Raw genomic sequence first — 55800 nt, 5'->3', positions numbered from 1 at the left:
TGGAAGATCGAGGGCGAGCCTGACTGGATCAAGAAGCTCCCGAACCTGCCCCGCGAGACCGGACCCACCAAGGTCTCCACCCCGGTGTTCGACGGCGCCGAGCCGGCCGAGCTGACCGGCATCCTGGAGTCTGTGAACCCGTCACGCGACGGCGAGCAGCTCGTGGGTGCCAACGGCAAGGCGCAGCTCTTCGACGGTCGCTCCGGTGAGCCGTTCCCCGAGGGCGTCGCGGTCGGTTACATGTACATCCTGAAGCTGCACCACCTTGTCGACGACAAGATCCACGCACGCTCCACCGGACCGTACTCGATGATCACCCAGCAGCCCCTGGGCGGCAAGGCACAGTTCGGCGGACAGCGCTTCGGTGAGATGGAGGTCTGGGCCCTGGAGGCCTATGGCTCCGCCTACACCCTGCAGGAGCTGCTGACGATCAAGTCCGATGACATCCACGGTCGCGTGAAGGTCTACGAGGCCATCGTGAAGGGCGAGAACATTCCGGAGCCAGGCGTTCCGGAGTCGTTCAAGGTGCTCATCAAGGAGATGCAGTCGCTCTGCCTCAACGTGGAGGTCCTCTCCGCGGACGGCAGCAAGGTCGAGATGCGTGACTCGGAGGAAACCGGGTTCAGCGCTGCGGAGGAGCTCGGCATCGACCTCTCCCGCGCAGAGCCCAGCTCGGTCGAAGAGGTCTGAGGGCCTCACCGATGCACCTTCACTCCGTCACGAATCTTTAGAGAAAAGAGAGATACCGGACTATGTCCCAAGAATCCTCATTCGGCACAATGCGTATCGGGCTTGCCACCGGTGACGAAATCCGTGGTTGGTCATATGGTGAGGTCAAAAAGCCTGAAACCATCAACTACCGCACCCTGAAGCCCGAGAAGGACGGACTCTTCTGCGAGAAGATCTTCGGCCCGTCCCGGGACTGGGAGTGCTACTGCGGCAAGTACAAGCGGGTCCGCTTCAAGGGCATCATCTGTGAGCGCTGCGGCGTCGAGGTCACTCGCGCCAAGGTGCGTCGTGAGCGGATGGGCCACATCCAGCTCGCCGCCCCGGTGACCCACATCTGGTACTTCAAGGGCGTCCCCTCGCGCTTGGGCTACCTGCTTGACCTGGCGCCGAAGGACCTCGAGAAGGTCATCTACTTCGCCGCCTACATGATCACCGAGGTCGACACCGACCGTCGCCACGACGACCTGCCGAACCTGCAGGCCGAGATCGATCAGGAGCTCAAGCACCTGGCCGATCAGCGTGACTCCGACATCGCCGCGATCTCCAAGGACCTCGAGGGTGACCTCGAGCGCCTGGAGGGCGAGGGTGCCAAGGCTGCCGAGAAGAAGAAGGCACGCGACACCTCCGACAAGCAGATGTCGCAGGTGCGCAAGCGCGCCGACGCCGAGATCGAGCAGCTCGAGCGGGTCTGGGATCGTTTCAAGAACCTCAAGGTCTCCGACCTCGAGGGCGATGAGGCGCTCTTCCGTGAGATGCGCACCCGCTACGGCCAGTACTTCGAAGGTGCGATGGGCGCTGAAGCGATCCAGCGTCGCCTGGCCACCTACGACATGGAGGCCGAGGCAGAGCGTCTGCGCGAGATCATCGCCACCGGCAAGGGCCAGCGCAAGACCCGCGCCCTGAAGCGGCTGAAGGTGCTCAACGCGTTCCTCGCCAACGGGACCACCCCGCGCGGCATGGTGCTCGAGGCCGTCCCGGTGATCCCCCCGGAGATCCGTCCGATGGTCCAGCTCGACGGCGGTCGCTTCGCGACCTCAGACCTCAACGATCTGTACCGTCGCGTGATCAACCGCAACAACCGCCTGAAGCGTCTGCTGGATCTCGGTGCACCCGAGATCATCGTGAACAACGAGAAGCGCATGCTCCAGGAGTCCGTGGACTCGCTCTTCGACAACGGTCGTCGCGGTCGTCCGGTCACCGGACCGGGCAACCGTCCGCTGAAGTCGCTCTCCGACATGCTCAAGGGCAAGCAGGGACGCTTCCGGCAGAACCTGCTCGGCAAGCGCGTGGACTACTCCGGCCGTTCGGTCATCGTGGTGGGCCCGCAGCTGCAGCTGCATCAGTGTGGTCTGCCCAAGCAGATGGCGCTGGAGCTGTTCAAGCCCTTCGTGATGAAGCGCCTGGTCGATCTCAACCACGCGCAGAACATCAAGTCGGCCAAGCGCATGGTGGAGCGTCAGCGCCCCCAGGTGTGGGATGTTCTCGAAGAGATCATCACCGAGCACCCGGTGCTGCTGAACCGCGCACCCACCCTGCACCGTCTGGGCATCCAGGCCTTCGAGCCGCAGCTGGTGGAGGGCAAGGCCCTTCAGCTGCACCCGCTCGTCTGCTCGGCGTTCAACGCCGACTTCGACGGTGACCAGATGGCGGTCCACCTCCCGCTGTCCCCCGAGGCCCAGGCCGAGGCGCGCATCCTGATGCTCTCCTCGAACAACATCCTGAAGCCCTCGGACGGACGCCCGGTGGCGCTGCCCTCACAGGACATGATCATCGGTCTGCACCACCTGACCACCCAGCGTGAGGACGAGACCGGCGCAGGCCGCGCCTTCTCCTCCATCGGTGAGGCTCAGATGGCCTTCGACCTGCGCGAGCTGCACATCAACGCGCCGGTCAAGATCACCGTCGAGGGCTACACCCCCTCGGCGGCGGTTCCTGCTCCCGAAGGCTGGGAGCCCGGAACCCCGGCCACGCTGAACACCACGATGGGCAAGGTGCTCTTCAACCAGCTGCTGCCAGAGGGCTACCCCTGGCAGGACTCGGTGGCGGACAAGGGCCAGCTCTCGAGCCTGATCAACGATCTGGCCGAGCGCTACCCGAACAACGTCACCGCGCGCACCCTGGACAACCTCAAGGATGCCGGCTTCTACTGGTCCACCCGCTCGGGCGTCACCGTCGCAATCTCCGACGTGACCTCGAACATGGACAAGAAGAAGATCATGGACGTCTACGAGGACCAGGCCGCCAAGGTCCAGTCCCAGTACGACATGGGCCTGATCGGTGATGACGAGCGCCACGCAGAGCTGGTCGAGATCTGGACCAAGGCCACCGACGAGGTGGCCGCAGCGATGCAGGCCGGCATGGATGAGCACAACAACATCAACCGGATGGTCACCTCCGGCGCCCGAGGCAACTGGCTTCAGGTCCGACAGATCGCGGGCATCCGTGGTCTGGTGACCAACCCCAAGGGTGAGATCATCCCGCGGCCGATCAAGTCCTCCTACCGCGAGGGCCTCTCGGTCCTCGAGTACTTCATCGCCACCCACGGTGCCCGCAAGGGCCTGGCGGATACGGCGCTGAAGACGGCGAACTCGGGTTACCTGACCCGTCGTCTGGTGGACGTCTCGCAGGACGTCATCGTGCGTGAAGCAGACTGCGGGACCTCCCGCGGGCTGACCGTCACGATCGCGGTGGCCGATGAGAACGGTGAGCTGAAGCTGCACGACGAGGTGGAGAACTCCGCCTACGCACGCACGCTCGCCGTCGACGTGAACGACGCCGAGGGCAACCTTCTGGCCGAGGGCGGCTCAGACGTCGGCGATGTGCTGATCGACAAGCTCTTCGCCGCAGGCGTCTCTGAGATCAAGATCCGCTCCGTGCTGACCTGTGAGTCCGCCGTGGGTACCTGTACCCGCTGCTACGGACGCTCGCTGGCCACCGGACAGACCGTGGACATCGGCGAGGCTGTCGGCATCATCGCCGCACAGTCCATCGGTGAGCCCGGCACGCAGCTGACCATGCGTACCTTCCACACCGGCGGCATCGCCTCGGCCGATGACATCACCCAGGGTCTGCCCCGTATCCAGGAGCTCTTCGAGGCCCGCACCCCCAAGGGTGTGGCGCCGATCGCAGAGGTCGCCGGACGGGTGCACCTGGATGATTCAGAGAAGCAGCTGCGACTGGTGCTGACTCCTGATGACGGATCCGAGGAGCACGCCTACCCGATCCTGCGCCGCGCACGTCTGCTCGTCTCCGACGGTGAAGCCGTCGAGGTCGGTCAGCAGCTGGTGGCAGGCGCTGTGGATCCCAAGCAGGTGCTTCGAGTGCTCGGCCCCCGCGCCGCGCAGAAGTTCCTGGTCTCCGAGGTCCAGCACGTCTACCAGTCCCAGGGCGTGGGCATCCACGACAAGCACGTGGAGGTCATCGTCCGGCAGATGCTGCGCCGGGTCACCGTCATCGACTCCGGCGGCACGAAGCTGCTGCCGGGCGAGCTGGCGGACCGGTTCCGCTTCACTGCCGCCAACCGCAAGGCTGTGGCAGAGGGCGCGCAGCCGGCCTCGGGCCGTGACGAGCTGATGGGCATCACCAAGGCCTCACTGGCCACGGATTCCTGGCTCTCGGCGGCCTCCTTCCAGGAGACCACCCGGGTGCTCACCCAGGCGGCGATGGAGAGCAAGTCCGACCCGCTGCTGGGCCTGAAGGAGAACGTGATCATCGGCAAGCTGATCCCGGCCGGCACCGGTCTGGATCGCTACACGCAGTCCACGGTCGAGCCGACCGAGGAGGCCAAGGCCAACCTCTTCACCGGCCCGAGCCTCTACGGATCCAGCTTCGACTACGCAGGAGTCGAGGGCGACGGCGAGTTCCATGCCATCCCGCTCGACGACTACAACACCGACGTCGACTTCCGCTGAGCGGAGCTGACGGCTGCGTCCGCTGAGGCCCGCAGCACCGGGTATCAGGGACTGAGCACGAGAAGAGGCCCGGGGGAGCGACGCTCTCCCGGGCCTCTTCTCGTCCGTAGGACCTTCCTGCGGCTGCAGAGTCTCCAGTCGAGCGTCGTGCCGGAGGGCCCGCCCTCGGCCCCGTTCGCTCTCTGCGGGTGCAGCTGGTAGTGTTAACCTGATTGTTTCTGATGTGGCAGAGGGACTCGGTCCGGGTTGCGGGGAAGGTGCGCAACACATGCCACATTTTTGCACGCCTGGGGACCAGAGCCCGCGGACCGTGTGTAGAACTCTCGACCGCGGGCAGACCTCAAGCCTCTGCTTCCCTCACTACACGTATGGAGAACGCATAGTGCCTACTATTCAGCAGCTTGTGCGCAAGGGGCGTCATCCCAAGCGCACCAAGAACAACACCCCTGCACTGCAGGGCAGCCCGATGCGTCGTGGCGTATGCACCCGTGTGTACACCACGACCCCGAAGAAGCCGAACTCCGCGCTGCGCAAGGTGGCTCGTGTTCGCCTCGGCGGCGGCGTCGAAGTCACCGCCTACATCCCAGGCGAGGGTCACAACCTGCAGGAGCACTCGATCGTGCTCGTGCGCGGCGGCCGTGTGAAGGACCTTCCCGGTGTCCGTTACAAGATCGTCCGCGGCGCCCTCGACACCCAGGGTGTCAAGGGTCGCGGTCAGGCTCGCTCCCGCTACGGCGCCAAGAAGGAGAAGAAGTAATGCCACGTAAGGGACCCGCACCTAAGCGCCCTCTCGTCCAGGATCCGGTCCACGGATCACCCTTGGTCACACAGCTGATCAACAAGGTCCTGGTCGACGGCAAGAAGTCCACCGCTGAGCGCATCGTCTACGGCGCGCTCGACGGCGTCGCGAAGAAGTCCGGCGATGACCCGGTGACCACGCTCAAGAAGGCCATGGACAACGTCCGCCCCGCACTGGAGGTCCGCTCCCGCCGCGTCGGCGGCGCGACCTACCAGGTCCCGGTGGAGGTCAAGCCCGGTCGCTCGACCGCGCTGGCCCTGCGCTGGCTGGTCGGCTACTCCAAGGACCGCCGCGAGAAGAGCATGACGGATCGCCTGATGAACGAGATCCTCGACGCCTCCAACGGCCTCGGTGCCGCTGTGAAGCGCCGCGAGGACACTCACAAGATGGCAGAGTCCAACAAGGCCTTCGCCCACTACCGCTGGTAATAGAAAAGGGGAATCACCGTGGCACAAGACGTGCTCACTGACCTCAAGAAGGTCCGCAACATCGGCATCATGGCTCACATCGATGCCGGTAAGACCACCGCAACCGAACGCATCCTGTTCTACACCGGCATGAACCACAAGATCGGTGAAACCCACGACGGTGCGTCCACGACGGACTGGATGGAGCAGGAGAAAGAGCGCGGCATCACGATCACCTCCGCCGCGGTGACCTGCTTCTGGGGCGACAACCAGATCAACATCATCGACACCCCCGGGCACGTGGACTTCACCGTCGAGGTGGAGCGCGCGCTGCGCGTCCTCGATGGCGCCGTCGCCGTCTTCGACGGCAAGGAAGGCGTGGAGCCGCAGTCTGAGACTGTCTGGCGCCAGGCCGACAAGTACAACGTCCCGCGCATCTGCTTCGTCAACAAGATGGACAAGCTCGGCGCTGACTTCTACTACACCGTGGACACCATCAAGTCCCGACTCGGTGCAACACCCCTGGTGATGCAGCTGCCGATCGGCTCTGAGAGTGAATTCGTCGGCGTCGTCGACCTGCTCCAGATGAAGGCCCTGGTGTGGCCCGGCGACTCCAAGGGCGATGTGACCATGGGTGCTGAGTATGAGACCCAGGAAATCCCCGAGGACATGAAGGAGCAGGCCGAGGAGTACCGCAACACGCTCATCGAGCAGGTTGCCGAAGCTGACGATGTGCTGATGAACAAGTACCTCGAAGGCGAAGAGATCTCCAACGACGAGCTCAAGGAAGGCGTCCGCAAGCTCACCGTGGCTTCCGCCGCCTACCCGGTCTTCTGCGGCTCCGCGTTCAAGAACCGCGGCGTCCAGCCGATGCTCGACGCTGTCATCGACTACCTGCCCACCCCGGCAGACGTCGAGGCCATGGAGGGCCACAAGCCCAACCATGAGGACGAGATCCTGACCCGCCGCCCGAGCAAGGACGAGCCGTTCTCCGCTCTGGCATTCAAGATCGCCTCCCACCCCTTCTTCGGGCAGCTCACCTTCATCCGCGTCTACTCCGGCAAGCTCAACGCCGGAGCGCAGATCGTGAACTCCACGAAGGGCAAGAAGGAGCGCATCGGCAAGCTCTTCCAGATGCACGCCAACAAGGAGATGCCGGTCGACGAGATCCAGGCCGGTCACATCTACGCGGTCATCGGACTCAAGGACACCACCACCGGTGACACCCTGTGCGATCCGAACCACCAGATCGTGCTCGAGTCGATGACCTTCCCGGAGCCGGTGATCTCTGTGGCCATCGAGCCGAAGTCGAAGAGTGACCAGGAGAAGCTCTCCACGGCCATTCAGAAGCTTGCAGCCGAGGACCCGACCTTCACCGTCACCCAGAACGACGAGACCGGCCAGACCGAGATCGGCGGAATGGGCGAGCTCCACCTGGACATCCTGGTGGACCGCATGCGCCGCGAGTTCAACGTGGAGGCGAACGTGGGCAAGCCCCAGGTCGCCTACCGCGAGACCATCAAGAAGCGTGTGGAGAAGGTCGACTACACCCACAAGAAGCAGACCGGTGGTTCGGGTCAGTTCGCCAAGGTGCTCATGAACTTCGAGCCCCTGGACACCGCGGACGGCGAGATGTACGAATTCGCCAACCTGGTGACCGGTGGACGCATTCCCCGCGAATACATCCCCTCGGTGGATGCAGGCATCCAGGACGCCATGGGTCTCGGCGTCCTCGCCGGCTACCCGATGGTCGGTGTCAAGGCCGAACTGACCGACGGCGCCTACCACGACGTCGACTCCTCGGAGATGGCGTTCAAGCTCGCCGGCTCCCAGGTGTTCAAGGAAGGCGCACGCCGGGCCAACCCGGTGCTGCTCGAGCCGATGATGTCCGTCGAAGTCCGTACTCCTGAGGAGTACATGGGCGAGGTCATCGGTGACCTGAACTCCCGCCGCGGACAGATCCAGTCCATGGATGACGCGGCAGGCGTGAAGGTCATCAAGGCACTCGTGCCGCTGTCCGAGATGTTCGGCTACATCGGCGAGCTGCGCTCGCGCACTCAGGGCCGCGCAGTCTTCACCATGTCCTTCAACTCTTACGCAGAGGTTCCGAAGGCCGTGGCAGAAGAGATCATCGAGAAGAACCGCGGCGCCTGATCCCCAACTCGGCTCCCCGGGTCCGCTGAGTCCGCTCAGCGGCCCGGGACCGAGCCGGGCGGCTCGGCAATGCTTTGAGGAAGCGAGGTCCCCGATTGACCTCCATTGCTCCTCACGCACCACCATTCGGGAAATTTCACCAAATACCTAGCGATTAGTAGACTTGCATGAGTTTCAGCCTCGTTGACAGTGCGGCTGGAGTAAGTCTTCTTACCTGAACAAGTTCTATAGGAGGAACCTGTGGCCAAGGCAAAGTTCGAGCGTAACAAGCCGCACCTTAACATCGGCACCATCGGTCACGTCGACCATGGCAAGACCACCCTGACCGCCGCGATCTCAAAGGTCCTGGCAGATAAGTTCCCGGACCTGAACCAGGGACGCGACTTCGCCTCGATCGACAACGCTCCCGAGGAGCGCGAGCGCGGCATCACGATCAACGTCTCCCACGTGGAGTACCAGACCGACAAGCGCCACTATGCACACGTGGACGCCCCCGGTCACGCTGACTACGTGAAGAACATGATCACCGGTGCTGCTCAGATGGACGGTGCGATCCTGGTCGTCGCCGCCACTGACGGCCCGATGGCACAGACTCGCGAGCACGTGCTGCTCGCCCGCCAGGTGGGCGTCCCCTCCCTGCTGGTCGCACTGAACAAGTCCGACATGGTCGAGGACGAAGAGCTCCTGGACCTCGTCGAGATGGAGGTGCGCGAGCTCCTCGATTCACAGGGCTACGACGGCGACAACGCACCGGTCATCCGCACCTCAGGCCTGAAGGCTCTCGAGGGCGACGCCGAGTGGGTCAAGACCGTTGAAGAGCTCATGGAAGCCGTGGATACCTTCATCCCGGAGCCAGAGCGCGACAAGGACAAGCCGTTCCTGATGCCCATCGAGGACGTCTTCACCATCACCGGTCGCGGCACCGTGGTCACCGGCCGCGCAGAGCGCGGCACGCTGAAGATCAACTCCGAGATCGAGATCCTCGGTATTCGTCCGAAGCAGAAGACCACCGTCACCGGTATCGAGATGTTCCACAAGCAGCTCGACGAGGCATGGGCCGGCGAGAACTGTGGTCTGCTGCTTCGCGGTCTGAAGCGCGATGACGTTGAGCGCGGCCAGGTCGTGGCTGCTCCCAACTCCATCACCCCGCACACCCAGTTCGAGGCCAACGTCTACATCCTCTCCAAGGATGAGGGCGGTCGCCACAACCCCTTCTACACCAACTACCGTCCGCAGTTCTACTTCCGGACCACCGACGTCACCGGCGTCATCTCGCTGCCCGAGGGCACCGAGATGGTCATGCCCGGTGACAACACTGAGATGACCGTTGAGCTCATCCAGGAGATCGCCATGGAAGAGGGCCTCGGCTTCGCCATCCGCGAGGGTGGACGCACCGTTGGTTCAGGTCGAGTCGTCAAGATCCTCAAGTAAGACCTGAGCTTCATGATGGTCGCGCAGACCTGAGCTGAACAACAGCTCAGCACAGGTCTGCGCAGCTCGATGAACAGGAGACCCCGGTGGCATGAGCCACCGGGGTCTCCTGTTTGTCATGGGTCTCCATCTATGTGAGAATAGACAGGTTGCTCACGGGCGCCATGCCCCGGTGTGCCCTCGGGTCCACCGTGTGGAGCGAATACCAGAACTTCAAAACCGACACCTCGCCAAGTGTCTCGCTGTGTGCAGATTCACTGTTCATATAAGCGACACGCCCGACCGCGGGGGTCGGATGCCCGTCAGTTCGAGGAACCCGTCGAGACCTGCTTCCCGCAGGATTCGCCCGGACGGATTCGGACTGTGCGGGTCGTGCATCAGCTTCGTGATCGTCAGACTCGGGAGACCGAGCAGATCGTGTTGCAGGTGCGCAGCCCATAACTGCAGAAGGTCAGTACCGCCTGTGCCCGCGAGGGACCAGCGCTGAATGCCTCTCTGGGAGCCCCATGGCTCCGTCACAGTCTTGGGCTGCGACGTAAGACGAATGTCAGAACACCAGAAAGAGGCTCAACGCATGGCGGGACAGAAAATCCGCATCCGGCTGAAGTCGTATGACCACGAAGTCATCGACACCTCGGCCCGGAAGATCGTCGACACGGTCACACGTGCTGGTGCAACGGTTGTCGGCCCAGTGCCGCTGCCCACCGAGAAGAACGTGTACGCCGTGATCCGGTCTCCCCACAAGTACAAAGACTCTCGCGAGCACTTCGAGATGCGCACCCACAAGCGCCTGATCGACATCGTGGATCCGACGCCCAAGGCTGTCGATTCCCTGATGCGACTCGACCTGCCTGCAGACGTCAATATCGAGATCAAGCTCTAGCAGGGAGGTGCTGAGAACACTATGACCAATATTTCCCGCGTTGAACTGAACGTCAAGGGGCTGCTGGGCACGAAGCTCGGCATGACCCAGGTCTGGGACGAGAACAACCTTCTCATCCCAGTCACTGTTGTCCAGGCCGACTCCAACGTCGTGACCCAGATCCGCACCACCGACAGCGACGGCTACAACTCCGTCCAGATCGGCTTCGGACGCATCGATCCCCGCAAGGTGACCAAGCCGCTGGCAGGCCACTTTGAGAAGGCCGGCGTGACTCCACGCCGCCACGTCGTGGAGATCCGCACCGGTGACTCGGGCTCGTATGAGCTCGGCCAGGACCTCACCGTCGAGTCTTTCGAGACCGGCCAGAAGGTCGATGTCATCGGCAAGACCAAGGGCAAAGGCTTCGCCGGCGTCATGAAGCGTCATGGCTTCGCTGGTGTGGGCGCCTCGCACGGTTCCCACAAGAACCACCGCAAGCCAGGCTCCATCGGCGGCGCATCCACTCCGGGTCGCGTCTTCAAGGGTCTGCGCATGGCAGGTCGGATGGGCGGCGTCCGTCAGACCACCCACAACCTGACCGTCCACGCAGTGGACCCCGAGAAGAACCTGCTGCTCATCAAGGGTGCCCTTCCGGGTGCTCGCGGCCAGGTCGTCCTGGTCCGCACCGCAGTGAAGGGAGCATGATCCACATGGCCAACAAGGTTTCTGTCGACTTCCCCGCCGAAGTATTCGACGCCAAGACCAATGTCGCGCTGATCCACCAGGTGGTCGTCGCACAACGGGCCGCGGCTCGCCAGGGCACCCACAAGACCAAGACTCGTGCAGAGGTCTCCGGCACCGGCGCCAAGCCGTTCCGGCAGAAGGGCACAGGTCGTGCTCGTCAGGGTTCGCTGCGCGGACCGCACATGGTCGGCGGTGGCGTGGTCCACGGACCGCAGCCACGCGACTACTCCCAGCGCACGCCCAAGAAGATGAAGGCCGCCGCCCTGCGCGGTGCCCTCTCTGACCGGGCACGCAACGACCGCATCATCGTCGTGGATGCACTGGTCACCGACCAGGCGTCGACGAAGGCGGCCAAGGCTGCACTGGCAGGTCTCGGCGGAGCGAACCGCAACTGGCTGGTCGTGCTCGACCGCAGCGATGACATCGCCGCGCTGTCGACCCGCAACCTGCCGCACGTCCACACCCTGTATGCCGATCAGCTGAACACCTACGACGTCATCGTCTCCGATGACATCGTGTTCACGCAGGCCGGCTATGACGCCTTCCTGGCACAGGGAACTGCGAAGGAGGAGACCAAGTGAGCGTCCTTACCAGCAAGGACCCGCGCGACGTCGTCATCGCACCCGTCGTGTCGGAAAAGTCCTACAGCCTCATCGATGAGGGCAAGTTCACCTTCCTGGTGGACCCCCGGGCCACGAAGTCCGAGATCAAATACGCGGTGGAGAAGATCTTCTCCGTGCGTGTCGACTCGGTCAACACCATCAACCGAGCTGGCAAGCGCAAGCGCACCAAGTTCGGATGGGGCTCACGCACCGGCACGAAGCGGGCGATCATCACCCTCAAAGAGGGACACAACATTGACATCTTCGGAGGATCCGCAGCCTGATCGGCTGATCGGAACCACTTGATCGAGGAAGAAGAATATGGCTATCCGTAACCTCAAGCCGAACACACCGGGCCAACGCGGCTCGTCTGTGGCCGACTTTGCAGAGATCACCCGGGACACCCCGGAGAAGTCCTTGCTGCGTCCGCTGTCCAAGACTGGCGGCCGAAACAGCTCGGGCAAGATCACCACACGTCACAAGGGTGGTGGCCACAAGCGCCAGTACCGTGTGATCGATTTCCGTCGCGCAGACAAGGACGGCGTGCCGGCGAAGGTCGCTCACATCGAGTATGACCCGAACCGCACCGCTCGTATCGCGCTGCTGCACTTCATCGATGGCACCAAGCGCTACATCCTGGCTCCGGCCAAGCTGGAGCAGGGTGCTGCCGTGGAGTCCGGCCCCAACGCTGACATCAAGCCAGGCAACAACCTGCCGCTGCGCAACATCCCACTCGGCACCGTGGTGCACGCGGTGGAGCTGCGGCCAGCAGGCGGCGCCAAGCTCGGCCGCTCCGCAGGTGCAGGCATCCAGCTGGTGGCCCGCGAGGGCAAGTTCGCCCAGCTGCGTCTGCCCTCCGGCGAGGTCCGCAACGTCGACGTGCGCTGCCGTGCGACCATCGGCGCCGTGGGCAACGCCGAGCAGTCCAACATCAACTGGGGCAAGGCTGGACGCATGCGCTGGAAGGGCGTTCGTCCGACCGTCCGCGGTGTTGTGATGAACCCGGTCGACCACCCGCACGGTGGTGGCGAAGGCAAGACCTCCGGCGGTCGTCATCCGGTCAACCCGAATGGCAAGCCGGAAGGGCGCACCCGCCGTCCGAACAAGGCAAGCGACAAGCTCATCGTGCGTCGCCGTCGTACCAAGAACAAGCGATAGGAGCCTGGAGACATGCCACGCAGCTTGAAGAAGGGCCCCTTCGTAGATCAGCACCTGTACCTCAAGGTCGTCGCTGAGAACGAAAAGGGCACCAAGAATGTCATCAAGACATGGTCCCGCCGTTCCATGATCATCCCCGACATGCTCGGCCACACTCTGGCTGTGCACGACGGACGCAAGCACATCCCCGTGTTCATCACTGAGTCGATGGTCGGGCACAAGCTCGGCGAGTTCGCTCCGACGCGTACATTCCGCGGCCATGTGAAGGACGACAAGAAGGGCAAGCGCCGCTGATCGCTTCCTCATCCGAGGAACGATCTGCGAGCTTGTACTTCGTGTCACAAGACGAGAGAAGGAAAGCAATGGAAGCCAAGGCAATTGCGCGCTACCTGCGTGTGACGCCTATGAAGGCCCGGCGCGTCGTCGACCTTGTCCGCGGCAAGCAGGCCAACGAAGCACTGGCAATTCTGAAGTTCGCCCCTCAGGGCGCTACAGAGCCGGTGGCCAAGGTGGTCGCTTCTGCGCTGGCGAATGCTCGCCAGCACGCAGACAAGGAAGGAGTCGCCTTTAACGAGGACGCCTTCTTCATCACCGAGGCACGCGTCGACGAAGGCCCGACCATGAAGCGGTTCCGACCCAGGGCTCAAGGCCGGGCGTTCCGCATCAACAAGCGCACCAGCCACGTGACCATCGTGGTCGGCGCCGAAGAGAAAGGTGGGGATCAGTAGTGGGACAGAAGATCAACCCCAATGGTTTCCGTCTGGGCATCACCACTGACCACGTTTCGCACTGGTACGCCGACTCGACCAAGGCCGGTCAGCGATACAAGGACTTCGTGAAAGAGGATGTCCAGATTCGGGAACTCCTGGCCAAGTCCGTGGAGCGCGCCGGCATCTCGAAGGTTGAGATCGAGCGCACCCGCGATCGTGTTCGTGTGGATATCCACACTGCGCGGCCAGGCATCGTCATCGGTCGCCGCGGCGCCGAGGCGGACCGGATCCGCAGCGAGCTGGAGAAGCTCACCGCCAAGCAGATCCAGCTGAACATCCTCGAGGTCAAGAGCCCCGAGACCGATGCTCAGCTGGTCGCCCAGGGTGTGGCCGAGCAGCTCGCGGCTCGTGTGGCCTTCCGCCGCGCGATGAAGAAGGCCATCACCTCGGCGATGCGTTCAGGGGCAAAGGGTATTCGTATCCAGTGCGCCGGTCGCCTCGGCGGTGCAGAGATGTCCCGCTCCGAGTTCTACCGCGAAGGTCGCGTTCCGCTGCACACCCTGCGCGCGAACATCGACTTCGGCAAGCACGAGGCCAAGACCACCTTCGGCCGCATCGGTGTGAAGGTCTGGGTCTACAAGGGCGATCTCACCGCCAAGGAACTCGCCGCCCAGCAGGCTGCACAGCCTTCCGGTCGCGGTGGAGCCCGTGGTGGTCGTGGTGGACCCCGTGGTGGAGGCGAAGAGCGTCGTCGTCGTGGCCCAGGCCGCGGTCGCGAAGCCGGTGCCCAGGCACCCGCCGAAGCCGGATCTGGTGCTGAAGGAGGGCAGAGCTGATGTTGATGCCCCGCCGAGTCAAGTACCGCAAGCCGCACCGGCCCAAGCGCCGCGGGCGGGCCAAGGGTGGAACCGAGCTCGCCTTCGGCGAGTACGGCATCCAGGCCCTTGATCCCGCCTACGTGACGAACCGCCAGATCGAATCTGCGCGTATCGCCATGACCCGCCACATCAAGCGTGGCGGCAAGGTCTGGATCAACATCTACCCGGACCAGCCGCTGACGAAGAAGCCTGCCGAGGTCCGCATGGGCTCCGGCAAGGGTTCTCCCGAGTGGTGGATCGCCAACGTCAAGCCCGGACGCATCATGTTCGAGCTGTCCGGTGTCACGGAGGAAGTCGCCAAAGAGGCGCTCCGCCTGGCAATCCACAAGCTGCCCATGAGGGCACGCGTGATCAGCCGAGAGAGTGGTGAGTGACAATGGCAGTTGGAACCAAAGAGCTGACCGTTGAGAAGCTCGCAGAGATGGACTCAGCAGGCCTGTCAGAGGCGCTGCGCTCTTCCAAGGAAGAGCTGTTCAACCTCCGCTTCCAGTCCGCCACCGGCCAGCTGGAGAGCTCCAGCCGGTTGAAGGACATCAAGCGCGACATCGCCCGGATCTACACCGTGGTGCGTGAGCGGGAGCTGGGCATTCGCGAGAATGTCGATGCCGCCGCGGACTCCTCGGATTCGGCTGATGAGCAGAACGAGAAGAAGACTGAGGACTGAGCATGAGTGAAGCAACTGCAGAGACCCGCAATGACCGCAAGACCCTGCGTGGCGTCGTCGTCTCCGACAAGATGAATAAAACCATCGTCGTCGAGGTCGAGGACCGTCGCAAGCATGGTCTGTACGGCAAGATCATGAAGCGGCACACGAAGTTCATGGCACACGATGAGAACGAGCAGGCAGGTGTCGGCGACACCGTGGTGATCGCCGAGACCCGTCCGCTGTCCGCAGCCAAGCGCTGGCGGCTGGCCGAGATCGTCGAAAAGGCAGAGTGATTCCGGTGCTCCGGGATCGGCGCAGCAGCTGCTGCCGCTGACGCCGGAGCACCGAGAGCGCCTGCGTGCCTCCGAGGGCCCGACTGCTGCACCCCAGGGTGCGGGAGTTGGGCCCTCGGTGTATCTCGTGTAGGATATTGAGGCTGTGCGCCCTTTTAGATGAGGCTATCCACCTCAAAGGACAGCGCACGTCCCCGAAAGGGCCCCTCGGGGCCCCGGGAAACGCCGCCTCGGCCATGCATTCAGCTGCCCGTCCCGTGAGGGACGGAGAGTGTGTGGGTAAGCGGCCAGGGGACTTGTCAGGTAAGTCGGACCACATGCCCGAAGCGGTTTGATCGCCGCGTGAAGGTGTCCGACTCAGGCTAGAAGTTCCGCAAGGCTCGGCACGAGTCCGAGAACCAGTGAGACGACAGGAGAAAACAAGTGATTCAACAGGAATCGCGGCTCAAGATCGCCGATAACACCGGTGCCAAGGAAGTCCTTGTCATCCGTGTCCTCGGTGGATCCGGACGCCGCTATGCAGGTATCGGCGACACATTCGTCGCCACCGTCAAGGACGCAATTCCGGGCGGCAACGTCAAGAAGGGCGACGTCATCAAGGCTGTTGTCGTGCGCACCAAGAAGAAGATCCGTCGCAACGACGGGTCATACATCAGCTTCGACGAGAACGCTGCTGTGATCCTCAAGGGTGAGACTCCTGAACCGCGCGGAACCCGTATCTTCGGGCCCGTCGGTCGCGAGCTGCGCGAGAAGAAGTTCATGAAGATCGTCTCGCTCGCCCCGGAGGTGCTCTGACTCATGGCCAAGATCAAGAAGGACGACCTCGTCCAGATCCTCACCGGCAAAGACAAGGGCAAGCAGGGCAAGGTCCTGCAGGTCCTGCCTCAGAAGGAACGCGTCCTCGTAGAGGGCGTCAACCGCGTGAAGCGTCACCTCCGTGCCGGCCAGTTCGGCAGCACCGAGGGCGGCATCGTGGAGTCTGAGGCTGCTATCCACATCTCCAACGTCGCTGTGGTTGACCCCGAGACGGGCAAGCCCACTCGCGTCGGCTACCGGCAGGAGACCGTGGAGCGTGATGGCGTCAGCAAGACCGTGCGCATCCGCTTCGCCAAAGCTTCCGGAAAGGACCTGTGATGACTGAGGTTCAGAGCGAGACTGAGAAGACCACCCCACGGCTCAAGGGCAAGTACCGCGCGGAGATCCGCTCCACGCTGCAGGAAGAGTTTGGATACTCCAACGTCATGGAGGTCCCCGGCCTGGTCAAGGTCGTGGTCAACATGGGCGTCGGCGAGGCAGCTCGCGATTCCAAGCTCATCCAGGGCGCCATCGAGGACCTGACCAAGATCACCGGTCAGAAGCCCAAGGTGACTCGCGCTCGGAAGTCCATCGCTCAGTTCAAGCTGCGCGAAGGACAGCCGATCGGCACGCACACCACGCTGCGTGGCGACCGCATGTGGGAGTTTGTGGACCGCCTGGTGACCCTCGCACTGCCCCGTATCCGCGATTTCCGCGGACTCAGCGGCAAGCAGTTCGACGGCAACGGCAACTACACCTTCGGTCTGACCGAACAGTCGGTGTTCCACGAGATCGATCAGGACAAGATCGATCGCCCTCGCGGCATGGACATCACTGTGGTGACCACCGCGAAGACTGATGAGGAAGGCCGCGCGCTGCTCAAGGCGCTGGGCTTCCCCTTCAAGACCGAATAACAGTAACTACGCCGCAGGTCCTTTCACCAAAGGTTCCGAACCCCCCGACTCACCTCGGGGGATCGAGTTCCTTCGGAGATCTGAAACCACGGCGAGGAAGGGCAGAAGCCCCTCATGACAATGACTGACCCAGTTGCAGACATGCTGACACGTCTGCGCAATGCCAACTCGGCTTTCCACGATCAGGTCTCGATGCCAAGCTCCAAGCTGAAGGTTCGCTTGGCTGACATCCTGAAGGCGGAAGGCTACATCTCCGAATGGCGCGAAGAGGAGGCCGAGGTCGGCAAGACCCTGGCCATCGACCTCAAGTTCGGCCCGAACCGTGAGCGTTCGATCGCCGGCCTGCGCCGCATCTCCAAGCCCGGTCTCCGGGTGTACGCGAAGTCCACCAACCTCCCGCACGTTCTGGGCGGCCTCGGCATCGCGATCCTGTCCACGTCCTCCGGTCTCCTCACTGACCGGCAGGCAGCCAAGAAGGGTGTAGGTGGGGAAGTCCTCGCCTACGTCTGGTAACCGGAAGGAGTCGAAGCACTATGTCACGCATCGGTCGTCTTCCGATCACCATCCCTGCCGGCGTCGAGGTCAAGCTGGAAGGTCGCCAGGTCTCCGTCAAGGGGCCCAAGGGCGAACTCTCCCGCACTCTTGCCGAAGGCATCACCGTCTCAGAAGAGGACGGCACCCTTACGGTGTCCCGTCCCAACGATGAGCGCGAATCGCGTTCACTCCACGGCCTGACCCGCACCCTGATCAACAACATGATCATCGGTGTCACCGAGGGCTACTCCAAGAAGCTCGAGATCGTCGGCACCGGTTACCGTGTGCTGGCCAAGGGCTCCGACCTGGAGTTCGCACTCGGCTACTCGCACCCCGTTCCGGTGAAGGCCCCTGAGGGCATCACCTTCGAGGTTGCGACCGCCACCAAGCTGGCTGTCAGCGGGATCGACAAGCAGCAGGTCGGCGAGGTCGCCGCCAACATCCGCAAACTGCGCAGGCCTGACCCGTACAAGGGCAAGGGCGTGCGTTACGAGGGCGAGCAGGTTCGCCGCAAGGCTGGAAAGGCAGGTAAGTAAACCATGGCTATTGGTATCAAGGGCAAGTCCAAATCCGCTGCCCGCGGCCGCCGCCACCTCCGCCTGCGCAAGAAGCTCAACGGTTCCGCTGAGCGTCCGCGCCTGGTGGTCAACCGCTCTGCTCGTCACATGGTCGCTCAGGTCGTCAACGACCTCGAGGGCACGACCCTGGTCTCCGCCACCACTATGGAGGCAGACCTGCGCAGCTTCGACGGCGACAAGACCGCCAAGGCGAAGAAGGTCGGCGAAATGGTCGCTGAGCGCGCCAAGGCAGCCGGCATCGACGCTGTGGTCTTCGACCGCGGCGGCAACAAGTACCACGGTCGCGTGGCCGCCGTCGCCGACGGCGCCCGGGAAGGTGGTCTGAAGCTGTGAGTGAGAACGCAAACAACCCTGAGAAGGACTCGTCTGTGACTGAGGCCAAGGAAACCGCCGCCCCCGAGACTGCACCGCAGACTCAGGCCGCCGGCGAGAACAGCAATGCTGCTCGCGGTGAGCGCGGCGGCCGCGGTGACAACCGCGGCGCTCGTGGTGGTCGCAGCGAAGGCGGCGGCCGCGGCGGTCGTGGTGGTCGTGGCGGGCGCGAAGAGGAGAAGGACAAGTTCCTCGAGCGCGTCGTGACCATCAACCGAGTGTCGAAGGTCGTCAAGGGCGGTCGTCGCTTCAGCTTCACCGCCCTGGTCATCGTCGGAGACGGCGACGGCCTGGTCGGCGTCGGCTACGGCAAGGCCAAGGAAGTCCCGGCTGCCATCGCCAAGGGTGTGGAAGAGGCCAAGAAGAGCTTCTTCCGCGTCCCGCGCGTCGGCTCCACCATCCCGCACCTGGTCAAGGGTGAGGATGCTGCCGGTGTCGTCCTGCTTCGTCCGGCCGCACCGGGTACCGGTGTGATCGCCGGCGGTCCGGTCCGCGCAGTCCTGGAATGCGCAGGCATTCACGACGTGCTGACCAAGTCCATGGGCTCGGTGAACGCCATCAACATCGTTCACGGCACCATCGACGCCCTCAAGCAGCTCGAAGAGCCCGAAGCCGTGGCAGCACGCCGCGGCAAGGCTCTCGACGAGATCGCACCGGCCCGGATGCTGCGCACGATGGCGGCTGACCGCGAAGCCCGTGCACAGAAGGCAGGTGCATGACTTTGCGCAGTACCGTCAACTACAACACCGCGCGGAACCTGAAGATCGGTGAGCACAAGCTCACCGTGACCCAGGTGAAGTCCCTGATCGGCGCCAACCCCAAGCACCGCGAGACTGTTCGCTCGCTCGGCCTGAAGCGGATCGGCCACACCGTGGTCCGTGACGCAGACGCCGTGACCGTGGGCATGCTCAACAGTGTGAAGCATCTAGTGAAGGCTGAGGAGGCGAACTAAGGATGCCAGAGAACACCGCTGCAGAATCCAACGTCCTCAAGGTCCACGATCTGCGTCCAGCACGCGGCGCCAAGAAGTCCCGCACCCGTGTGGGACGTGGTGAAGCCTCCAAGGGCAAGACCGCAGGCCGTGGTACCAAGGGCACGAAGGCCCGTTACCAGGTCCGCGCCGGCTTCGAGGGTGGTCAGCTTCCGCTGTACATGCGCCTTCCGAAGCTGCGCGGCTTCAAGAACCCGTTCCGCGTGGAGTACTCGCCGGTCAACCTGACCAAGCTCGGCGAGATGTTCCCCGAGGGCGGCGACGTCACTGCTGATGACCTCATCGCCAAGGGGGCTGCTCGCAAGGGCCGCCCGGTGAAGGTCCTCGGCTCCGGTGAGATCTCTGTCGCCGTGTCCGTGAAGGCTCACGCCTTCTCGGCCAGCGCCGAAGAGAAGATCAAGGCTGCCGGTGGTTCCACCGAGCAGCTGGCGCTGAAGGCTGCTTCCAAGCAGGCCTGATCGGCTCATCAATGATCAAGACCCCCGTGGTTCCCACGGGGGTCTTGTCATATCCGGGCCGACTCCGGCCGCAGGATTCTTTCCCCGTGCGCACCGCGCGTTAGTATGACTGACTGTGTGGCCGAAGGCCGCGCAACGGCAATTCACGCATCAGGAGGCCGCTTGTTCAGCGCGATCGCAAGGGTGTTCAAGACACCCGACCTGCGTCGAAAGATCTGGTTCACCATCGCGATCATCGCGATCTACCGCATCGGCGCATTCATCCCGGCACCCGGGGTGGACTACTCAGCAGTGCAGCAATGTCTGGCACTGGGGACCACTGAGGGCGGCCTCTATTCCTTCGTGAACATGTTCTCCGGCGGGGCCATGCTCCAGGTGTCCATCTTCGCGCTCGGGATCATGCCCTACATCACCGCGGCCATCATCGTGCAGCTGCTGCGCGTGGTCATCCCGCGGTTCGAGAACCTCCAGCGGGAGGGTGCGCAGGGGCAGTCCAAGCTGACCCAGTACACGCGCTACCTCACCATCGCGCTGGCCCTGCTCAACGCCACCACCCTGGTCTCCATGGCCCGCACCGGTGCGCTGCTGGGCTGCGACATCCCGATCATCACCAACGACGTGCTTCCGGTCGTGCTGCTGATGATCCTGGCCATGGTCACCGGTGTCGCGCTGATCATGTGGCTCGGCGAGCAGATCACCGAGCGCGGCGTCGGCAACGGCATGTCCATCCTGATCTTCGTCTCCATCGCCGCCGGGTTCCCCGGCGCCATGGGCGAGATCTGGACCACCCAGGGCTGGCGGACCTTCGGCATGGTGATGCTCATCGGTCTGGTCACCATCGCCGCCGTGGTCTTCGTGGAGCAGTCCCAGCGTCGCGTGCCGGTCCAGTACGCCAAGCGCCAGGTGGGCCGCCGCACGGTCGGCGGGACCTCCACCTACATCCCGATCAAGGTCAACATGGCCGGCGTCATCCCGGTCATCTTCGCCTCCTCGGTCCTGATGCTCCCCTCGGTGCTGGCCCAGTTCAACCAGCCCGGTCCCGGTGAGGAGCCCTCGGCCTTCATCCAGTTCATCCAGACGTACTTCGTGGGCGGAACGCACCCGCTCTACATGGCCGCGTTCTTCATGATGACCATCTTCTTCACCTACTTCTACGTGACCATCACGTTCAACCCGAACGAGGTCGCCGAGAACATGCGCAAGTTCGGCGGGTTCATCCCCGGAATCCGCGCGGGCAAGCCCACCGAGAGCTATCTCGCCTACGTGATCTCCCGGATCACCTTCCCCGGCGCGCTCTACCTGGGCCTGATCGCGCTGATCCCGCTGATCGCCTTCGTCCTGATCGGGGCGAACCAGAACTTCCCGTTCGGCGGCACCTCGATCCTCATCATGGTCGGCGTCGGGCTGACCACGGTCAAACAGATCAACGCACAGATGGAACAACGAAACTATGAAGGGTTGCTGCGATGACGCGCATGTTGATAGTTGGACCGGCCGGTTCAGGCAAGGGAACCCAGTCGAAGCGGATCTCCGAGGACCTTGGCATCGTCGCCATCTCCACCGGTGACATCTTTCGGGTGAACATCAAGGAGCAGACCGAGCTCGGACGCGAGGCGCAGGGCTATGTCGACGCCGGCGACCTCGTCCCGGACTCGGTCACCAACCGGATGGTCGAAGATCGACTCACCTGGAAGGATGCGGAGAACGGATTCCTGCTCGATGGCTACCCGCGAAACCGGACGCAGGTCGCCGCGCTCGATGAGATGCTCTCGCGTCTGGATGTGAGCCTCGATGTGGTGCTGGAGCTCACGGCTGACCGCGAGGAGCTGATCACTCGGCTGAAGAAGCGCGCAGAGATCGAAGGCCGGGAGGACGACGCCGACGAGGGCGCCATCCGCCGTCGGCTGGAGATCTTCGAATCCGAGACCGCGCCGATGATCGCTGAATATGACTCCCGCGGGCTCGTGCGCCGCGTCGACGGGCTGGGCCCCATGGACGAGGTCAACTCACGCATCATGGAAGCACTGAAGTCCTGATGTTCTCGCGCAGCCGGACCGAGCTGAAGTCGGAGCAGCAGCTGCGTCATATGGCCGCGGCGGGCGCGATCCTCAACGAGGCCCTGGAGGCCACGCTGGCGACGGCCGTGCCGGGCGTGACCACCGGGGAGCTCAACGACGTGTTCGCCGAGGTCATCACCGCCCGCGGCGCGAAGCCCAACTTCTTGAACTACCACGGGTTCCCCGGCTACATCTGTGCCTCGGTCAACGAAGAGGTCGTCCACGGGATACCGGGGGAGCGGGTCCTGCAGCCCGGGGACGTGCTCAAGATCGACGGCGGCTGCATCATCGAAGGCTGGCACTCCGACTCGGCCCGCACCCGGATCCTGGGGTCCTCCCAGGACGGCACCGCGGACCCTGAGGACGAACGGCTCTCGGCGATCACGGAGGCGGCCATGTGGCGGGGGATTGCGGCATTCGCGACCGCCAAGAGCACCGGCGAGATCGGCGAGGCGATCGAGGACTACGTCTCGGCCCAGCCCGGCAGGAAGCTCGGGATCCTGGAGGACTACGTGGGCCACGGCATCGGATCGCAGATGCACATGCCCCCGGATGTGTTCAACTACTCCACCGGCATGAAGGGCGCCAAGATCCGCCCCGGCATGGCGCTGGCCATCGAGCCGATGCTCACCCGCGGCGGCATCGAGACCGAGGTGCTCGACGATGACTGGACGGTGGTCACCAGCGATCGCTCCCGCGCAAGCCAGTGGGAGCACTCGGTGGCACGTCATGAGGACGGGATCTGGGTGCTGACCGCCGCAGACGGCGGGGCCGCGGCGCTCGCGCCGTTGGGCGTGACACCGGTGCCGCTTCCTTAGCGCCCGAGCAGAGTGGGCGCGGCGACGTCAGATGAGTCGTCGCCCTCTCTGAACTGAAGTTGTCCAGGGCGGAACCGTCCTGTAGGCTGTACTGCTGGTTGTCTCTGTCGTTCTGCATGCCTGCATACTGTGCCGGCATGCATGATGCAGAGGCGCCGCAGCAATCGAATCAGACCCCTCGGTCATCTGGAACTGCACTGCGCCGCAGTGTGGGCTTCGGAGGGCTCGGGGTCGCGAACGGTATGTGGAGCATATGGGTAAAAAAGAAGGCGTCATCGAAGTAGAGGGCCGGGTTTCTGAAGCCCTGCCGAATGCAATGTTCCGCGTGCGTCTGGAGAACGAGCACGTCGTCCTCGCGACCATTTCGGGCAAGATGCGCCAGCACTACATTCGCATCCTCCCCGAGGACCGCGTAGTGGTGGAGATGAGCCCGTATGACCTCAACCGTGGGCGCATCGTCTACCGCTACAAGTGAGTAGCCGAACGCGTCGGTCAACGTAAAAAACTGTCGCACGCGACCGAATAAGAGGAGAACCCATGAAGGTTCAGCCGAGCGTGAAGCAGATCTGCACTGACTGCAAAGTCATCCGCCGCAGCGGCGTGATCCGTGTGATCTGCAAGTCGAACCCACGCCACAAGCAGCGCCAGGGCTGAGTCCTTCACTTACATCACGTAAGTGAGGGCGCACCCGCGCTGGACAGCTCACATCATATGCAGTGCAGCCCGTCACTGAGCTGGACGAGCACACCCCCGGTTTCCGAAGGCCGGGGACCCGCTGATGACATCACCTCCGATGTCGGACCGTTCAGGTCCCAGAGGGAATTGCACTGCTTGAGACCTTCGGAAGAGAACAAGGAGGACTGCCACTGTGGCACGTCTGGCAGGTGTAGACATCCCGCGCGAAAAGCGCACGGTGATCGCACTCACTTATATCTACGGCGTTGGGCGCACCAGCGCCGAAGCAGCCGTTGAAGCAATCGGTATCGAAGCAGGTACCCGCGTGAAGGATCTGACTGACGATCAGCTGATCTCTCTGCGTGACTACATCGAGAGCAATCTCACCGTCGAGGGTGACCTTCGTCGTGAGGTCGCTGCTGACATTCGCCGCAAGGTGGAGATCGGCTCTTACGAAGGTATCCGCCACCGTCGCGGCCTTCCGGTCCGCGGTCAGCGCACCAAGACCAACGCTCGTACCCGCAAGGGCTCGAAGAAGACCGTCGCAGGTAAGAAGAAGTAGTTCAGCAGCGCAGGCTCACACCGAGTCAGCAGTTGATCCGAAGAACTCAGTCACGGAGAAGAAATGCCACCAAAGTCACGCGCAGCGGCACGCAAGCCGCGCCGCAAAGTCAGCAAGAACATCACCCAGGGTCAGGCTCACATCAAGTCGACCTTCAACAACACCATCGTCTCCATCACCGATCCCCAGGGCGCAGTGGTGTCCTGGGCGTCCTCAGGTGAAGTTGGATTCAAGGGTTCACGCAAGTCGACTCCTTTCGCCGCGCAGCTCGCCGCCGAGCAGGCCGCGAAGCGCGCACAGGAGCACGGGATGAAAAAGGTCGAGGTCTTCGTCAAGGGACCCGGTTCGGGACGCGAAACCGCGATCCGCTCGCTCCAGGCCGCAGGCCTGGAGGTCGGCTCCATCTCGGACGTCACCCCGAGCGCGCACAACGGCTGCCGCCCGCCCAAGCGCCGTCGCGTCTGAGCAAACTTCTTTAACAAGACATTAGAGTCTGCCCCCGGCCGCAACGCCGGGGGCAGGCCGAGCATCATTACTCAGTGAGAATGCGTCAAATAGCGGACGCACTCTGAAAGGAACAATCAGTGCTCATTGCACAGCGCCCCACGCTGACCGAAGAAGTTGTCGCCGACAATCGCTCCCGCTTCGTCATCGAGCCCCTCGAGCCCGGCTTCGGCTATACCCTGGGCAACTCCATGCGTCGCACCCTGCTCTCCTCCATCCCCGGTGCGGCCGTCACCAGCGTTCGGATCGATGGTGTGCTCCACGAGTTCACCACCATCGCCGGCACCAAGGAAGACGTCACCGAGCTCATCCTCAACGTGAAGCGACTCTCCGTCTCTTCCGAGCATGATGAGCCCGTCGTCGCATACCTCCGCAAGGAGGGCCCCGGTCCCGTCACCGCGGCGGACATCACTCCGCCGGCAGGCGTGGAGTTCCACAACCCGGACCTCCACCTCGCCACGCTGAACGAGCACGGCAAGCTCGACATGGAGCTGACCGTTGAACGCGGCCGCGGCTACGTCTCGGCGGCACAGAACAAGATGGCCGACGCAGAGATCGGCCGGATCCCGGTTGACTCCATCTACTCCCCGGTCCTGAAGGTCTCCTTCAAGGTCGAGGCGACTCGTGTGGAGCAGCGCACCGACTTCGACAAGCTCACCGTCGACGTGGAGACCAAGTCGTCCATGGAGCCCCGCGATGCCCTGGCATCGGCAGGCACCACCCTGGTCGAGCTCTTCTCGCTGGCTCGCGAGCTCAATGTCGCAGCCGAGGGCATCGAGATCGGCCCTTCGCCGACCGACGCCGCGCTGGCTGCCGACATGGCTCTGCCCATCGAGGACCTGGAACTGACGGTGCGCTCCTACAACTGCCTCAAGCGCGAGGGCATCCACAGCGTGGGTGAGCTCGTGGCACGTTCCGAGGCCGATCTGATGGACATCCGGAACTTCGGTGCCAAGTCCATCGACGAGGTCAAGGACAAGCTCGTCGAGCTTGGTCTGAGCCTCAAGGACTCCCCGGCAGGCTTCGACCCGACCGCGGCTCGCTTCCAGGAAGCTGGCGACGAGGACTACGTCGAAGAAGAGCAGCAGCGGTTCTAGAGAACTGCGGCCCACGACAACTATTCGCGCTGACGTTCAACTGAACTGACTGCGCACCACTCAAGGAGAACCAGACCATGCCTACCCCCACCAAGGGTCCGCGCCTGGGCGGCAGCCCGTCGCACGAGAAGATGATGTTGGCGAACCTTTCCGCCAACCTGTTCGAGCACCGCGCGATCACCACCACGCTGACCAAGGCCAAGCGCCTCCGCCCCTACGCCGAGCGTCTGATCACGATGGCGAAGCAGGGCGACATCGCTGCTCGCCGTCGCGTGGTCGGCAAGATCAGCGCCAACAGCGCGACCAACCAGGCCATCGTCCACGAGCTGTTCACCGTGATCGCCCCGGCCATGGCCGAGCGCGAAGGCGGCTACACCCGCATCGTGAAGATCGGCAACCGCAAGGGCGACAACGCTCCGATGGCTGTCATCGAGCTCGTCATGGAGCCCGTCTCGCCGAAGCAGGCAGTGGTCAGGGAGGCCGAACAGGCCACCGCGACCCCCGCCCAGCAGCCGGCGCAGGAGGAGACCACCGAGGTCGAGTCCACCGAGGCTGCGGCCACCGAGTCGGAGTCCGCTGCGTCGGAGTCCACCGAGGCCGAGGGTCAGAAGTAGACCCTTCAGCACGCATTCGTCAGGCGCCCCCGATCTCAGCGATCGCGGGCGCCTGACGTGTCTGCAGCTGAGCCCGCATCGAACTCTGCACGTACAGGGGGCAACGCATGAACATCCGCGAAGACCCGCAGTGCCTGACCCTGCGGGTGCGTCTGGACCTGGCCTATGACGGAAGCGCGTTCCACGGGTGGGCCGTCCAGCCTGGGCTTCGAACCGTGGAGGGAGCCCTGCGTGAGGGCCTGGCCACCCTCCTGCGCCGCGAGGTGCCGCTTATCGTGGCCGGACGCACCGACGCCGGAGTCCATGCCCGGGGGCAGGTGGTCCACCTCGACCTGAGCTTGGCCGAGTATGCAAATCTGGGTCGAGACCGAGGGATCACCCCGGAGGAGGCGCTCGTGCGCCGTCTGACCGGGGTTCTGCACGGTGAGCGCGGCGCCGTCGTCGTCTTCGCCGCTGCCATCGTGTCGCAGGACTTCGACGCGAGGTTCTCCGCGCTGAGCCGCACCTACCGCTACCGCATCGCCGACGCCGCCTCCCACCGCGACCCGCTGCGTCGCCTGGACACGGCGTGGCACCGGGTGCCCCTGAACGCTGAGCTGATGAGGCTCGAGGCCGCCTCCGTGGCCGGACTGCAGGACTATGGCAGCTTCTGCCGGCCCCGGGAGCGCAGCACCACCATCCGGGAGCTGCATGACTTCAGCATCCACCGGGACGCCGACGGCGTGATCCTCGCCGCGCTCACCGCCGACGCCTTCTGCCACCACATGGTGCGCGCCCTGATGGGGGCCTGCCTGGACGTGGGGGAGGGGCGCCGGGCCCCCGGCTGGCTGATGAGCCGGCTCGCCGAGCCGGTCTGGGACCAGCGGGTCCGTCTGGCCCCGCCCGGCGGCCTGGTGCTGGAGTCCGTCCAATACCCGGCAGACGAGCAGCTGGGCCGCCGCGCGGAACAGACCCGAGCGCTCCGGCAGCCTGCTGAGCAGGGCTGAGCAGGGCTGAGAGTCGGGACCTGCTGTGATATCAGTCACAGCAGACCGCCGCCCCGGACAGGTCGGTCCGGCTGGAGTGCCCTGTCAGTGCTGGGCAGGACACTCGCGTCACCGCTTCTGAGGCAGCGTCAACCGGGGTCGCGGGAGTCGCGAGGTTCACGATCGAGGACCATAATCGTTCGGGCTCGCCTTCACCGACGAAGGCCCTCATCCCTGACCTGCAAAGGAACCAACCACTGATGAGCATCACCTCTCGCTCGCAGGACTCCGGCATCGGCGGCGTCGCCTGGGTCGTCCTGGTCGCCGCGTTCGGCGGCTTCCTCTTCGGCTTCGACACGGCGGTGATCAATGGGGCCGTCGGTCCCATTCAGGCCCAGTTCGACCTCTCAGACATCGCTGTCGGCTTCACCGTCTCCTCGGCCCTGCTGGGCTGCATGATCGGCGCCTGGGCCGGCGGCAGCCTCTCTGACCGCATCGGCCGCCAGCGCGCCATGATGGTCGCCGCCGCACTGTTCTTCGTCTCCGCGATCGGCTCCGGCCTGGCGTTCGGCGCCGTCGACCTGGTGCTCTGGCGGGTGCTGGGCGGCATCGGCGTCGGCATGGCCTCGGTGATCGCCCCGGCCTACATCGCCGAGGTCGCCCCGACGCACCTGCGTGGACGCCTCGGCTCGACCTGGCAGCTCGCGATCGTGGTCGGCATCTTCATGGCTGCCTCCTCCAACGCCTTCATCGCCAACGTCGCCGACGGTGCGGCCGAGGAGCTGTGGTTCGGTCTGGAGGCCTGGCGCTGGATGTTCCTGCTGGAGGCAGGACCGGCGCTGCTCTACGGCCTGCTGGCCTCCTCGATCCCCGAATCGCCGCGCTACCTGGTCTCCCGCGGTCGCGAGAAGCAGGCGGCCAAGGTGCTCGAGGAGATCGTCGGCATCCAGGGTGAGTCTGCGATCGCGCAGAAGATCAAAGAGGTCCGCGAGACCATCAACCTGGAGGCGAGGCAGAAGTTCCGCGACCTCATCGTCAGCGGCAGGCTCACGCCCATCGTCTGGGTGGGTCTGGGCCTCGCGGTCTTCCAGCAGTTCGTCGGCATCAACGTCATCTTCTACTACTCCAACACCCTGTGGCAGGCCGTGGGGATCGCCGAGGACCAGGCGTTCCTGGTCCAGATCATCACCACCAGCGTGAACATCGTGGCCACCGTCATCGGCATCATCATCGTGGACAGGGTGGGTCGCCGCATCCCGCTCGCCGTCGGCTCAGCCGGCATGGCGGCGGGACTGGGCATGATGGCCGTGGCGTTCAGCCAGGCGGTGGTCACCATGGGCGCCGACGGCGAGGAGCTGGTCTCCCTGCCGGGCGCCTGGGGCATGGTCGCGCTGGTCTCCGCGAATGTCTTCGTGCTCTTCTTCGGCGCCACCTGGGGACCGTTCATGTGGGTCCTGCTGGGGGAGATGTTCCCCAACCGGATCCGTGCGGTGGCCCTGGGCGTCACCGCCTCCGCAAACTGGGCGGCGAACTTCCTGATCTCGATGCTCTTCCCCGAGATGGCCGCGTTCTCGCTGGTCTTCGCCTACGGCTTCTACGCGGCCTCGGCGCTGCTCTCGATGTTCTTCGTGCTCAAATGGGTCCCGGAGACCAACGGGCGCGAGCTTGAAGACATGTCAGACACCGCCTACGCGAAGGCTCCTCGCGCCGCGAAGACCCGATGAGGCGGCCCTGAGGGCCCAGCCGATCCAGCGCTGGGAACACAGCAGGATCAGCCGCGTCCCCGCCCGGAGAACAGGTCACCGGCAGGGGTCCTGGAGCGTGACTTTGCTCAAAGGCGGGGGTGCTCTGTATAGTTGTTGGTTGTTGTGCGTGTCCACCCCTGCGTGGGTCCGTGTCGAGGCGGCTCAGTTGCATGGTCGTCAGCCTCCGCGGACTGCAGGGGAACCCACGGGCCCGGTCTCTTCCCAGTCCTCACCTGGGAATCCGGACGTCGCACTCGCGAAGAAACAGTCACTGACACTCGGTGCCTCTCACACACCAGAGAGTCCAGTGCGCTGAACCGTAGAACATCGACCGAAGGCATACCAACGTGCGTACGTACACCCCGAAGCCTGGCGACGCCGACGCCCAGTGGCACGTCATCGACGCGACTGACGTCGTGCTGGGCCGTCTCGCCTCACAGACTGCTGCGCTGCTGCGCGGCAAGCACAAGCCGACCTTCGTCCCACACCAGGACATGGGCGACTTCGTCATCATCATCAACGCCGAGAAGGTCGCCATGACCGGCGACAAGGCCGAGAAGAAGCGCTACTGGCGCCACTCCGGCTTTCCCGGCGGCATCAAGTCGCTGACCTTCAACGAGATGGTCTCGCGCTACCCCACCCGCGCTGCGTACCAGGCGGTCAAGGGCATGTTGCCACATAACAAGCTCGGAACGGCCCAGCTGAAGAAGCTGCGCGTCTATGCAGGTGCAGAGCACCCGCATGTCGCCCAGCAGCCGAAGCCGTTCGACATCTCCCAGGTCACTCAGTAGTCCTGGCCACCCGACACTAGAATTTTCAAGGAGAATCGTGGCTCAGAACACTGAAGAGCTCACCGAAACCGAGGAGCTCTCAAGCTACACCTCGGAATCAACCCCCACCGAGGAGACCGCCGGCGAGTCCGAGCGTGCACCGTTGACCGTCGGCGGAGCCGCCATCGGTCGACGCAAGCGCGCACGTGCTCGCGTCCGCATCACCCCGGGCACCGGCACCTGGACCCTCAACGGTCGCAGCCTGGAGGAGTACTTCCCCAACAAGCTGCACCAGCAGGAAGTGAATGATCCCTTCACCCTGCTGGGCCTCAAGGGCGCCTACGACGTCATTGCTCGCATCGACGGCGGCGGCCCCTCGGGCCAGTCCGGCGCCCTGCGGCTCGGCATCTCCCGTGCACTCAACGAGATCGACCGCGACCACAACCGCGCGGCACTGAAGAAGGCTGGATTCCTGACTCGCGACGCCCGTGCGGTGGAGCGCAAGAAGGCCGGTCTGAAGAAGGCCCGCAAGGCACCGCAGTACTCCAAGCGCTGATCCTTCAGCACTGGTCCCAGTGCTGATCCCCAGCTGCTCGAAGAACCCCGCCGGAGACTCTCCGGCGGGGTTCTTCGCGTATGTGGGGGATCCGCCCAGTAGACTGACCGTCATCATGGCAAGACTTTTCGGCACTGACGGCGTGCGCGGTGTGGCCAACGAGCTGCTCACCGCTGAACTCGCCCTCACCCTCTCCCAGTCAGCAGCGACCATCCTCGGCCACCGGCAGGTGACCCCCGGCACCCGACCCACCGCAGTCGTGGCGCGGGATCCGCGCATCTCAGGGGAGTTCATCTCCGCCGCGGTGCAGGCCGGCATCGCCAGCAGCGGGGTCGACGTCTTCGACGCCGGCGTGCTGCCCACCCCTGCCGCCGCCTTCCTGGTCGCTGACATCAATGCAGACTTCGGCGTGATGATCTCCGCCTCGCACAACCCCGCCCCGGACAACGGGATCAAGTTCCTGGCCCGCGGCGGGCACAAGCTCGACGACGCCGCCGAGGACGCGATCGAGACCGAGATGGGGCGGACGCCCCCGCGGCCCACCGGAGCCGACGTCGGGCGGGTCAGCCGGTTCGCCGACGCCGAGGACCGCTACCTGGTGCACCTGCTGCGCTCCCTGAACGGCATCAGCCTCAAGGGGCTCAAGATCGTGCTCGACTGCGCCCACGGCGCCGCCGCCGGCGTCTCACCCCAGGCCTTCACCGACGCCGGGGCCGAGGTGATCGTCATCGGAGCCGAGCCCGATGGACTGAACATCAACGAGGGCTACGGCTCCACCCATCTGGGTCCGCTGCAGGACACTGTGCGTGAACACCGCGCCGACCTGGGCATCTCCCACGACGGCGACGCCGACCGCTGCCTCGCGGTCGACCACACCGGAGAGATCATCGACGGTGACCAGATCATGGGCATCCTGGCCATCGCGCAGAAGGAGGCCGGGACCCTGGTGGATGACACTCTGGTGGTCACCGTGATGTCCAACCTCGGTCTGAAGCTCGGCATGGAGGCGGCCGGGGTCAAACTCGTGGAGACCGCAGTCGGGGATCGCTATGTGCTCGCCGCGATGCGCGGAGCCGGCTACAACCTCGGTGGCGAGCAGTCGGGGCATCTGATCTTCGCGGACTACGCCACCACCGGTGACGGTCTGCTCACCGGGCTGCAGCTAGCGGCCCGGGTCGCCGCCACCGGGAGATCGGTCCGGACCCTGGCCGCGGAGGCCATGACGCGGCTCCCGCAGGTGCTGATCAACGTCAAGGGCGTGGATCGAACCCGGGTCAAGACGCATCAGCCGGTCCAGGAGGCCGTCGCGCAGGTGGAGGCCCGTCTGGGAGCCACCGGCCGAGTGCTGCTGCGCCCCTCCGGCACCGAACCGGTGGTAAGGGTCATGGTGGAGGCACCGACCGCGGATCTCGCCCGGGCGGAGTCCGAGGCGCTGGCCGACGTCGTGAAGGCCGAACTGGCCCTCTGAACCGGCTCGCTGAACCGGCCGCACCCCACCCAGCGCGTCGAGCGGCGGATTCTCCGAACATCTCAGGCCTGGACGGCCCTCGGATGAGCCGAGAATCCGCCCCTCAACACTGGGGGTCCTCGCCTGTGCCCAGCGCCGGGTGCCGATCAGGAGATTCACCGCGGGCCTCAGGGTGCAGACAGGTCTGGCTCCGCGACGTCGTACTCCGCCGCTGCCGGCTGGTCCCAGTACTCCTCCAGGGTGAGGCCCTGCGCGGCGACCTCACCTGCCGTGTCCTGCCCGACGTAGCGCAGATGCCAGGGTTCGAACTCGTAACCGGTGATCTCCTCGGCGCCTTCCGGATACCGGATCACGAAGCCATGGTCCGCGGCGTGCTCCGCCACCCATTGCCCCTCAGGCGTATCGGCGAAGCAGTGCCCCTGGATGCAGTCGGGATTGTCGATGCTGATCACATCTGCCGCGAGACCGGTCTGATGCTCCGAATAGCCCGGGCGGGCCACCAGCTCATCGGTCTCCTCGGTGCCGACCGCCGAATGTCGGTTCGCATACAGCTCAAGCTGTGCCGCGTAGGAGCGGTACCCGCTGGTCATCGCCAGGACCTGACCGTCCTGGGCTGCGGCGTCGATCAGCTGGGCGAGCGCCTCAGCGGCGGGTCGGCGCAGCAGCAGCTGATTCTCGGTGGTCATCCGCACGTCCGGAGCCTCCAGGTCTGAAGGGGCGTGGTCCTCGGGGTCCAAGGAGTTCTGCGGGTTCACCAGCACGTGGATGGAGTCCGGGTCCCAGGAGGGATCGCTGGCGCGCACAGGGGTGGGTTCAGGACTGGGCTCGGCGTCAGCCTCGGCGCCGGAGTCCGGCTCAGCGCTGGACTCCGCCCCCGGTGCCGGGGCCTCCGCCTCGGGGAGCTGATCACCGCGCACCTCGGAGAGCGTCTGGTCCCCGGTGAGGCCCGCGCGGACCGCATCCCATGCGCGGGGCAGGAAGTACCCCGCCAGCAGCAGCGCACCGATGGTCAGGGCAGCCACGAGCACCCGACGTCGGCGGTAGACCCGGGCGCGCCGGGCCTGCTGCTCCGGCCACTGGCGACGACCGTCCGGGGTCAGCTGTGCCTCAGGCATAGAGCACCCCCGGGACGCGGAGGGGCGCAGCGGGGCAGAACCAGCTTCACGGACTCAGACCTTGCGCAGCAGGACGCGGGAGACGGAATGGTCCTCGCCCTTGGCCATCACGAGCCGCGCCCGGGAGCGGGTCGGGGCGATGTTCGCGCGCAGGTTCGGGCCGTTGATCCGGTTCCAGATCTCGGAGGCGCGAGCCTGCGCCTGCTCGTCGTCGAGGAAGGAGTACTGGTGGAAGTAGCTCTGCGGGTCCGCGAAGGCTCCGTCGCGCCAGCGCATGAACCGGTCCACGTACCACTGCTCGATGTGCTTGGGCTTGGCATCGACATAGATGGAGAAGTCGAAGAAGTCGCTGAGCGCCAGGCCGGTGGTGCCGTCCTCGCGCACCCGCGCCGGCTGCAGCACATTGAGCCCCTCCACGATGAGCACATCGGGCTGACGGATCACCACTTCACGGTCCGGGACGATGTCATAGACCAGGTGGGAGTACCAGGGGGCGCGCACCTCGGGCTTGCCCGACTTCACCTCGGAGACCATCCGCAGCAGCGCCCGGCGGTCATAGGCCTCCGGGAAGCCCTTGCGGTCCATCAGGCCGCGGCGCTGCAGCTCGGCGTTGGGGTAGAGGAAGCCATCGGTGGTGACCAGCTCCACCCGCGGGGTCGACGGCCAACGGCGAAGCATCTCCTGGAGCACCCGGGCGGTCGTGGACTTGCCCACCGCCACGGATCCGGCCACCCCGATGACGAACGGGGTGCGCAGGGTCTGCTCGCCGAGGAACTCATTGGCCGCGGAGCGCAGCTGCGCGGCGGACTCCACATAGATCGAGAGCAGCCGGCTCAGCGGCAGGTAGATCTGCTCGACCTCATTGAGCGAGAGATGTTCGCCGATGCCGCGCAGCCGGTCGACGTCGTCCTGGTTCAGCGGCTGTTCGATGGTGTCGGCCAACCGGGCCCAGGCCTGGCGGTCCAGCTCCGCGAAGGGGGAGTGGGAGGTGTTCGGCTGATCGGGCTTGAACGGGGACCCCGCCCAGGGCGCGGTGCCCGCCACCAGGGCGGGAAGCGGACCCGCAGAGGTGCGCGGATGAGGATCTTCGGATGGGCGCTCAGACACGTTGACACGATACGCTATCCCTCATGTGTGGAATCGTCGGCTATATAGGCCTGCCCGAGAAGACCAGTCAGCACTCAGCCCTCGACGTGCTCCTAGAAGGACTCCGTCGCCTGGAGTACCGCGGATATGATTCCGCGGGCGTGGCGACCGTGACCGGCGGAAGCGTCTCGACGAGGAAGAAGTCCGGCAAGCTCGCCAACCTCCTCGCCGAGATCGAGGCGGACCCGATGGCTGAGGCCTCGGTGGGCATCGGTCACACCCGCTGGGCCACCCACGGGGCGCCCACGGACCAGAACGCGCACCCGCACCTGGCCGACGAGGGCAAGCTCGCCGTCATCCACAACGGCATCATCGAGAACTTCGCGCAGCTCAAGGCCAAGCTCGTCGCGACCGGCGAGGAGTTCAGCTCGCAGACCGACACCGAGGTGGCCGCGAAGCTGATCGGCCAGTACTTCGCCGGCTCCGCCGCGGGTGACCTGACCGAGGCGATGCGTCTCGCGGCCAGCGAGCTGGAAGGCGCGTTCACGCTGCTCGCCGTCCACGCCGACCAGCCCGACCGTGTGGTCGCCTCACGCCGCAACTCACCACTGGTGGTGGGCCTGGGCGAGGGGGAGAACTTCCTCGGCTCCGACGTCTCCGGATTCATCGACTTCACCCGTGAGGCCGTGGAGCTGGAGCAGGACCAGGTCGTGACCATCACCACCGACGACGTGGCCATCATCAACTTCGACGGCACCCCCGCCGAGGGCAAGCGCTTCTCGGTGAACTGGGACGCCGCCGCCGCCGAGAAGGGCGGCTACGGCACCTTCATGGAAAAGGAGATCCACGATCAGCCCAAGGCCGTGGAGGACACCCTGCTGGGGCGCACCGACGCCTCGGGCCGCCTGGTGCTCGACGAGCTGCGCATCGACCCCGAAGAGCTCAAGGGCATAGGCAAGATCATCGTGCTGGCCTGCGGCACCTCCGCCTACGCCGGCATGGTCGCCAAGTACGCCATCGAACACTGGGTGCGCGTGCCCGTGGAGGTGGAGCTCAGCCACGAGTTCCGCTACCGCGATCCGATCATCGATGACTCGACGCTGATCGTCTCGCTCTCCCAGTCCGGGGAGACCATGGACACCCTGATGGCGGTCCGCTACGCCAAGGAGCAGGGCGCCCGCACCCTGGCGATCTGCAACACCAACGGATCCACCATTCCGCGCGAGTCGGACGCGGTGCTCTACACCCACGCCGGACCCGAGATCGCCGTGGCCTCCACCAAGGCCTTCCTGGCCCAGATCACCGCCTCCTACCTGCTGGGCCTCTACATGGCACAGCTGCGCGGGAAGCTCTTCCAGGGGCAGATCGAGGACATCCTCGCGGACCTGCACAAGATCCCCGCCAAGATCCAGGAGATCCTCGACGGGGCCGATGACATCCGCAAGCTCGCCCGCGAGATGGCCCAGGCCCCTTCGGTGCTCTTCCTCGGGCGCCACGTCGGCTACCCGGTGGCGATGGAGGGCGCGCTCAAGCTCAAGGAGATCGCCTACATCCACGCCGAGGGCTTCGCCGCCGGCGAGCTCAAGCACGGCCCGATCGCGCTGATCGATGAGGGTCAGCCGGTCTTCGTCGTCGTCCCTTCCCCGCATGGCCGGGATTCGCTGCACGCCAAGGTGGTCTCCAACATCCAGGAGGTCCGCGCCCGCGGCGCCAAGACGATCACCGTGGCCGAGGTCGGCGACGCCGACGTCGTGGACTACTCCGAGACGGTCTTCTACGTCCCGGAGACCCAGCCGCTGCTGATGCCGCTGCTGACCACCGTCCCGCTGCAGATCTTCGCCTGCGCACTGGCCGCCGAGAAGGGCTACGACGTCGACCAGCCGCGCAACCTGGCCAAGTCGGTCACCGTGGAGTGACCATCTAAGTGGAGTGACCATCTAGGTGGTGTGTCCCTTTGAAAGAGAGTGATCCCGCGCAGAAGGAGCAGCACATGATCGTCGGTATCGGCGTCGACGTCGTCCTGGTGACCAGGTTCGAACACCAGCTGCGCCGGACTCCGGCGCTGCGGCAGCGGCTCTTCGTCCCGGCCGAGCGTGAGCTGAACACGCGCTCCCTCGCCGCGCGCTTCGCGGCGAAGGAGGCGGTGGCCAAGGCGCTGGGCGCCCCGGCGGGGATGAACTGGCAGGACTGCCAGGTGGTCATGGACTCCGCGGGTGCGCCTCATGTCGAGGTGTCCGGGACCGTGGCGCAGGTGGCCGAGTCCAAGGGCGTCAAGCGCTGGCACCTCTCGCTCTCCCACGACGGTGACGTGGCCACCGCCATGGTGGTCGCAGAGGGCTGACCATGACTGCATCCTCGCTTCCGCTCTATTCCGGCACCCAGATCCGCGCCGCTGAAAGGCCCCTGGTCGAGGCCGGCGAAGGTCCGGCCCTGATGCGCCGCGCCGCCTATGGCCTTGCCAGCCAGGTGCTGGAGCTGCTCCGCAGCGCCGGTCGAATCTATGGGGCGCGGGTCGTGGGTCTCATCGGCGCCGGCAACAACGGCGGCGATGGACTCTACGCCTTGGCCGAGCTGCGCTCCCGAGGCGTCGATGCGCACGCAGTGCTCCTCGCTGACCGCGCCCACCCGCAGGCGTTGGAGGGCTTTCTCCGCGCCGGCGGTCGGCTGCGTGAGGACGTCCCTGCAGACACGACGGTGCTGATCGACGCGATCCTGGGCACCGGAGCCCGCGGCGCCTTCGTCCTCCCCGAGGTGTCCGGGCTGACCGACGCGGCGCGCACCAGCACCGTCGTCGCCTGTGACATCCCCTCAGGAGTCGACGCCGACACGGGCCGCTGCCCCGGTGACGCCCTGGCGGCCCAGCACACCGTCACCTTCGGAGCGGCCAAAGTGGGGCTGCTGCTGGGTCAGGGTGGTCTGCTCAGCGGGGAGATCCACACCGTGGACATCGGAATGGATGACCGGCTGCCCACTCCTGCGGCCTGGGAGCTGACCGGACCTGAGCGCAACGCCCCGCGACCACGACCGGGGGACCATAAGTACAGCCGCGGGATCCTGCAGGTGGTGGCCGGCTCCGCACAGTTCCCCGGGGCGGCCGAGCTGACCGTGGGCGCCGCCATCACTTCAGGCGTCGGGATGGTGCGGCTGCAGGCCGAAGCCAGCGTCTCATCCTCGGTGCTGCAGTCCTGGCCCGAAGCCGTGATGAGTCACGGGCGCGCAGAGAAGGCCATCGAGGGTGCCACCGCCGCCGCCATCGGACCTGGTCTCGGACGTGATCGGTCCCGCCAGGTGGAGGCCGAGACCATGCTGCGCGCCACCGTGGAATCGCGGATGCCCTGCGTGCTCGACGCCACCGGCCTGGAGCTGCTCCGCGGTGATCTGCTCAGCGCCGGAGAACTCGGTGCCCAGCTGATCCTGACCCCGCACCTCGGCGAGGCGCGACGAATGGCCGAGGTGCTGGAGGACGAGTCCCTGCAGAGCCTGCTCGCCGAGGATCCGGACACCCTCGAGGCGACCCGCGCGCTGGCCCGGGCGCTGGGCGCAACAGTCCTGCTCAAAGGGCCCAGCACGGTGGTGGCGGGCCCCGACGGCGCCGCGCCGCTGATCGTGCGCTCCGCGACTCCCGGGCTGGCCACCGCAGGCACCGGTGACGTGCTGACCGGGATCATCGGGGCGCTGCTGGCCACCGCGTCGAGCGCGCAGAACCTGGACTTCGCCCGCATCGCAGCCGAGGGCGCCCGGCTGCACGCCGCCGCCGCGCAGCGCCTGGATCCCCACGGTCGGGGACACTTCGGAGCCAGCGCGCTCATCGGCGCGCTGCGCGAGTAGCGCCGCCGCCCGAAGTGTCCGTGGCTCTCGATAGGGTGGTCACATGAGCATCATCGGCGACCCCCGCGCCACCCCCCATCCCGAGGCCGCCGAGCGCGCGGCGGTGATCGACCCCGCCGCGATCAGGCACAATGTGCGCACCATCGCCTCCTACGTGCATCCGGCCAAGGTGCTCGTGGCGGTGAAGGCCGAGGGCTACGGGCACGGGGCGGTCACCGCCGCCCGGGCGGCCCTCGACGGCGGAGCGGACTGGCTGGGCACCGCTCATGTCAGCGAGGCGCTGGTGCTGCGCGCCGCCGGAATCCAGGCGCCGATCCTTGCCTGGCTGCACACCCGCGGGACGGACTTCGCGGCGGCCATCACCGAACACATCGACCTGGGCATCTCGGGCTGGGAGATCCACCACGTGGCCCGCGCCGCGGAATCCCTGCAGAAGCCGGCCCGCGTGCATCTGAAGATCGACACCGGGCTGGGCCGCAACGGCTGCACCATCGAGGATTGGCCCGACCTGCTGCGCCTCGCGGCGCAGTTCCAGGAGCGTGGCCTGCTCAGCGTGGAGGGCATCTTCACCCACCTCGCCGTGGCCGACGAGCCTGACCGCCGTGAGACCGACGAGCAGCTTCAGGTGTATCGGGAGGCGCTGACCCTGGCCGAGGAGCACCGGATCGTGCCAGACCTCCGCCATGTGGCGAACACCCCCGGCGCGTTCTCCCGGCCGGACGCCCATTTCGACATGGTGCGGGTCGGGGTCGGCGTCTACGGGCACAGCCCCTTCGCCGACCGGACCGCCGAGGACCTGGGACTGCGCCCGGCCATGGAGCTGCGCACCTCCGTCGCCAATGTGAAGCGCGTGCGTGCGGGCCAGGGCATCAGCTACGGACTCACCCACCGGGTGGACCGCCCCACCAGCCTGGCCCTGATCCCGCTGGGCTACGCCGACGGCATCCCGCGCGTGGCCGTCCACGCCCCGGTATGGATCAGCGGCAGGCGCTACCGGTCGGTGGGCCGGGTCGCGATGGACCAGTTCGTGGTCGACCTCGGAGAACTGGACACCGACGTCCAGGTCGGCGACGAGGTGGTGATCTTCGGAGGAGACTCCGGGATCGAGGCGGCCGACTGGGGCAGCGCCGCCGGAACCATCAACTACGAGATCATCACCCGGATCGGGGAGCGCGTCCCGCGCATCGTGGTGGACTCTGAGCTGACCCCGGCCGCAGGCGGCGCCACGAGTTCGGTCCACGCCGCCGCGTCACCCGCCACACCGGCCACGCCCCCGCGGGGTCCCGCATGAGCCACGGCCAGGACCCCGCTGCACCGCTGGAGGGGGAGCGGTGGAGCGTCGAGGTCATCCTGGATGACCTGCACGCCACCGCCGGGTTCGCCGAGGATCTCGCCAGCCTGTTGAACCCGGGCGTGCTGCTGGTGCTCACCGGAGGTCTGGGAGCGGGCAAGACCACCTTCACCCAGGCCCTGGGCGGCGCGCTGGGGGTCAGCGGGATGGTCAGCTCGCCGACCTTCATCCTCAGCCGAATCCACCGAGCGCAGGGCGACGGGCCGGACCTGGTCCACGTGGACGCCTATCGCACCGACCCCGACGGCCTGGAATCCCTGGACCTGAGCTCCACGCTGGCCGATTCCGTGACCGTGGTGGAGTGGGGCCGCGGGATGGTCGAAGCGGCACTGGTCGGGGTGGAAGGCTCCTGGCTGGACCTTGAGCTGATCCGGGGTGAGGGCACCGAGTCCTCGCCGCGAGCGGGTGGGCAGCAGACCGACATCGTCACCGACTTCTCCGAGACCGAGGCCGATGTCTTGGGATCCCGACGGCGCGCCGTGCTGCGCGGCTACGGGCCTGACTGGGCGCGGCCCCCGCAGCTGGGACGAACTACGATGGAGGGGTGATTCTCGCGATCGACTCCTCCGCCGGCGCCTCCGTGGCCGTGCTCGACCACGGCCACGTGCGCGCCCAGTGGCGCACCTCCGAGACGACGACCCATGCTGAGGTCCTCGCCGAGGCGGTGGCGCACACGATGCGCGAGGCCGAGGTGAGCGGAGCCGGTCTGTGCGGCGTCGTCGTCGGAGTGGGTCCCGGGCCCTTCACCGGGCTGCGGGTCGGACTCGCGCTGGCGCATTCGCTCGCCGAGGTATGGGGTGTCCCGCTTCATGGGGTGTGCAGCCTGGACTCGATGGCGCAGCGCGCCGTGAACTCCCCGGCCGAGCCTTCAGCCGTGCCCGGGGAGTTCCTCGTCGCCAGTGACGCCCGCCGTCGCGAGGTGTACTGGGCCCGCTACCGCGCCGACGCCCACGGATTCGCCGAGCTGCTCGACGGGCCCCAGGTCAGCGCGGCCACCGAGCTGCCAGATCTGCCGGTTGTCGGCGTGGGCGCGAGCCTGTATCCGGAGGCCCTGACCCCGCGCGCGGCGCCGGAGTCGCACTGGCTGCCCGATGCGGTGGAGCTGGGCCAGCTCGCCCAGCGCGAGCTTGGGCGTGACCGGCGAGTCCCGGGCCAAGCTGGGGCGCACCCGGCGGCCCAGCCCGACAGCGTCGCCAGCGCGGTGCTGCGCGAACCCCTTCCGCTGTACCTGCGTGAGTCTGACGCCAAGGTGCCCGCCCAGATGCGCGCGAAGCAGGCGTCATGACCGGCACGAACCCGCCCATCCCCACGGACCCTGCCGATTCACCGAACCAGGCTGACCCTGCGCCCGAGCCATTCGGCGTCATCCCGATGACCGCTCTGGACGTGCCGGAGGTGCTCGCCCTGGAGAACCGGCTCTTCCCGCATGATGCCTGGCCGGAGAGCTTCTTCTACGACGAGCTGGGGCACACCTCCGCCACCGGAGGCGCCGAGCCCACCCGGCGCTATTGGGCGGCCCGGGATGCCGCAGGTCGGCTCGCCGGCTATGCCGGCATGATGTGCGTGCTGCCGCTGGCCGATGTTCAGACCCTGGCGGTGGCCCCCGAGGCACAGGGCCACGGACTCGGCACCCGGTTGCTGCGCCTGCTGATCCTTGCCGCTCGGGAGCAGTCCGCCGAGCAGATCCTGCTCGAGGTCCGCGCCGACAACCCCGGGGCGCAGGCGCTCTACCGGCGTGAAGGCTTCACCCACATCCACACCCGGGCGCAGTACTACCCCGACGGCGAAGATGCGCTGATCATGCAGAAGCCGTTGACCGACCTCACCGCGCCCAGCTCAGCGGCAGACCTCAGGAGTCCGACCCCATGACCAACACCTCCTCGGCCCGCGGCGCCCCGCTGGTGCTCGGCATCGAGACCTCCTGCGACGAGACCGGCATCGGGATCGTTCGCGGGACCCAGCTGCTGGCGAACACCGTCTCGTCCTCCATGGAGGAACACGTCCGCTTCGGCGGCGTGATCCCGGAGATCGCCGCACGCGCCCACCTCGAAGCCTTCATCCCGACGCTGCGCCAGGCGCTGGACACCGCCGGGATCGAGCTGCGTGAGGTCGACGCCATCGCGGTCACCGCCGGTCCCGGGCTCGCCGGAGCGCTGATGGTCGGCCTCTCCGCCGCCAAGGGACTCGCCCTTGCCGCGGACAAGCCGCTCTATGGGGTCAACCACCTCGTCGCCCACGTCGGCGTCGGCCTGCTCGACCCCGCCGACGAGCCTGGTGAGCAGCAGGGCCATGCCGCGACCGCGGCCGGAAGGGGCATGCGAGCGCTGCCGGAGAACACCGGAGCGCTGCTGGTATCCGGCGGCCACACCGAGATCCTGCGGGTCGGCTCGCTGACCAGTGACGTCGAGCTGCTGGGATCCACGATCGACGACGCCGCCGGTGAGGCCTTCGACAAGACCGCACGGCTGCTGGGGTTGGGATACCCCGGAGGCCCCGCCATCGACGCCGCCGCAGCCTCCGGTGATCCGCGCGCCTTCCGGTTCCCGCGCGGTCTGACCATGCCGAAGTTCGAAGGCTCCGCCGAGGCGCCGGGGAAGCATCGGCACAACTGGTCCTTCTCTGGGCTGAAGACCGCGGTGGCCCGCGCGGTGGAGCAGTTCGAGGCCGCCGGCCGACCGGTCCCGGTCGCGGACATCGCCGCCAGCTTCCAGGAAGCGGTGGTGGACGTCATCACGGCCAAGGCCGTGCGCGCCGCGGCTGAGCACGGCATCACCACGCTGATGCTGGGTGGGGGAGTCGCGGCGAACAAGCGGCTGCGCGAGCTGCTGGCGCAGCGCTGCGCCGAGGCAGGGATCGAGCTGCGGATTCCACCGGTGAGCCTCTGCACGGACAACGGCGCCATGGTCGCGGCCCTGGGCGCGCAGCTCGTCGCCGCCGGTGTCGCCCCTTCCTCGCTGCAGATCCCGGCAGACTCCTCCCAGCCGGTGCAGCTGATCAGCGTCTGATTCAGCCGGTCTGAACGCTCAGGCCCGCGCGGTCAGACCCGCCGCGGCCCATTGATGGACATCCGGGTCCGCGCGGCCGCATCGAGCACCACCTGCCGCAGATCCCCCTGGTGGGTCTCGGCCACCTGGCGCTGACGGATGTAGCCCGCGCCGTCGCGCATCATCTGCTCCACCAGGGCGAGCTCATCGGCACAGCCGAGCTCCTTGGCCACCGGTTCGAGCCGGTTCAGCTCCTGCTGAAGGTGATCGGTGACCAGCATCTCGTCGCCGTCGGCGTTGAGGATGATCTCGGCGTCCAGGCCGTAGCGCGCGGCGCGCCACTTGTTCTCCTGCACGAACCACGGCGGCATCGAGACCACCTTGCCGCCGTTCTCCAGGTCCTTGACCGTGGAATGCACGATGCACTGGGTCAGCGCCGCGACTCCAGCGATCTCCTCCAGCGTGGCCAGTCCGTCGCAGACCCGCAGCTCCACGGTGCCCAGCCGTGGCACGGCGCGGACGTCCCAGCGCACCTCGGTGACATCGTTGATCACCCCGGTGTGCTCCAGGTCGCTGACGGCCTTCTCATAGCCGGACCATTCCTCGAACTGGAAGGACGCGCCCGCGGTGGGCAGCTGCTGGAAGACCAGCGCCCGCTGCGAGGCGTAGCCGGTGTCCTCCCCGGACCAGTAGGGGGAGGAGGCGGTCAGGGCCTGGAAGTGGGCGTTGTAGTTGCACAGCGCGTTCACCGCCGGCATCGCCTGGGCCACGTCGTCGAGCCCCACGTGCACATGCACCCCGTAGATCACCATCTGTCGGCCCCACCACTGGGTGCGCCGGATCAGCTCCGCGTAGCGCTCCTTGTCCGTCACCTCCTGCTCGGTGGGGGCGGCGAAGGGATGGGAGCCCTGGCAGTACAGCTCGACGTCGAGCGGCTCACAGTGGCGCATCACATTGCGAGCGGTCTCGCGCAGCTGGTCCACACCGGTGTTCACATCCGGGCAGACATCGGTGATCAGCTCCACCGTGTTGGTCAGCAGCTCCTGCTTCACGTAGGGGTGCTCGTCCTCCGGACGAAGATCCGGCATGTCCTCATGACAGGCGCTGAGAATCTTGTCCGCCACCGACCGGAGGTCTCCGGACTGTCGATCCACCAGCGCCAGCTCCCATTCAAGGCCAAGGGTGGAACGTCGTGATTCAGCGAAGGGTAGTTCCAACTTGGCTCCTCAGGGTGTCAGGGCCGGCGGCCGCATCACCACACAGAATACTGCCCCGACCGGCCGATCCCGGATGCCCGGCCCGACGTTCGCTCAGGCGTCGGACCCACCTGGGTGGTGACCCGCGGGGTCTGACGCGGCTGTCCAGGCTGCGCGGATATCCTGACTGACATGTCTTCTGCCGGTTCCTCGCGTCGTCGCCCGCTTCTGGCTGTGGCGCTGCTGTCTTGTCTGCTCCTCAGCTCCTGCGCCGGGGCGGGCGATCCCGATGCCCCCGAGGGTGAGTCGACGGATGGGGCCTCGCCGAGCGAGCAGAGCGCCGAGGAGGCCGCCGCAGCCGCGGAGGAACAGCGCCGCGCCGACGCCGAGCAGGCCCAGGAGACCGCGCTCGCAGGACCCGGGCAGCCGCACCAGGAGCGCGCCGCCGAGATCGTGACCGAATATTCGCTCGCCGAGCTGGCCGGGTCCGTGCTGGTCGGGGAATACGCGACCACCGATGCCTCCGCGATGGCGGACCTGATCGAAGAGCTGCACCTGGGTGGCGCCATCATCATGGGCGCCAACGTTCCCGCCTCGGACGGGGGTGTCGACACCGAGGAGCTGGCCGAGGAGCTGAGCACCCTGCGTGACGCCGGCGGCGAGCGTGAGGTGCCCCCGATGATCAGCGTGGACCAGGAGGGTGGTCTCGTCACCCGGGTCGGCGCACCGCTGACCGAATGGCCCACGCCGATGGCCTACGGCGCGGCCGCGTCAGAGCTGGGCGCGTCCGAGCAGGACGACCCGGAGGCACGCGGGCCGCACGACGAGCAGGACGACGACCCGCTCGCCCGCTCCGGTCACCGCCTGCTTGCCACGGAGCTGGCCGAGCTGGGGTTCACCACCAGCTTCGCCCCCAACGGAGACGTCACCGTGGGGGCCTCGGATCCGACCATCGGCTCACGGTCCTTCGGCTCTGACGCCGCGGCAGTCGCCGCACTGACCATGGAGAGCATCCGCGGCCTCGCCGACGGCGGGCTGGCGGGCTCGGTCAAACACTTCCCAGGACACGGTTCGGTCACCGAAGATTCACACCAGACGCTGCCGGTGCAGAGCGCCAGCCTGGAGGAGCTGCGCACCCGCGACTGGGCACCCTTCGCTGAGGCCGCCGAAGCTGGTGTCCCGATGATCATGATGGGCCACATCGAGGTGCCTGCCCTGGAAGCAGGCGTTCCCTCCTCACTCTCGGCCGCCGCCTACGCAGAGCTGCGCGAACTCGGCCACGACGGCGTGGTGGTCACCGATGCGCTGAACATGGGCGCCATCGTCCAGGGCTACGGCGGCGATCAGGCCGCGGTGACCGCCCTGGAGGCGGGCGCGGACCTGCTGCTGATGCCAGCCGATGTCCGCGGCGCCCACATCGGCCTCGTCGCGGCCGTGGAGTCAGGTGAGCTTGACCGGTCCCGCCTCGAGGAGGCGTCCGAACGCGTCGCCGCGCTGCAGCTCTGGCAGGCCGAGCTGGCCGCCGGAGACCTTGCCGCCGGGCCCGGGGCGCAGCTGCCCGAGGAGCTGCGCAGCGAAGAGGCAGCAGGCGATGAGACGGATCCGGACCAGGCCGAAGCGGACGGGACAGCAGGCAGTCCTGCCGAGGAAGCGGAGTCCGGCAGCGCCGCAGAGACCGCGGTGCAGCTGAGCGAATCCGCGGTGACCCTGGTGGCCGGAGAGTGCGAGGCCGATCTAAGCTCGTCCGGCATCACCATCGTCGGCGGCAGCGACCAGGACCGCTCCCGGCTGACGCAGGCCGCCGAGGCTGCCGGCCTCAGCGTGGGCACCGGAACCGTGGTGAACCTGGTGGGCGAGTCCAGTGCCGCTGGCGGAGACGTCGCGGTGGCCCTGGATCGCCCCGAGGTGCTGGCCGGAGCCGATGCCGCGACCCAGATCGCGCTCTACGGCCGCACCCAGGAATCCTTCCTGGCGCTCGCCGCGGTGCTCGCCGGAGCACAGGCGCCTGGAACGCTGCCGGTGGAGGTCGGGGAGCTGCCGCGCGGGCACTCCGCCTGCTGAGTGCTCACAGCGGTTCCACCACCGCGAAGACCCGGTCCTCGCCCAGCCGGGTGACCACCACCGTGGCGTGATGCTTGCGCCCCTTGGGCCGCTTCTTCGGCAGGACCTGCTGGCGCAGCTGTTCCGGGACGATGTCGACCCCACGCTTCTTGATCTCCAGGCTGGTCACCCCGGCGCCAGCCGCCCAGGACTTGAGCGCCTTGACGTTGAAGGCCTCGACCTCGAGCACCCGGAACTGCCGGGAGAGCCGGTGGGACGGGTCCGTCACGGGTGCATCCGTGCAGAAATAGGCGATGTGCTCGTCGAGCATGTGACCGTCCAGGGAGTCGGCAAGCTCGGCGACCAGGCCGGACCGGATCACCGCAGGGTCCGGTTCATGCAGCACCCCGGCGAGCCCGGTCCGCCCGGCTGGTCCGAGCTCGACGCCGGCGCCGAAGTCAGCCGGACTGTTCAGCTCCACGGGTGCGGCGGTCCCGCTGTGCAGCAGCGTCGCGGTCCGGCGCACTCCGGGCCGGGCCAGTGCGTTGAACCAGAGCACCACCTCCACGAGGTCCCCGTCCACGGAGACCCATTCGGCCTCGCAGTCGGACGGGATCAGCTCATGCGGCAGTCCCGGGCCGAGCTTGACCCCCATCGGGGTGCCGGTGCGCGCCAGAGCGGTCACGAAGCTCAGCGGCGGGGAGAAAGACTCAGGATCCCAGAGCCGGGCGGGCCCGGTCGATGCGGCGTCCTGGGCTGCATGCGGGTCTCGGCGGGCGGGATCCAGCCACAGACCCCAGCCGGGGGGAGCACCGGCGTGAAGCAGGCCGAAGGTCTCGGCGAAAGCCTCCGCGGTGCCATGCTGGACCGCTGCCTCCGGAAAGGGATGCAGGTTCATGGTCGCCGCTGCCGCGATGCTCTCATCGGCCTCCACGGCCGTCACCGCCAATCCCAGCGACGCCGCAGCCAGCGCATCACCGCCCAGGCCGCAGCCGAGATCGATCACCCGGTCAAGGTTTGCGGTGCGGAAGCGCTGGGCATGGCGCGCCGCCACCGGCAGCCGCGTGGACTGCTGCAGTCCCTCGTGGGTGAAGAGCATCCGCTCGGCGAAGTCACCGAACTTCTTCCGCGCAGCCGCGCGCAGACGTGACTGTGTCAGGGCCGCCGCGACCAGGTCCGGCGGGTGGCCGGCTTCGCGCAGCCGCATGTTCAGTCCGAACGCCGCGTCCTCGTCATAGGGCGGCAAGGAGTTCAGCAGCTCCCACCCCTGGGGAGTGAGAACTGGGGCGAGCGGATCAGCAGCGTGGGAGGACATCGCTCCTACGGTACCGGTCGCCAGGAACAGTCCCGGGCTTGAGAGATGCACTCCAGCCCGTCTGACGGCAATACGTCACGACATGCTGCGCGAATCGCTTCTGCTGTCATATTCGAGGCGCCGTTTGCGCTTAATTAGTTAAGTCTGTAGCTTCTATTTAGCTTAGGCGACACTAAGTCTCCACGTCACTCCGCTGGTTCACTCCGGCACTCTGCATCGTGAAAGGTAGGGCCATGCCCATTGAAGAATTGACATCCGAGGGCATCGCGTCCCAGTGCCCTGGGCGCGAGAATGTCTCCCACGAGGGGCCTGTGCGCAGCGCCTCTCGGGCGCATCGATCCAGGATCCTGGGCACGCTCTCCATCGGCGTCATCGCGCTGCTCGCCCTGAGTGCCTGCGGGTCGCAGGCCGAGGCCGAGGAGCCGGAAGCCGCGCAGGCGGAAGCAGGCGGGCCGGAAGCCGCCGAAGCGGAGGAGGGTGAGACCGAGGCCGCCGAGGCTGACGCTGAAGGCGCGGCGACGATCACCATCGAAGATGACCACGGCACGCACGAGGTCTCCACCGATCCGCAGAGCGTCGTCGTCACCGACAACAGGTCCTATCGGACCTTGGAAGCTTTCGGGGTCGAGCCCACCGCCGCTGCGCGCAGCCTGATGGATGCCCAGACCCACGCCTACGCCGAGGATGAGTCCATCCTGGACCTGGGCAATCACCGCGAGCCCGATCTGGAGAACGTGGTCGCGGCAGAGCCCGATCTGATCATCAACGGGCAGCGCTTCCAGGACTACTACGACGACCTCCGTGGACTGGCGCCGGAGGCCGCCGTCCTGGAGTTCGAGCCCCAGCCAGACGCTGACCTGGTCGAAGAGCTCATCCGCAAGACCGAATCACTCGGCGAGGTCTTCGGAAAGAGGGATGTCGCCGCGGAGCTCGTCGAGGAGCTTCAGGCCGAGATGGCCCGGGTCCAGGACGCCTACGACGGCGAGTCCACCGTGATGGGGCTGCTCACCTCCGGCGGTGACATGAGCTATGTCGCCCCAGGTCCTGATGGCCGCGCCATCGGGCCGGTCTTCGAGACGTTCGACCTCACTCCCGCACTGGAGCAGGAGGGTGAGAACGAGTCCCACGGCGATGACATCTCGGTGGAGGCGATCGCCACCGCGAATCCAGACTGGCTGCTCGTGCTGGACCGCGATGCCCGGATCACCCAGGAGGAGGGCGAGGAGTACAGCCCCGCTGCAGAGATCGTCGAGGAGTCGGCCGCGCTGGCCGACGTCTCCGCGGTGGAGAACGGTCAGATCGTGTACCTGCCGGAGAACTTCTACCTCACCGAAGACATCCAGGCCTACACCGAATTCTTCCGCGACTTCGCAGACACACTCGAGGCCGCGGAATGACCGCAGTTCACTTTCTTGCCAGTCGGTGAATGATGGTCGCCCGACGGTCCCACGCAGGCCTGGACAACCTGTGTGGGACCGTCCTTAATAGCGCCATGCAAGTATTCGCTATTCCAAATCAAACGTGACAGAAAATGCAAGGACTTGCATAGTTATGCTTCTGCTCCTGGAAAGCCTCCCATGCCTGAAACCCCTCCCGCGGCGCTGAGCCGCGACGGACACGCGCCTCCGGAGACCCCGCCGGAGTCTCCGGAGGCGCGCGGGACCCGCAGGCATCGACTCTTCACCCCGGCGCTGGTGATCGGGATCCTGATCACCCTGGGGCTGCTGCTGCTCTCGCTGACCACCGGGCAGTACGACGTCTTCTCGGAGGACGGGTTCTGGATGTTCGGCATCACCCGCGTCCCGCGCACCATAGCGCTGGTCCTGGCGGGCGCCTCGATGGCCATGTGTGGACTTATCATGCAGCTGCTCACCCAGAACCGCTTCGTGGAGCCCACCACCACGGGCACCACCGAATGGGCGGGGCTTGGACTGATCCTGGTGCTCTGGCTCTTCCCCGGCGCCTCGATGCTGGCCCGGACGGGCGGCGCCGTGACGATGGCCTTCATCGGCACCGTCATCTTCTTCCTGTTCCTGCAGCGGGTGACCCTGAAGTCCTCGCTGATCGTGCCGATCATCGGCATCATGCTGGGCGCCGTGGTCAGCTCCTTCACCACCTACATCGCGCTGATGACCGACCATCTGCAGACCCTAGGCATCTGGTTCGCCGGATCCTTCACCCGCGTGGTCGAAGGGCGCTATGAGCTGATGTTCCTGGTGCTGGTGGTGACCATCCTGGTCTTCATCACCGCCGACCAGTTCACCGTGGCCGGACTCGGCAAGGACATGGCCACCAACGTGGGCCTGAACTACACCGCCGTGCTGTTCATGGGCACCGCCATGGTCGCGGTGGCCACCGGGGTCACCGCCACCGTGGTGGGCACGCTGCCTTTCCTGGGGCTCGTGGTGCCCAACATCGTCTCGCTCTTCCGCGGCGATGACCTGCGCAGCAACCTGCCATGGGTCGCGCTGCTCGGGATCGCGACCGTGACCGTCTGCGACCTGATCGGCCGCACCATCCGAGCGCCCTTCGAGATCCCGGTGGGTCTGGTGCTGGGGCTGGTCGGGGCCGTGGTGTTCGTCGGCCTGCTCCTGCGGCAGCGAAGGAAAGGTGGGCTCCTCACATGACCGCGCAGCTTGATCGCGAGCGGCGCACCCCACAGGTCTCCGCCGGAACCGCCACGACCTCCGCCGGCACCACCCCCGCACCGCGACGCCGACGCTCCGGGGCGATCACCACCCGACGCCACGGCCTGCGCTGCTGGGGCGTCATGGCGCTGCTTGGCGGGCTCTCGGTGTTCTTCACCGCCGGGATCCTCAGCTACGACAACCCGATGCCCTTCGGCTCTGACGGATACTGGCTGATCGCGGGAATGCGCGTGGAGACCGTGCTGGTCATCGGCGTCGTCGTCTTCTGCCAGGCGATGGCCACGATGGCGTTCCAGACGGCGACCAACAACCGGATCATCACCCCCTCGATCATGGGATTCGAATCGCTGTATGTGGCGATCCAGACCGGCGCGGTGTTCTTCTTCGGCATCGCCGGGATCACCCTGGTCACCGGACTGCCGCAGTTCCTGATGCAGGCCGCTGCGATGGTGCTCTTCGCCACGACCCTCTACTCCTGGCTGCTGAGCGGGAGGTTCTCCAACATCCACATCATGCTGCTGGTGGGCGTGGTGATCGGCGGCGGACTCGGCTCGCTGTCGACCTTCATGCAGCGAGTGCTCACCCCGAGCGAGTTCGATGTGCTCACCGCCCGACTCTTCGGCAACATCGGCAACGCTCGCGCCGAATACCTGCCCTATGCGATCCCGATCGCGCTGGCAGCCGCGGGCGCGCTGTGGTGGCGGGCGCGACGGCTCGATGTGGTCGCCCTGGGACGCAGCACCGCAGACAACCTCGGGGTCAACCACAGGCGGGAGGTGATGATCATCCTGACACTGGTCTCGGTGCTGATGGCCATGAGCACCTCGCTGGTCGGCCCGATGACCTTCCTGGGCTTCCTGGTCGCCACCCTTGCGTATCAGTTCGCCGACACCTACTCCCACCGGATGCTGTTCCCGATGGCCATGCTGATCGGCTACACCGTCCTGGCCGGGGCGTACTTCATCATGCGCAACATCTTCTACGCCCAGGGCGCGGTGACCCTGATCATCGAGCTCATCGGCGGAGTCGTCTTCCTGATAGTCCTGATGCGAAAGGGCCGCCTGTGATCAGCCTGACCGAGGTCACCAAGAACTACGGCGCAGCAGGGGCCGGCGACACCGTCGCCATCGGCCCGGTCAGCGTGGACATCCCCGCCGGCGGGATCACCGCGCTGGTGGGCCCCAACGGCGCCGGAAAATCCACGATCCTGACCATGATCGGGCGGCTGCTCGATGTGGATTCCGGACGGATCGAGGTGGCTGGGCACGACGTCGTGAACTCGCCGTCGAGGACCATCGCCAAGATCCTCTCCATCCTGCGCCAGGAGAACCACTTCGTCACCCGGCTCACGGTGCGCCAACTGGTGGGCTTCGGCCGGTACCCGCACTCGCAGGGCCGGCTCACCCAGGACGACGAGCGGCACATCTCTGAGGCCATCGACTTCCTGGACCTGACCGCACTGGAGGGGCGGTACCTCGACCAGCTCTCCGGTGGTCAGCGCCAGCGCGCCTATGTGGCGATGGTGCTGGCGCAGGACACCGACTACGTGCTGCTCGATGAGCCGCTGAACAACCTCGACATGCAGCATGCGGTGCAGATGATGCAGCAGCTGCGCCGCGCCGCCGACGAGCTGGGCCGCACCATCGTCATCGTGCTGCACGACATCAACTTCGCCGCCCGCTACTCGGACAAGATCCTGGCCATGAAGAACGGCGTGGTGGTCGAGCACGGAACCCCGGAGCAGATCATGCAGGATGCGGTGCTGAGCAGGGTCTTCGACACCGAGGTCACCGTGATCGAGGGTCCGCGCGGGCCGCTGGCGGTGTACTACTGAGAGCTCGTGGTGATCGAGTTCACTCCTGGGCGGTCGCGGATCAACCCTATGGAGGCCTCGTTCTTCGCGCTCGCGCTCGCGGACGTGAAGAACGAGAACGCTCGGGGAGGAGAGGCATCAATGACCTGCAGACCGAGCAGCTCTAGTTGATGAGTGGTCTCGAGGCGATGGTCGCGGATGGGCTCTATGGCGATCTGTCCTTCACCGCCGACCTCGGCCCCCATCATCCCCGGTAAGTCGGTGGTGTTCGATGCGTCGAGGGTCACCGCGAACGACACCGTGCTCACGGCTGCGGTGCAGTCGGTGTCGAATGCCCCCGGAAGTAGCTCAACGCGCGCCCGAAGAACAACGCCAGGGGTGTAGAGGGCGATGACTGAAACCACCTTCGCGAGCCATCGATGACCAGGGCGGGTCCAACGTCGATACCGCAGGCCCGCCCTGGTGCACCAAGTGTCAGCTGCCCCGGACGTCCTCAGCCGAGGACTTCGCGGAGTCAGCGACCGTGTCCTTCTGGTCCTGAACTTCAGACTTCACGTTCTGAGCGCTGTGCGTGGCGGAGTCCTGAACCCGCTGCGCCGATTCCAGGGCGGGCTCCTTGAGCTCCTCGGCCATCGACTGCGCCTGGCGCTTCGCGTCATCCACCAGCGGCTGAGCCTGATCCTCAAGCTTCGCCGCTGCCTTCTTCTCCGGCTCAGAGGCCGGAAGGATGGACGCCGCCAACCAGCCCGCCCCCAGAGCGATCAGACCCGCCGCGAGCGGGTTGCCCCGGGTCTTGCGCTTGAGCTCCTGGGGTGCCCGCTGAGCGCTCGCGGCGGCACTATGTGCATTCTCAGAGACCTCCGAAGAGGCATCATCGGCTGACCCCATCACACTGTCCTTCCAACCTCCAACGGTGCTGCGAATCTTCTCGGTCTGGCGCTGGGCCACCTTCGACGGGGAAACCTTGTCGGCGACGGCGTCAACGTCTAGGGAGAGGCTGTTGCGGGTCCGCTCGATATCGGCGCGGATCTCATCGGGGCTCTGCTGTGTCATCGGGTCTCCTTGGAAGGGGTGAGAGCATCAGGGATTTCCTTCAGGGTCTCCGCGGTCTGCGGCGCTCCTTCGGCCTGATCGAAGTTCTTCTTGCCGAGCACCGCCAGCACGGCGGCGATGATCGCCCAGATCGCAGCGACGATGACCGCAGACCAGGCGCTGCCGATCGCGGTGGCACCCAGGGCGGCCCAGAGGGCGACGGAGAGGAAGAGCAGCACAAAGTGGCCGGCGACTCCGGCGCCGCCGAGCATGCCGGCACCCTTTCCTGCGTTCTTCGCGGTCTCGCTCAGTTCGGCCTTGGCGAGGGCGATCTCCTGCCGGATCAGGGTAGAGAGGTCACTGCTGACGTTGGACATGAGCGAACCCAGGGATTCCTCTTCCGCTCTGCGCTCCAACCCAGGCGTGGATCCTGTCCCAGATGTGGGTTCTGGGTCCATGGGGCGACGGGCATGGCTGCTCATCGGCCAGCACCGCCGGCGTAGGGATCGGTGCCGCCGGTGTAACCCGGGGTGGGACTGGCGGGACCGGTCTCATAGGCCGGGGCACCAGCGCTCTGGTGTCCGGACACCGGAGCTGCCGGTGAGTCGGATCCTGACCGGGCCGTCCCTGGTCCGGCCGGGGCAGTGCCGGAGTCGGCACCACCGGCAGCAGGCCCGGTTGCGACGGCACCTGCGTCATCGGCGTGGTGCTGCTTGAGTCCTCGGGTCAGCCGGCCGGCGGCGAAGCCGACACCGGCTGCGATGGCAAGGAAGGCAACCGGACGACGCCGCGCGAAGCTCTGGACCTCGTGGAGGACCTCCCTGGGGTCATGGTCCTCAAGCCAGGTCGCCGTGGCCTCGGCCCGGGAGCTCAGCTGGTCCAGGAGGTCGTTCGCGACACCTGGTTCGGGCTTCTCACCGCGAGCGATGCGCGCGACGTCGTCGCTGAAGGTGCGCACCGTGCCCGCTGCGCGGTCCAGCTGCTCAGACGCCTGGGACTCCAGCATCGTGCCCGCCTCGCCGCCGAGGCGCTTGGCCTCGCGGACGGCGTCGTCCTTGACTCCGGCGGCTTCCTGGGCCGCGGTGTCCTTGACTGCTCGTCCGGCGTCCTTGGCGTCGCCGGCGACATCTTGGGCTGCACCCTTGGCCTGATCCGACTTCTTCTGGGTCTGAGACGCAGAATCGGACGCAGAATCGGACGCAGAATCGGACGTGGAACCAGACGTGGAACCAGACGTGGAATCGGACGTGGAACCAGACCCGGAGCCGGGACGCCCCGAGTGCTGTGGCTGCCCGGAGATCGGCATGGTCCCAAGTGGGAGATCGTTCGTTGCAGAACCCGTTTCCCTGCCGGGTGAGGTCGACGGAGGCGTCGGGAGCGTATGGGCTCGTGACGCGTCCTCTCCGCCGAGATTGCTATGAGGGGTGCTGGGTGGGTTTGACATGATTACCTTTCGTCGTGTCCTCGAATTCGCGGCGAACCGAGGTTGAAAAGAGAGTCTGGAGATCAACTGGACGGGCGACGCCCGACATCTCAGCGCCGGACAGCTTCATCCGGTCCGACTGCTGGTTCGTCTTGGCTGCGGCCTGCAGACCTGCGCAGATTACGTGCGCGCTGGACATCCTCCTGATGCTTCTTCGCCTTCTTATCGCTGGCCTTGGTGTCTCGGGCTGGCAGCTGGAGGTTCTCCTCTGCAGGCATTCCAGCCTGCAGCTCACGGCCGCGCTCGACTTCGCTATCAACCTCCGCACCGAAGAGCAGGATCGCGTTGACGATGTATATCCACAGCAACAAGATGATGACCCCGGCCAGCGCCCCATAGGTGGCGTTGTAGTTGCCGAAGTTGGACACATAGAAGAAGAAGCCCACAGAGGCCAGTACTGCGACCACGATGGCGATGACGGCACCGACGCTGACCCAGCGGAACTTCGGTTGATGCACGTTGGGAGTCGCATAGTAGAGCAGAGCAACGACGAACACGACGACGAACGCCAGGACGAACCATTGGGCGATGCTCCACACCGTGATCGCGGTTGAGCCAAGCCCGATCGCGCTTCCCACGGCTTCTGCGACCGGTCCCGACAAGATGAGGATCATCAGGGCAACCGCTCCCAGGACCAGGATCAGCGCTGTCAGGAGGTACATCTGCACATTGAGCTTGATCCCACCACGACCTTCAGGAACCTCGTGGATGATGTTCATCGCCCGGCCGAAGGCCTTCACGTAGCTGGAGGCCGACCACAGCGCGGCCAGCAATCCGAGGATGAGCCCCAGCCCCGGAGCAGGGGCTGTCAGGACAGACTCCAAGGCAGGTCGGACGGTGCCCCACGTGTCGGAGGGAACAATGCCCTCCGCCTGATCGAGGACCGCGGTGACGGTTCCTCCGCCCTGCCCGAAGAGACTCAGCACCGAGACCACGGCGATCAGTGCCGGGAAGATGGAAAGAACAGTGCGGTAGGTGAGGCCGGCGGCCAGATCGGTGCAACCGTCCGCGGAGAATTCGCGGATCGTGGTCCTGAGGATGTACTTCCACGTGGGTTTGGTGATCTCAGCAGGAGAGTCAGGCTTGCGATCGTCTTCCGGGTGAGGAGCGTCCGCCGGATCACTCTGGGTATTGTCGCGGGAGCTGTGAGACATGAAACGTGCCTTTCTCCGGGTGTGTAGGGAGCACGAGCTCCTGGAAACGGTGACGGTCTGGGTCTAGTCGCCTGGCCACTCTCCGGTGAGCCGCTGAAACGCCCGAGGTCCACCGCGATCTACGAGGGCATCGACAAAGGCGAAGAACGCTCCGTGTACAGCAGCCGCGAGAAGCACCTCACCGACGAGCCCGGATGGCTGGGAGGAGGGCTGCGGTCGCGGCGAGAGCCCCGACAGTCTCACCGAGCTCGCGCCGACTGAGCAGCGGAAGGGTTCTTCGTGCCTGTAGTCGGCGGGGCCCCTGAGAATTCTCGTGTTCAGCGGGTGTGGTGATCAGAACACCGACGCCGAACCACGCCAGGATGCCTCCGACGCTGAGGAACCCAGCACCGATACCGCCCTGTCTAGCCTTCGCGGTCAGCTCCGCCTGGGCGAGTCGCACCTCGTCGCGGACCAATCGTGAGGTCTGTTCTGAGAGGCGGGTCAGCAACTCTGGAACTGCAGGTTCGGGCGGCTTAGCGGGGTGACTCATGATGTGTGCCCTCTACATGTGAAACGACGTGCAACCAGTAGTTGCTACTGGCATTCGAAGGTCAAGCTGCCCCGTGCCGCGGGACCGGTAGATGGATCGGGCCCAAGAACCGGCCATCACGGATTTCCCGATCAGCAGGAGATCCTGCATCTTGCGAGAGTGCCCTCCGGGCACCCGGGGCCTGTTCCTGATGGCACCTACCAGGGGTCGGATCCCACTCTCAGACCCGCCCCCGGTAGGTGCTCGACGTCAGACCCTGAATGCGCAGGCTGCAGAGATGTCACTCACCGCTTCGCACCGGGCTCAGCGTCGCCTTCAACGTCGATCTCTTCCTTGCGGACCTCGCCGGAGACGGTTTCGGTGTCCTGGACGGTGCGTTTGCCGACATTGACCTTCTCCGTGGCCACGGTCTCCTTGTCGACCACG

General features: G+C 66.0%; 65 protein-coding genes (2 of these 65 only partly in view). 53 read left to right on the top strand and 12 right to left on the bottom strand.

Going from position 1 to position 55800, the window contains the following annotated elements; all coding sequences use genetic code 11:
- The 40 genes from LTH96_RS09030 to glmM all read left to right on the top strand — a co-directional run.
- A protein-coding gene (locus LTH96_RS09030; RefSeq protein WP_241465390.1) for a DNA-directed RNA polymerase subunit beta crosses the window boundary here: on the top strand, positions 1-690 show its end. It extends 2829 nt beyond the left edge of the window; the window shows 690 of its 3519 coding nt (coding positions 2830-3519); its start codon lies beyond the left edge, outside the window; the stop codon is at positions 688-690.
- A 62-nt stretch (positions 691-752) separates the two neighbouring features.
- Positions 753-4640 carry a DNA-directed RNA polymerase subunit beta' gene (locus LTH96_RS09025; protein WP_241465389.1) on the top strand — a complete coding sequence of 1296 codons (3888 nt, stop codon included), beginning with the start codon at positions 753-755 and terminating at the stop codon, positions 4638-4640.
- A gap of 382 nt (positions 4641-5022) precedes the next feature.
- Positions 5023-5397 carry a 30S ribosomal protein S12 gene (rpsL, locus tag LTH96_RS09020; RefSeq protein WP_036473238.1) on the top strand — a complete coding sequence of 125 codons (375 nt, stop codon included), beginning with the start codon at positions 5023-5025 and terminating at the stop codon, positions 5395-5397.
- Entirely contained in the window at positions 5397-5867 is a 471-nt protein-coding gene (gene rpsG, locus LTH96_RS09015) for a 30S ribosomal protein S7 (protein WP_106121792.1), read from the top strand. The genes rpsL and rpsG overlap by 1 nt, the downstream gene beginning before the upstream one ends.
- An 18-nt stretch (positions 5868-5885) precedes the next feature.
- Positions 5886-8000: an elongation factor G gene (gene fusA / locus LTH96_RS09010; protein WP_241465388.1), complete on the top strand. Its 2115-nt coding sequence runs from the start codon at positions 5886-5888 to the stop codon at positions 7998-8000.
- Between the two features lie 240 nt (positions 8001-8240).
- Positions 8241-9431 (top strand): elongation factor Tu, encoded by a 1191-nt coding sequence (tuf, locus tag LTH96_RS09005; protein WP_241465387.1) that lies wholly within the window; start codon positions 8241-8243, stop codon positions 9429-9431.
- A 574-nt stretch (positions 9432-10005) separates the two neighbouring features.
- Positions 10006-10314 (top strand): 30S ribosomal protein S10, encoded by a 309-nt coding sequence (gene rpsJ / locus LTH96_RS09000; protein WP_022871716.1) that lies wholly within the window; start codon positions 10006-10008, stop codon positions 10312-10314.
- A 21-nt stretch (positions 10315-10335) separates the two neighbouring features.
- Entirely contained in the window at positions 10336-10998 is a 663-nt protein-coding gene (rplC, locus tag LTH96_RS08995) for a 50S ribosomal protein L3 (RefSeq protein WP_241465386.1), read from the top strand.
- 5 nt (positions 10999-11003) lie between these two features.
- Positions 11004-11618: a 50S ribosomal protein L4 gene (rplD, locus tag LTH96_RS08990; protein WP_106121922.1), complete on the top strand. Its 615-nt coding sequence runs from the start codon at positions 11004-11006 to the stop codon at positions 11616-11618.
- Positions 11615-11923: a 50S ribosomal protein L23 gene (gene rplW, locus LTH96_RS08985; RefSeq protein ID WP_106121796.1), complete on the top strand. Its 309-nt coding sequence runs from the start codon at positions 11615-11617 to the stop codon at positions 11921-11923. Before rplD ends, rplW begins: the two co-directional genes overlap by 4 nt.
- A 37-nt stretch (positions 11924-11960) precedes the next feature.
- Positions 11961-12797, top strand: a complete 837-nt coding sequence (gene rplB, locus LTH96_RS08980) for a 50S ribosomal protein L2 (protein ID WP_241465385.1) — start codon at positions 11961-11963, stop codon at positions 12795-12797.
- Between the two features lie 12 nt (positions 12798-12809).
- Positions 12810-13091 (top strand): 30S ribosomal protein S19, encoded by a 282-nt coding sequence (gene rpsS / locus LTH96_RS08975; protein ID WP_036473245.1) that lies wholly within the window; start codon positions 12810-12812, stop codon positions 13089-13091.
- Between the two features lie 68 nt (positions 13092-13159).
- A complete protein-coding gene (gene rplV / locus LTH96_RS08970) occupies positions 13160-13525 on the top strand; it encodes a 50S ribosomal protein L22 (RefSeq protein WP_036473246.1) in 366 nt (121 codons plus the stop codon).
- Positions 13525-14343 carry a 30S ribosomal protein S3 gene (gene rpsC, locus LTH96_RS08965; protein WP_241465384.1) on the top strand — a complete coding sequence of 273 codons (819 nt, stop codon included), beginning with the start codon at positions 13525-13527 and terminating at the stop codon, positions 14341-14343. Before rplV ends, rpsC begins: the two co-directional genes overlap by 1 nt.
- Positions 14343-14759, top strand: coding sequence for a 50S ribosomal protein L16 (gene rplP / locus LTH96_RS08960; protein ID WP_036473248.1), 417 nt, complete (start codon positions 14343-14345; stop codon positions 14757-14759). Before rpsC ends, rplP begins: the two co-directional genes overlap by 1 nt.
- 2 nt (positions 14760-14761) lie before the next feature.
- Positions 14762-15049 carry a 50S ribosomal protein L29 gene (rpmC, locus tag LTH96_RS08955; RefSeq protein WP_106121797.1) on the top strand — a complete coding sequence of 96 codons (288 nt, stop codon included), beginning with the start codon at positions 14762-14764 and terminating at the stop codon, positions 15047-15049.
- A gap of 2 nt (positions 15050-15051) precedes the next feature.
- Entirely contained in the window at positions 15052-15324 is a 273-nt protein-coding gene (gene rpsQ / locus LTH96_RS08950) for a 30S ribosomal protein S17 (protein WP_106121798.1), read from the top strand.
- A 423-nt stretch (positions 15325-15747) separates the two neighbouring features.
- The gene (rplN, locus tag LTH96_RS08945; RefSeq protein WP_036473253.1) at positions 15748-16119 is read left to right on the top strand and encodes a 50S ribosomal protein L14; all 372 of its coding nucleotides are present in this window, start codon (positions 15748-15750) and stop codon (positions 16117-16119) included.
- 3 nt (positions 16120-16122) lie between these two features.
- On the top strand, positions 16123-16458 hold the full coding sequence (gene rplX, locus LTH96_RS08940) for a 50S ribosomal protein L24 (RefSeq protein ID WP_241465383.1): 336 nt from the start codon (positions 16123-16125) through the stop codon (positions 16456-16458).
- On the top strand, positions 16458-17033 hold the full coding sequence (rplE, locus tag LTH96_RS08935) for a 50S ribosomal protein L5 (RefSeq protein ID WP_036473255.1): 576 nt from the start codon (positions 16458-16460) through the stop codon (positions 17031-17033). The genes rplX and rplE overlap by 1 nt, the downstream gene beginning before the upstream one ends.
- Before the next feature lie 114 nt (positions 17034-17147).
- Positions 17148-17546 carry a 30S ribosomal protein S8 gene (gene rpsH / locus LTH96_RS08930; RefSeq protein WP_036473257.1) on the top strand — a complete coding sequence of 133 codons (399 nt, stop codon included), beginning with the start codon at positions 17148-17150 and terminating at the stop codon, positions 17544-17546.
- A 20-nt stretch (positions 17547-17566) separates the two neighbouring features.
- Positions 17567-18103: a 50S ribosomal protein L6 gene (rplF, locus tag LTH96_RS08925; RefSeq protein ID WP_241465382.1), complete on the top strand. Its 537-nt coding sequence runs from the start codon at positions 17567-17569 to the stop codon at positions 18101-18103.
- A gap of 3 nt (positions 18104-18106) precedes the next feature.
- Positions 18107-18478 (top strand): 50S ribosomal protein L18, encoded by a 372-nt coding sequence (rplR, locus tag LTH96_RS08920; RefSeq protein ID WP_106121803.1) that lies wholly within the window; start codon positions 18107-18109, stop codon positions 18476-18478.
- The gene (gene rpsE / locus LTH96_RS08915; protein WP_241465381.1) at positions 18475-19236 is read left to right on the top strand and encodes a 30S ribosomal protein S5; all 762 of its coding nucleotides are present in this window, start codon (positions 18475-18477) and stop codon (positions 19234-19236) included. Before rplR ends, rpsE begins: the two co-directional genes overlap by 4 nt.
- Positions 19233-19469, top strand: coding sequence for a 50S ribosomal protein L30 (rpmD, locus tag LTH96_RS08910; RefSeq protein WP_241465380.1), 237 nt, complete (start codon positions 19233-19235; stop codon positions 19467-19469). Before rpsE ends, rpmD begins: the two co-directional genes overlap by 4 nt.
- 2 nt (positions 19470-19471) lie before the next feature.
- Positions 19472-19966, top strand: a complete 495-nt coding sequence (gene rplO, locus LTH96_RS08905) for a 50S ribosomal protein L15 (RefSeq protein ID WP_241465379.1) — start codon at positions 19472-19474, stop codon at positions 19964-19966.
- 162 nt (positions 19967-20128) lie between these two features.
- Positions 20129-21436 (top strand): preprotein translocase subunit SecY, encoded by a 1308-nt coding sequence (gene secY, locus LTH96_RS08900; protein WP_241465378.1) that lies wholly within the window; start codon positions 20129-20131, stop codon positions 21434-21436.
- Complete coding sequence (locus LTH96_RS08895; protein WP_241465377.1) at positions 21433-22002, top strand: adenylate kinase; 570 nt, start codon at positions 21433-21435, stop codon at positions 22000-22002. The genes secY and LTH96_RS08895 overlap by 4 nt, the downstream gene beginning before the upstream one ends.
- Entirely contained in the window at positions 21999-22841 is an 843-nt protein-coding gene (gene map, locus LTH96_RS08890) for a type I methionyl aminopeptidase (protein WP_241465572.1), read from the top strand. The genes LTH96_RS08895 and map overlap by 4 nt, the downstream gene beginning before the upstream one ends.
- A gap of 253 nt (positions 22842-23094) precedes the next feature.
- A complete protein-coding gene (gene infA, locus LTH96_RS08885; RefSeq protein ID WP_036473267.1) occupies positions 23095-23316 on the top strand; it encodes a translation initiation factor IF-1 in 222 nt (73 codons plus the stop codon).
- Between the two features lie 62 nt (positions 23317-23378).
- Positions 23379-23495 carry a 50S ribosomal protein L36 gene (gene rpmJ, locus LTH96_RS08880; RefSeq protein ID WP_036473268.1) on the top strand — a complete coding sequence of 39 codons (117 nt, stop codon included), beginning with the start codon at positions 23379-23381 and terminating at the stop codon, positions 23493-23495.
- A gap of 214 nt (positions 23496-23709) precedes the next feature.
- The gene (rpsM, locus tag LTH96_RS08875; RefSeq protein ID WP_241465376.1) at positions 23710-24078 is read left to right on the top strand and encodes a 30S ribosomal protein S13; all 369 of its coding nucleotides are present in this window, start codon (positions 23710-23712) and stop codon (positions 24076-24078) included.
- A 63-nt stretch (positions 24079-24141) separates the two neighbouring features.
- Positions 24142-24543 carry a 30S ribosomal protein S11 gene (gene rpsK, locus LTH96_RS08870; protein ID WP_036473271.1) on the top strand — a complete coding sequence of 134 codons (402 nt, stop codon included), beginning with the start codon at positions 24142-24144 and terminating at the stop codon, positions 24541-24543.
- Positions 24544-24662: 119 nt separating this feature from the next.
- Positions 24663-25679: a DNA-directed RNA polymerase subunit alpha gene (locus tag LTH96_RS08865; RefSeq protein WP_241465375.1), complete on the top strand. Its 1017-nt coding sequence runs from the start codon at positions 24663-24665 to the stop codon at positions 25677-25679.
- Positions 25680-25756: 77 nt separating this feature from the next.
- Positions 25757-26293, top strand: a complete 537-nt coding sequence (gene rplQ / locus LTH96_RS08860) for a 50S ribosomal protein L17 (protein WP_241465374.1) — start codon at positions 25757-25759, stop codon at positions 26291-26293.
- A gap of 107 nt (positions 26294-26400) precedes the next feature.
- Positions 26401-27279 carry a tRNA pseudouridine(38-40) synthase TruA gene (locus LTH96_RS08855; RefSeq protein WP_241465373.1) on the top strand — a complete coding sequence of 293 codons (879 nt, stop codon included), beginning with the start codon at positions 26401-26403 and terminating at the stop codon, positions 27277-27279.
- Positions 27280-27518: 239 nt separating this feature from the next.
- Positions 27519-28982, top strand: coding sequence for a sugar porter family MFS transporter (locus LTH96_RS08850; protein ID WP_241465372.1), 1464 nt, complete (start codon positions 27519-27521; stop codon positions 28980-28982).
- Positions 28983-29350: 368 nt separating this feature from the next.
- Positions 29351-29794 (top strand): 50S ribosomal protein L13, encoded by a 444-nt coding sequence (rplM, locus tag LTH96_RS08845; protein WP_241465371.1) that lies wholly within the window; start codon positions 29351-29353, stop codon positions 29792-29794.
- A 37-nt stretch (positions 29795-29831) separates the two neighbouring features.
- Positions 29832-30329: a 30S ribosomal protein S9 gene (gene rpsI / locus LTH96_RS08840; RefSeq protein WP_241465370.1), complete on the top strand. Its 498-nt coding sequence runs from the start codon at positions 29832-29834 to the stop codon at positions 30327-30329.
- Positions 30330-30444: 115 nt separating this feature from the next.
- Entirely contained in the window at positions 30445-31797 is a 1353-nt protein-coding gene (gene glmM / locus LTH96_RS08835) for a phosphoglucosamine mutase (protein WP_241465369.1), read from the top strand.
- Positions 31798-31964: 167 nt separating this feature from the next.
- Here glmM and LTH96_RS08830 read toward each other — a convergent pair whose 3' ends face one another.
- Both LTH96_RS08830 and coaA read right to left on the bottom strand, forming a co-directional pair.
- Complete coding sequence (locus tag LTH96_RS08830; RefSeq protein ID WP_241465368.1) at positions 31965-32912, bottom strand: D-alanyl-D-alanine carboxypeptidase family protein; 948 nt, start codon at positions 32910-32912, stop codon at positions 31965-31967.
- Between the two features lie 54 nt (positions 32913-32966).
- Positions 32967-34019, bottom strand: a complete 1053-nt coding sequence (gene coaA, locus LTH96_RS08825) for a type I pantothenate kinase (protein WP_370642717.1) — start codon at positions 34017-34019, stop codon at positions 32967-32969.
- Between the two features lie 23 nt (positions 34020-34042).
- Here coaA and glmS point away from each other — a divergent pair, with 23 nt between their 5' ends.
- The 8 genes from glmS (at position 34043) to tsaD (ending at position 42182) form a co-directional block, all read left to right on the top strand.
- Positions 34043-35914: a glutamine--fructose-6-phosphate transaminase (isomerizing) gene (gene glmS, locus LTH96_RS08820; RefSeq protein WP_241465367.1), complete on the top strand. Its 1872-nt coding sequence runs from the start codon at positions 34043-34045 to the stop codon at positions 35912-35914.
- Positions 35915-35988: 74 nt separating this feature from the next.
- Complete coding sequence (locus tag LTH96_RS08815; protein WP_241465366.1) at positions 35989-36339, top strand: holo-ACP synthase; 351 nt, start codon at positions 35989-35991, stop codon at positions 36337-36339.
- A 2-nt stretch (positions 36340-36341) separates the two neighbouring features.
- On the top strand, positions 36342-37826 hold the full coding sequence (locus LTH96_RS08810) for an NAD(P)H-hydrate dehydratase (RefSeq protein ID WP_241465365.1): 1485 nt from the start codon (positions 36342-36344) through the stop codon (positions 37824-37826).
- A gap of 43 nt (positions 37827-37869) precedes the next feature.
- Positions 37870-39117: an alanine racemase gene (alr, locus tag LTH96_RS08805; protein WP_241465364.1), complete on the top strand. Its 1248-nt coding sequence runs from the start codon at positions 37870-37872 to the stop codon at positions 39115-39117.
- Complete coding sequence (gene tsaE, locus LTH96_RS08800; RefSeq protein ID WP_241465363.1) at positions 39114-39725, top strand: tRNA (adenosine(37)-N6)-threonylcarbamoyltransferase complex ATPase subunit type 1 TsaE; 612 nt, start codon at positions 39114-39116, stop codon at positions 39723-39725. Before alr ends, tsaE begins: the two co-directional genes overlap by 4 nt.
- Positions 39722-40462: a tRNA (adenosine(37)-N6)-threonylcarbamoyltransferase complex dimerization subunit type 1 TsaB gene (gene tsaB / locus LTH96_RS08795; protein ID WP_241465362.1), complete on the top strand. Its 741-nt coding sequence runs from the start codon at positions 39722-39724 to the stop codon at positions 40460-40462. The genes tsaE and tsaB overlap by 4 nt, the downstream gene beginning before the upstream one ends.
- Complete coding sequence (rimI, locus tag LTH96_RS08790) at positions 40459-41046, top strand: ribosomal protein S18-alanine N-acetyltransferase (protein ID WP_342357727.1); 588 nt, start codon at positions 40459-40461, stop codon at positions 41044-41046. Before tsaB ends, rimI begins: the two co-directional genes overlap by 4 nt.
- Positions 41043-42182 carry a tRNA (adenosine(37)-N6)-threonylcarbamoyltransferase complex transferase subunit TsaD gene (gene tsaD / locus LTH96_RS08785; protein ID WP_241465361.1) on the top strand — a complete coding sequence of 380 codons (1140 nt, stop codon included), beginning with the start codon at positions 41043-41045 and terminating at the stop codon, positions 42180-42182. The genes rimI and tsaD overlap by 4 nt, the downstream gene beginning before the upstream one ends.
- A 32-nt stretch (positions 42183-42214) precedes the next feature.
- Here the strand turns inward: tsaD and LTH96_RS08780 are convergent, their stop codons facing one another.
- Entirely contained in the window at positions 42215-43378 is a 1164-nt protein-coding gene (locus LTH96_RS08780; RefSeq protein ID WP_241465360.1) for a glutamate--cysteine ligase, read from the bottom strand.
- Positions 43379-43549: 171 nt separating this feature from the next.
- Here LTH96_RS08780 and LTH96_RS08775 point away from each other — a divergent pair, with 171 nt between their 5' ends.
- A complete protein-coding gene (locus LTH96_RS08775; RefSeq protein ID WP_241465359.1) occupies positions 43550-45418 on the top strand; it encodes a glycoside hydrolase family 3 N-terminal domain-containing protein in 1869 nt (622 codons plus the stop codon).
- 4 nt (positions 45419-45422) lie between these two features.
- Here the strand turns inward: LTH96_RS08775 and LTH96_RS08770 are convergent, their stop codons facing one another.
- Positions 45423-46712: an SAM-dependent methyltransferase gene (locus LTH96_RS08770; RefSeq protein WP_241465358.1), complete on the bottom strand. Its 1290-nt coding sequence runs from the start codon at positions 46710-46712 to the stop codon at positions 45423-45425.
- A 233-nt stretch (positions 46713-46945) separates the two neighbouring features.
- Between LTH96_RS08770 and LTH96_RS08765 the strand changes: the two genes are divergently transcribed.
- The 4 genes from LTH96_RS08765 (at position 46946) to LTH96_RS08750 (ending at position 51194) form a co-directional block, all read left to right on the top strand.
- Positions 46946-48109, top strand: a complete 1164-nt coding sequence (locus LTH96_RS08765; RefSeq protein ID WP_241465357.1) for a siderophore ABC transporter substrate-binding protein — start codon at positions 46946-46948, stop codon at positions 48107-48109.
- 180 nt (positions 48110-48289) lie between these two features.
- Entirely contained in the window at positions 48290-49339 is a 1050-nt protein-coding gene (locus LTH96_RS08760) for an ABC transporter permease (protein WP_241465356.1), read from the top strand.
- Positions 49336-50427, top strand: a complete 1092-nt coding sequence (locus LTH96_RS08755; RefSeq protein WP_241465355.1) for an iron chelate uptake ABC transporter family permease subunit — start codon at positions 49336-49338, stop codon at positions 50425-50427. The genes LTH96_RS08760 and LTH96_RS08755 overlap by 4 nt, the downstream gene beginning before the upstream one ends.
- Entirely contained in the window at positions 50424-51194 is a 771-nt protein-coding gene (locus LTH96_RS08750; protein ID WP_342357726.1) for an ATP-binding cassette domain-containing protein, read from the top strand. The genes LTH96_RS08755 and LTH96_RS08750 overlap by 4 nt, the downstream gene beginning before the upstream one ends.
- Here the strand turns inward: LTH96_RS08750 and LTH96_RS08745 are convergent.
- From LTH96_RS08745 to LTH96_RS08710, 8 genes are all read right to left on the bottom strand, one after another.
- Positions 51188-51577, bottom strand: a complete 390-nt coding sequence (locus LTH96_RS08745) for a hypothetical protein (RefSeq protein ID WP_241465354.1) — start codon at positions 51575-51577, stop codon at positions 51188-51190. The genes LTH96_RS08750 and LTH96_RS08745 overlap by 7 nt on opposite strands.
- Positions 51578-51647: 70 nt before the next feature.
- On the bottom strand, positions 51648-52226 hold the full coding sequence (locus tag LTH96_RS08740; protein WP_241465353.1) for a DUF3618 domain-containing protein: 579 nt from the start codon (positions 52224-52226) through the stop codon (positions 51648-51650).
- A complete protein-coding gene (locus LTH96_RS08735; RefSeq protein WP_241465352.1) occupies positions 52223-52582 on the bottom strand; it encodes a phage holin family protein in 360 nt (119 codons plus the stop codon). The genes LTH96_RS08740 and LTH96_RS08735 overlap by 4 nt, the downstream gene beginning before the upstream one ends.
- A gap of 101 nt (positions 52583-52683) precedes the next feature.
- A complete protein-coding gene (locus LTH96_RS08730; protein WP_241465351.1) occupies positions 52684-53511 on the bottom strand; it encodes a hypothetical protein in 828 nt (275 codons plus the stop codon).
- Between the two features lie 227 nt (positions 53512-53738).
- On the bottom strand, positions 53739-54842 hold the full coding sequence (locus tag LTH96_RS08725; protein WP_241465350.1) for a YihY/virulence factor BrkB family protein: 1104 nt from the start codon (positions 54840-54842) through the stop codon (positions 53739-53741).
- A 63-nt stretch (positions 54843-54905) separates the two neighbouring features.
- Positions 54906-55085: a DUF4235 domain-containing protein gene (locus tag LTH96_RS08720; RefSeq protein ID WP_342357725.1), complete on the bottom strand. Its 180-nt coding sequence runs from the start codon at positions 55083-55085 to the stop codon at positions 54906-54908.
- Positions 55021-55374: a phage holin family protein gene (locus LTH96_RS08715; protein WP_241465348.1), complete on the bottom strand. Its 354-nt coding sequence runs from the start codon at positions 55372-55374 to the stop codon at positions 55021-55023. Before LTH96_RS08715 ends, LTH96_RS08720 begins: the two co-directional genes overlap by 65 nt.
- Positions 55375-55658: 284 nt before the next feature.
- Positions 55659-55800, bottom strand: partial view of a DUF2382 domain-containing protein gene (locus LTH96_RS08710; RefSeq protein WP_241465347.1) — the 3' end only. It continues 626 nt past the right edge of the window; 142 of the gene's 768 nt are visible here — the last part of the coding sequence; its start codon lies beyond the right edge, outside the window — the gene reads right to left on this strand; its stop codon occupies positions 55659-55661.

It is taken from the genome of Nesterenkonia sp. LB17, assembly GCF_022565915.1.
Lineage (GTDB): Bacteria > Actinomycetota > Actinomycetes > Actinomycetales > Micrococcaceae > Nesterenkonia.
This window is presented reverse-complemented; position numbering and strand designations above follow the sequence as displayed.

What these genes read in the sequence shown, in the direction of transcription:
- LTH96_RS09025 (WP_241465389.1), top strand. Translation starts at nt 753, where the DNA reads ATGTCCCAAGAATCCTCATTCGGCACAATGCGTATCGGGCTTGCCACC.
- rpsG (WP_106121792.1), top strand. Translation starts at nt 5,397, where the DNA reads ATGCCACGTAAGGGACCCGCACCTAAGCGCCCTCTCGTCCAGGATCCG.
- rpsJ (WP_022871716.1), top strand. Translation starts at nt 10,006, where the DNA reads ATGGCGGGACAGAAAATCCGCATCCGGCTGAAGTCGTATGACCACGAA.
- rplC (WP_241465386.1), top strand. Translation starts at nt 10,336, where the DNA reads ATGACCAATATTTCCCGCGTTGAACTGAACGTCAAGGGGCTGCTGGGC.
- rplD (WP_106121922.1), top strand. Translation starts at nt 11,004, where the DNA reads ATGGCCAACAAGGTTTCTGTCGACTTCCCCGCCGAAGTATTCGACGCC.
- rplB (WP_241465385.1), top strand. Translation starts at nt 11,961, where the DNA reads ATGGCTATCCGTAACCTCAAGCCGAACACACCGGGCCAACGCGGCTCG.
- rpsS (WP_036473245.1), top strand. Translation starts at nt 12,810, where the DNA reads ATGCCACGCAGCTTGAAGAAGGGCCCCTTCGTAGATCAGCACCTGTAC.
- rplV (WP_036473246.1), top strand. Translation starts at nt 13,160, where the DNA reads ATGGAAGCCAAGGCAATTGCGCGCTACCTGCGTGTGACGCCTATGAAG.
- rplP (WP_036473248.1), top strand. Translation starts at nt 14,343, where the DNA reads ATGTTGATGCCCCGCCGAGTCAAGTACCGCAAGCCGCACCGGCCCAAG.
- rpmC (WP_106121797.1), top strand. Translation starts at nt 14,762, where the DNA reads ATGGCAGTTGGAACCAAAGAGCTGACCGTTGAGAAGCTCGCAGAGATG.
- rpsQ (WP_106121798.1), top strand. Translation starts at nt 15,052, where the DNA reads ATGAGTGAAGCAACTGCAGAGACCCGCAATGACCGCAAGACCCTGCGT.
- rplX (WP_241465383.1), top strand. Translation starts at nt 16,123, where the DNA reads ATGGCCAAGATCAAGAAGGACGACCTCGTCCAGATCCTCACCGGCAAA.
- rplE (WP_036473255.1), top strand. Translation starts at nt 16,458, where the DNA reads ATGACTGAGGTTCAGAGCGAGACTGAGAAGACCACCCCACGGCTCAAG.
- rpsH (WP_036473257.1), top strand. Translation starts at nt 17,148, where the DNA reads ATGACAATGACTGACCCAGTTGCAGACATGCTGACACGTCTGCGCAAT.
- rplF (WP_241465382.1), top strand. Translation starts at nt 17,567, where the DNA reads ATGTCACGCATCGGTCGTCTTCCGATCACCATCCCTGCCGGCGTCGAG.
- rplR (WP_106121803.1), top strand. Translation starts at nt 18,107, where the DNA reads ATGGCTATTGGTATCAAGGGCAAGTCCAAATCCGCTGCCCGCGGCCGC.
- rpmD (WP_241465380.1), top strand. Translation starts at nt 19,233, where the DNA reads ATGACTTTGCGCAGTACCGTCAACTACAACACCGCGCGGAACCTGAAG.
- rplO (WP_241465379.1), top strand. Translation starts at nt 19,472, where the DNA reads ATGCCAGAGAACACCGCTGCAGAATCCAACGTCCTCAAGGTCCACGAT.
- LTH96_RS08895 (WP_241465377.1), top strand. Translation starts at nt 21,433, where the DNA reads ATGACGCGCATGTTGATAGTTGGACCGGCCGGTTCAGGCAAGGGAACC.
- infA (WP_036473267.1), top strand. Translation starts at nt 23,095, where the DNA reads ATGGGTAAAAAAGAAGGCGTCATCGAAGTAGAGGGCCGGGTTTCTGAA.
- rpmJ (WP_036473268.1), top strand. Translation starts at nt 23,379, where the DNA reads ATGAAGGTTCAGCCGAGCGTGAAGCAGATCTGCACTGACTGCAAAGTC.
- rpsK (WP_036473271.1), top strand. Translation starts at nt 24,142, where the DNA reads ATGCCACCAAAGTCACGCGCAGCGGCACGCAAGCCGCGCCGCAAAGTC.
- rplQ (WP_241465374.1), top strand. Translation starts at nt 25,757, where the DNA reads ATGCCTACCCCCACCAAGGGTCCGCGCCTGGGCGGCAGCCCGTCGCAC.
- LTH96_RS08855 (WP_241465373.1), top strand. Translation starts at nt 26,401, where the DNA reads ATGAACATCCGCGAAGACCCGCAGTGCCTGACCCTGCGGGTGCGTCTG.
- LTH96_RS08850 (WP_241465372.1), top strand. Translation starts at nt 27,519, where the DNA reads ATGAGCATCACCTCTCGCTCGCAGGACTCCGGCATCGGCGGCGTCGCC.
- glmM (WP_241465369.1), top strand. Translation starts at nt 30,445, where the DNA reads ATGGCAAGACTTTTCGGCACTGACGGCGTGCGCGGTGTGGCCAACGAG.
- LTH96_RS08830 (WP_241465368.1), bottom strand. Translation starts at nt 32,912, where the DNA reads ATGCCTGAGGCACAGCTGACCCCGGACGGTCGTCGCCAGTGGCCGGAG.
- glmS (WP_241465367.1), top strand. Translation starts at nt 34,043, where the DNA reads ATGTGTGGAATCGTCGGCTATATAGGCCTGCCCGAGAAGACCAGTCAG.
- LTH96_RS08815 (WP_241465366.1), top strand. Translation starts at nt 35,989, where the DNA reads ATGATCGTCGGTATCGGCGTCGACGTCGTCCTGGTGACCAGGTTCGAA.
- LTH96_RS08810 (WP_241465365.1), top strand. Translation starts at nt 36,342, where the DNA reads ATGACTGCATCCTCGCTTCCGCTCTATTCCGGCACCCAGATCCGCGCC.
- alr (WP_241465364.1), top strand. Translation starts at nt 37,870, where the DNA reads ATGAGCATCATCGGCGACCCCCGCGCCACCCCCCATCCCGAGGCCGCC.
- tsaE (WP_241465363.1), top strand. Translation starts at nt 39,114, where the DNA reads ATGAGCCACGGCCAGGACCCCGCTGCACCGCTGGAGGGGGAGCGGTGG.
- rimI (WP_342357727.1), top strand. Translation starts at nt 40,459, where the DNA reads ATGACCGGCACGAACCCGCCCATCCCCACGGACCCTGCCGATTCACCG.
- tsaD (WP_241465361.1), top strand. Translation starts at nt 41,043, where the DNA reads ATGACCAACACCTCCTCGGCCCGCGGCGCCCCGCTGGTGCTCGGCATC.
- LTH96_RS08775 (WP_241465359.1), top strand. Translation starts at nt 43,550, where the DNA reads ATGTCTTCTGCCGGTTCCTCGCGTCGTCGCCCGCTTCTGGCTGTGGCG.
- LTH96_RS08770 (WP_241465358.1), bottom strand. Translation starts at nt 46,712, where the DNA reads ATGTCCTCCCACGCTGCTGATCCGCTCGCCCCAGTTCTCACTCCCCAG.
- LTH96_RS08765 (WP_241465357.1), top strand. Translation starts at nt 46,946, where the DNA reads ATGCCCATTGAAGAATTGACATCCGAGGGCATCGCGTCCCAGTGCCCT.
- LTH96_RS08760 (WP_241465356.1), top strand. Translation starts at nt 48,290, where the DNA reads ATGCCTGAAACCCCTCCCGCGGCGCTGAGCCGCGACGGACACGCGCCT.
- LTH96_RS08755 (WP_241465355.1), top strand. Translation starts at nt 49,336, where the DNA reads ATGACCGCGCAGCTTGATCGCGAGCGGCGCACCCCACAGGTCTCCGCC.
- LTH96_RS08740 (WP_241465353.1), bottom strand. Translation starts at nt 52,226, where the DNA reads ATGACACAGCAGAGCCCCGATGAGATCCGCGCCGATATCGAGCGGACC.
- LTH96_RS08735 (WP_241465352.1), bottom strand. Translation starts at nt 52,582, where the DNA reads ATGTCCAACGTCAGCAGTGACCTCTCTACCCTGATCCGGCAGGAGATC.
- LTH96_RS08730 (WP_241465351.1), bottom strand. Translation starts at nt 53,511, where the DNA reads ATGCCGATCTCCGGGCAGCCACAGCACTCGGGGCGTCCCGGCTCCGGG.
- LTH96_RS08725 (WP_241465350.1), bottom strand. Translation starts at nt 54,842, where the DNA reads ATGTCTCACAGCTCCCGCGACAATACCCAGAGTGATCCGGCGGACGCT.
- LTH96_RS08715 (WP_241465348.1), bottom strand. Translation starts at nt 55,374, where the DNA reads ATGAGTCACCCCGCTAAGCCGCCCGAACCTGCAGTTCCAGAGTTGCTG.